Origin of the sequence: Methylobacterium sp. E-025 (genome assembly GCF_022829705.1) — a bacterium.
Classification (GTDB): Bacteria; Pseudomonadota; Alphaproteobacteria; order Rhizobiales; family Beijerinckiaceae; genus Methylobacterium.
Genome location: NZ_JAKSYR010000154.1, coordinates 1 through 44,112 on the forward strand (window position 1 = coordinate 1; position 44,112 = coordinate 44,112).

The window sequence follows — 44,112 nt, forward strand, 5'->3', positions numbered from 1 at the left end:
GGGTGGAGCAGCCCGGTAGCTCGTCAGGCTCATAACCTGAAGGTCACAGGTTCAAATCCTGTCCCCGCAACCAAACACACCACATACACCTCACAAAACCGCAAACAGCCGGCCCGCGCACCACGCAGGCCGGCTGTTTGCGTTTAGGGACAGCAGTCGACGCCGAGGCGATAACGGTCGCCTGCGGCTCTGCCAAAGCCCTGCGTCCGACATTCCACCTGACGACCGCCGTTGCGCGTCCCCGGCAGGGGAGGGGGCACGGCAAGATGACGGCACAGGGACGTCGCGCGTCTACTCGGCCTGCGGAGCCGGCGTTCCGCTGTCGGGATTCATGCCTTCCACCGGCGGCTTGCGACGGGGACGGGGCGTCGCTGCGGGCGTGGCCGTCGTGGTGACGGTGACGCCGAGGCGGGTGGCCAGCGCGAGGGCGCGGTTCTCGGTCACCCGGAGATGGCAGAAGCCGTGGGCGCCCTCCCGGGCGTAGGTCCGGCAGAGCTGCTCGCGGTCCGAGGAGAAGGCGGCCTGCTCCGTGACGATCGGCCGAACGTCCTCGCGTCGGGCGCGCTGCGTCATCAGCTTGTAGTTCTCGCGCACCGCCTTGTCGGCGACCCCGCGGGCCGAGTCGAACTCGGCCGAGCGGGGGATCAGGCCGGCGGCGGCCGGCCCCCACAGGCCGACCGGGGCGGTGGCGCAATCCTGCGCCGAGAACGTGCATAGCGGGGTCGGGCCGAGGCTCGATACCAGCACGCCCCCTTCCGTCACGTCGAAGCGCAGCGGGCATTCGGCGGCGGCCGCCTCGTAGCGCGGCACGCCCTCGGGCTTGCCCTCGGAGGTCAGCGACACGGGCCCTCCGCCGCCGAGCGGCACCTTGCAGGATTCGGTCGGCTGCGAGACCTTGGTGCCGGGCAGCGTGATCCTGGCCGCCATCCCGGATCCCGAGCGCTCGAGCTTGAGGCTTCCGGTCAAGCCGTTGAGCATCAGCTCCTGCCCGACGACGCCGTCTTCCGAGGGCGCCTTCAACACCACCGGCCGGGCGGGCGCCGCAGGGCGCGGCGCGTCGGGCAACGGTGCCGACGGATCGTCGGGAAGCGGCGTGCCGGGGATGGGTCCCGACGGCGGGGCGGTCGGGACGCCGCGCGGCGGAACCGGAGGCTTGGCTGCGCGGCCGATCCCGAACAGCTCCTCGAAGAAGTTCTGGGCCGAGGCTTCGCCGGGCATCAGGGCCGCGAGGGCGAGGCAGGGAGCCGCGAGCAACGGGAGGACGGGTCTGCGGGTCGGACGCATCGGGTCTTTCGGGCCGGGGACGGCGGCAGGTGGCCCGCGCGATGCCGGCCTCGCACCCTGCCGGACGCTCTTCACGAAGCGTTAACACGCCTTCGATGGCGCGGGCGTGGCCGAGGGGCAACAAAATGCAGGCCGACACGACGTGCGCTTTGCGGGCCTACAGGTCGAATTCGAGCCGCCGGGATGCAATGCAGGGGCGAGCCCGCGGAGAAACCGACCGTCCGGCCGCATTCGCCGAGCCGGCGCAAGGACTTGCACGGATCGCGCATCTCGGGGCCCGGCTTCGCCTTGCGAGCCCGCATCGCCCTTCTTATATCCGGCGAGACGCGGGATTAAGCATGGGATTGGAGCCGTTCGCGGCCCTTGTTCCGGCCCCGGTTCCGTCTCCACATCTTCTCACACCACACCGCCATGGGCCGAGCTGCTTCGGGGCTCGGCGGTCTGCTTGATCGCAACCAACAAAAGGGATCCCACCATGGGTAAAGTCATCGGCATCGACCTCGGCACCACCAATTCGTGCGTCGCCGTGATGGAGGGCTCGCAGCCCAAGGTCATCGAGAACGCGGAAGGCGCCCGCACCACGCCGTCCATCGTCGCCTTCACCGACGACGGCGAGCGCCTCGTCGGCCAGCCGGCCAAGCGCCAGGCCGTCACCAATCCCGAGCGCACCTTCTTCGCCATCAAGCGCCTCGTCGGCCGCACCTACGACGATCCGATGACGCAGAAGGACAAGGGCCTCGTGCCCTACAAGATCGTCCGCGGCGACAACGGCGACGCCTGGGTCGAGGCCGACGGCAAGAAGTACTCGCCGTCCCAGATCTCGGCCTTCACCCTTCAGAAGATGAAGGAGACCGCCGAGTCGCATCTCGGCCAGCCGGTGACGCAGGCCGTCATCACGGTGCCGGCCTACTTCAACGACGCCCAGCGCCAGGCGACCAAGGACGCCGGGCGGATCGCCGGCCTCGAGGTGCTACGCATCATCAACGAGCCGACGGCGGCCGCGCTCGCCTACGGCCTCGACAAGAAGAAGGCCGGCACCATCGCGGTCTACGACCTCGGCGGCGGCACCTTCGACGTGTCGATCCTCGAGATCGGCGACGGCGTGTTCGAGGTGAAGTCGACCAACGGCGACACCTTCCTCGGCGGCGAGGACTTCGACAACCGCGTGGTCGAGTACCTGACCGCCGAGTTCAAGAAGGAGCAGGGCATCGACCTGACCAAGGACAAGCTCGCCCTCCAGCGCCTCAAGGAGGCCGCCGAGAAGGCCAAGATCGAGCTGTCCTCGGCGACCCAGACCGAGATCAACCTGCCCTACATCACCGCCGACGCCACCGGTCCGAAGCACCTCGCGCTCAAGCTCAGCCGCGCCAAGTTCGAGTCGCTGGTCGATGATCTGGTCCAGCGCACGATCGAGCCGTGCCGCAAGGCGCTCAAGGATGCCGGCGTCTCGGCCTCCGAGATCGACGAGGTCGTGCTCGTCGGCGGCATGATCCGCATGCCGAAGATCCAGGAGGTCGTGAAGTCGTTCTTCGGCAAGGAGCCGCACAAGGGCGTCAACCCGGACGAGGTCGTGGCCATCGGCGCCGCGGTCCAGGCCGGCGTGCTCCAGGGCGACGTCAAGGACGTGCTGCTGCTCGACGTGACCCCGCTCTCGCTCGGCATCGAGACGCTGGGCGGCGTGTTCACCCGGCTCATCGATCGCAACACCACGATCCCGACCAAGAAGAGCCAGACCTTCTCGACGGCCGAGGACAACCAGAACGCGGTCACCATCCGGGTCTTCCAGGGCGAGCGCGAGATGGCGGCCGACAACAAGCTGCTCGGCCAGTTCGACCTGATGGGCATTCCGCCGGCCCCGCGCGGCATGCCGCAGATCGAGGTGACCTTCGACATCGACGCCAATGGCATCGTCAACGTGACGGCCAAGGACAAGGCGACGAACAAGGAGCACCAGATCCGCATCCAGGCCTCGGGCGGCCTCTCGGACGCGGACATCGAGAAGATGGTCAAGGACGCCGAAGCGAACGCGGAGGCCGACAAGCGCCGCCGCGAGCTCGTCGAGGTGAAGAACCAGGGCGAAAGCCTGATCCACGCGACCGAGAAGTCGGTCAAGGAGTACGGCGACAAGGTCTCGGAGGCCGACAAGGGCGGCATCGAGACGGCGATGACCGCGCTCAAGACCGCGCTCGAGGGCGAGGACGTCGAGACGATCAAGGCCCGCACCACCGACCTGATGCAGGCCTCGATGAAGCTCGGCGAGGCGATGTACGCTGCGAGCCAGACCCCCGAGGGCGGTCCGGACGCCGCCGCCGGCCAGGAAGCCAAGAAGGACGACGTCATCGACGCCGACTTCTCGGAGGTCGACGAGAAGGACCAGAAGAAGCGGGCGTAAGCTCCGCGCGCAGCCTGAAGCGGGGCCGGAGCGATCCGGTCCCGTTTTCGCTTGCGGGTTCGGCTTCGGGCCGTCATTCCGGGGGCCGCTCCGGCGCCCGCGCGGAGCGGGCGGCCGCCCGGGCGCGACACGACCCTTCAAGACGCGGAAACAGCGACATCGCCGACTGCCTGGGGCAGGCGGACGGATCGTTAGGGACTATCGAGGCAAGGCATGTCGAAGCGGGACTATTACGAGATCCTGGGCGTCGCCAAGACCGCGTCGGACGGCGAGATGAAGGTCGCCTTCCGCAAGCTCGCCATGACCTACCACCCGGACAAGAATCCCGGCAACAAGGACGCCGAGATCAAGTTCAAGGAAATCAACGAGGCGTATCAGTGCCTGTCCGACGGGCAGAAGCGCGCCGCCTACGACCGCTTCGGCCACGACGCCTTCACGCAGGGCGGCGGCCAGGGCGGGCCCGGATTCGGCAACGAGTTCGGCGACTTCATGTCGGACATCTTCGACAACTTCTTCGGCGACGGCCGCAGCGGCCAGCAGCAGGCCCGCGGGCGCGGCGGCGCACCGGGACGCGAGCGCGGGGCCGACCTGCGCTTCAGCCTGGAGATCTCGCTCGAGGAGGCCTTCACGGGGAAGGCCGAGACCATCAAGATCCCGACCTCGATCACCTGCGAGACCTGCGCCGGATCGGGGGCGAAGCCCGGCTCCAAGCCGCGCACCTGCCAGACCTGCGCCGGCTACGGCCGGGTGCGGGCGGCGCAGGGGTTCTTCGCGATCGAGCGCACCTGCCCGAACTGCCACGGCCGCGGCGAGATCGTCGACGACCCCTGCACGGCCTGCGCCGGCGCCGGCCGGGTCAACCGCGAGCGCACGCTGGCGATCAACGTGCCGGCGGGCGTCGACGACGGCCTGCGCATCCGGCTCGCCGGCGAGGGCGAGAGCGGCCTGCGCGGCGGGCCGGCCGGCGACCTCTACGTATTCCTCTCGATCAAGCAGCACGCCTTCTTCCAGCGCGACGGTGCCGACCTGTTCTGCCGGGTCCCGATCTCGATGGTGACGGCGGCTCTGGCCGGCGAGATCACCGTGCCGGTGATCGACGGCTCGCAGACCCAGGTGCGGATCCCGGCCGGGACCCAGACCGCCAAGCAATTCCGCATCAAGGGCAAGGGCATGCCGGTCCTGCGCACCCGCGAGGTCGGCGACCTCTACATCCAGGTCTTCGTCGAGACGCCGCAGAACCTGACCAAGCGCCAGCGCGAGCTGCTCCAGGAGTTCGGCCAGACCGCCTCCGACGACAATCATCCGGAGGCCGCCGGCTTCTTCTCGAAGGTGCGCGATTTCCTCGGCGGCTTCGGCGGCACCGCCCGCCAGTAGCGGGAAACGCAAGATGCGGGGCCGGGCGGATCAAAACCGGCCGGCCCCGGTTGAGCCTTCGGCCGAGGTCGCTTCGATCGCCGAGGCTGGTGTGATCGCAATGCGCTAGGCACGAGCGCAACCTTGCCTGTAAGACATGTGCCGACCGCTGCGCTGACCGCCGGGATCGCGACGTCGCGATCGGACCTGAAGGAACATCGGACTTGCCGCCGCTACGTCGTTCCAGTGCGAAAGCCTCGTCCGTGAACGCGAAGGTGCGGCGCGATCCGCTGGAGGACGAGGCGCGGTTCCTCAAGTCCTGGCTCGAGCGCCCCCTCGTCACCGGCTCGGTCACCCCGTCCGGCAAGATGCTGGCCCGGACCATGGCGGCCTACGTCGATCCGGCCGTCTCCGGCCAGGTGATCGAGATCGGACCCGGCACCGGCCCCGTCACCGAGGCGCTGATCCGCCGGGGCGTCGCGCCCGAGCGGCTGGTGCTTATCGAGTTCAACCCCGATTTCTGCACCCTGCTGAAGCGCCGGTTCCCCGGCGTCACCGTGGTGCGCGGCGATGCCTACGACATTCGCGGCAGCGTCGGCGCGGTGCTGACCGGGCCGGCGGCCGCGACGGTCTCGAGCCTGCCGCTGTTCACCAAGCCGCTCGAGCAGCGCCTCGACCTGCTCAACACCGCCCACGACCTGATGCATCCCGGCGCGCCGTTCGTGCAGTTCACCTACGCCGTCGTGCCGCCGATCCCGGCGCGCTGCGCGCTGGGCAGCTACACCGCCAGCGGCTCGAACCGGGTCTGGCTCAACCTGCCGCCGGCCCGGGTCTGGGTCTACCGCCGGCCCTGATCGGCGGGGTGCCCCAATGCGAGCTGAGCGTAGGCCTCAGGTCGCATTCAGGTGCTGGTTGCTACTTCTCCTCTCAAGGCCGGTGCGCGAGCAGCCGGTCGCCCGAGAAGGAGAACCGCCGATGTCCACGACGCCGACCCGAACCCGCCTCGCCCTCGCGGCCCTCGCGCTCGCCGGCGGCCTCGCCGTCGCGGCGCCGGCCCAGGCCGCACCGTTCGCACCCGCTCCGCTTGCCGGGGCCCCCGCCGACGTGGTCCAGGCGCAGTATGGTTACGGCTACGGTCACGGCCCCCGTCATTTCGGCCACGGCCCGCGCCACTTCGGCTACGGCCCGCCGCGCCCCCGCCACTTCGGCTGGGGCGGCCCGCGCTTCGGCCATCATCACCATCATCGCGGCTACGGCTACGGCCGGGGCTACGGATACGGCCGCGGCGGCTGGTAGGCGAGACCGGGCCGGTGGTGAGAACCACCGGCCCCTTTCATGTCGCCGGGGCGATCCGCTCGAGCACAACCGGTCCCTCGGGCGGCCCCTCGGCCGGCGTCGCCCGGAGGCTGTAGGCTGCCCGCAACGCGGCCTCGGCCCGATCGGCCGCCGCCGCGTCGGCCGCGTGCACGATCCCGAGCCGTCCGCTCGCATCGCCCGGCCGGGCGAGCTGCGTGAATCCCACGCGCCCGTCGATCCCGTCCTCCGGCCGGGTCCGGCCGCCGCCGAGGCCGATCACCGCGAGCCCGATCGCGCGGGTCGCGACCCGTTCCACCGTGCCGACCGCGCGCACCTCGCGGATCTCCGGCGCGGCCGGGAGGTGCTTTGCCGGCTTCTCGATCAGATCGGCCGGGCCGCCGAGCGCCGAGACCATGCGCGAGAAGCGCTCTGCCGCCCGCCCCGAGGACAGGCTCGCCTCCAGCCGCACCGCGGCGTCGCGCGTGTCGGGTGCGAGCCCGCCGGCCACCAGCATCTCGGCCGCCAGCGCCAGCGTCACCGCGTGGAAGCGCGGCTCGCGGTGCCCGGTGAGGTAGTCGACCGCGTAGGCGATCTCCAGCCCGTTGCCGGCGGCATGCGCCAGCGGCGCGTCCATGCCGGTGATCAGCGCGACGGTGCGCAGGCCGGCGCCGTTCGCCACCGCGACGATGCTGTCGGCGAGCGCCCGCGCTTCGTCGATCCTAGCCATGAAGGCGCCGGAGCCGACCTTCACGTCCATCACGAGGCCGTCGAGCCCGGCCGCGAGCTTCTTGGCGAGGATCGAGGCGGTGATGAGATCGAGCGATTCCACCGTGCCGGTCACGTCGCGGATCGCGTAGAGCTTCCGGTCGGCCGGCGCGAGGTCCGCGGTCTGGCCGATGATGGCGCAGCCGACCTCCGAGACGACCCGGCGGAACCGGGTGAGATCGGGCGTCGCGTCGTAGCCGGGAATGCTGGCGAGCTTGTCGAGGGTGCCGCCGGTATGGCCGAGGCCGCGGCCCGAGATCATCGGCACGTAGCCGCCGCAGGCCGCGACCATCGGCGCGAGCACGAGGCTGACCGCGTCGCCGATCCCGCCGGTGGAGTGCTTGTCGAGGACGGGGCCGGGGAGGTCCCAGGCGAGCACGTGGCCGGACCGCGTCATCGCCCGCGTCAGCGCCACCCGTTCGGCCACCGACATCCCGCGCAGGAACACCGCCATGGCAAAGGCCGCCGCCTGGCCCTCGCCGACGCGCCCGTCGGTCAGGCCGGCGACGAAGCCGGCGATCTCGTCGGCGTCGAGCGCCTTCCCGTCGCGCTTGTCCCGGATGGTCTCCTGCGGGAGCCTCATGACGTCCCCTCCGGGGTCGCGGCGGCCATCAGCACGCCGAACAGGCTGCTGGCGCCGAGCCGGACCGTGGCGGGGCTCGCCCAATCCGGCCCCATGATCTTGTCGGCGAACGCGAGGTAGGCGGCGGCGTCGGCGAGCGTCCTCAGGCCGCCCGAAACCTTGAGGCCGCCGCGCCCGGCCTCGCGGATCGCGCGCAGCATGGTCTCGGCCGCCTCGGGCGTCGCCGAGACCGGGCTCTTGCCGGTCGAGGTCTTGATGAAGTCGGCGCCGGCCGCGAGCGACAGCCGGCTCGCCGCGGCGATCGCGTCCGCGGTGCGCAGTTCCCCGGTCTCGAGGATCACCTTCAGGCCGGATTTCGGGCAGGCCTCGCGCACCGCCTCGACCATTAGGCGGGCGGTCTCCGCATCGCCGCGCAGCAGCGCCCCGTAGGGCAGGACGAGGTCGATCTCGTGCGCGCCGTCCCGCAACGCCTCCGCCGTATCGTCGACCGCGCGGTCCACGTCCTCGCCGCCCGCGGGAAAGTTGATCACCGTGGCGATCCGCACCGGGCCGCCAGCCAGCACGCGCGCCGCCTGATGCACGAATTGCGGCCAGACGCAGATGGCGGCGACGCCGCCCGCGCGGGCATCCCGGCAGAGCCCGTCGATCTGCGTGGCCGTGCAGGTGTCGCCGAGATCCGTCAGGTCGAGGAGCGCGAGGGCGCGGCGCGCGACCAGGGCCGGGTCGAAGGTCGGATCGGTCATGCGGGCGGACTCTCGAAGGGGCCGAGGCTCATGGATCGCCAGCGGGCAGGCCGGCGACGAAGCTTCGGATCAGGCGGATCAGGTCGGCGGCGGCGGCGGTCGCGGCCTGCTTGGTCTCGGCATGGTGCGGGTCGCCGTCGCCGATGCCGGCGGCGCGGTTCGTCACCACCGACACGGCGGCGACGGGCAGGCCGAGGAAGCGGGCGAGGATCACCTCCGGCACCGTCGACATGCCGACGAGGTCGGCGCCGAGCCGGCCGGCCATCCGCACCTCGGCCGGGGTCTCGAAGGACGGCCCGGAGAACCAGGCGTAGACGCCCGCGGGAAGGGGGATGCCGCAGGCCGCCGCCGCGGCGTCGAGCCGGGCATTGAGGGCGGGGTCGTAGGCCCGCACCATCGGTACGAAGCGGGCGTCGCTCGGCTCGCCGATCAGCGGGTTCATCCCCGACAGGTTGAGGTGGTCGGACAGCCGCACGAGGCTGCCGGGACCGGCCTCCGGCATCAGCGAGCCGGAGGCGTTGGTGAGCAGCAGGCAGGCGGCGCCGAGCGCCTGCGCCGCGGCGATCGGGATGCGCATCGCGGCCGCGTCGCCGTGCTCGTAGGCGTGGGCCCGGCCCTCGAGCACCAGCACCGGGCGCCCGGCGATCATGCCGCGATGCAGCCGCCCGCGATGGCCGCTGACGCCGGCGCCCGGAAAGCCGGGGATGTCGGCATAGGGCAGCGAGACCGCGTCCGCGAGCGCGTCCGCGAGCCCGCCGAGCCCGGTGCCGGCGACGACGGCGCAGGCGTAGGGCCCGGCAAAGCCCGCCGCGCGCAGGGTCTCGACCGCATCAGCCACCGAGCGTCTCCGGTCCGAAGGAGGCCGGCAGCAGCGCCTCGAGCGTGAAGCTCTCCGCGACCCCGCCGGGCCCTGCGGCGTGGATCGGGGTCTCGGGGGCGGCGAACTCGCGGATGCGCTGGCGGCAGGCGCCGCAGGGCGTGACGAGGCCGCTGCCGTCGCCGAGCACCAGGATCTCGCGGATGCGCCGGCCGCCGGCCAGGATCATCGCGGCGATCGCCCCGGCCTCGGCGCAGGTGCCGACCGGGTAGGCCGCGTTCTCGACGTTGCAGCCGGCATGGATCGCGCCGTGCTCGTCGCGGAGCGCCGCGCCGACCGCGAAGCGCGAGTACGGCGCGTGCGCCCGGGCGCGGGCCGCGGCGGCGGCGTCGAACAGGGCGGCGAGGTCGAGAGGGGGGGAGCCCGGCATCCGCGATCATTGGCACCGGCCGTGCCGGGCTGTCGAGAGGGCGGGCGAGGCGGCAGGGGCGTGCGCGCCGCCGGCTTTCGCTCGCCGAGCGCGCGTTCTAGAACGCTGGGAACGATTGTCATCATCCGGGGACGACGATGCTGGGCCGTTACGAGCGCGGAGCGGGGGGCGAGGCGGTCGTCGCCTATGGCGACGGCACGATGCGGGTGGTCAAGCCCGGCGCCTTCGTGCGCTGCGCCACCACCGGCGTGCCGATCCTGCTCGACGACCTGCGCTACTGGAGCGCCGTGCGCCAGGAAGCCTACGCCACGCCCGAGGCGGTGATGGAACGGCTGCGGCAGACCGGCCGGCCGTAAGCCGCGATCAGGCGTCGCGGCGTTCCAGCAGCTCGATGCGCACGCCGTCCGGCCCGTCGATGAAGGCGATCCGCAGCCCCGGCCGCATCGCCTTGATCTCGACCAGCACCGTGACGCCGCGCGCCCGCAGGTCGGCGAGCGTCGCGTCGATGTCGGCGACGCCGAGCCCGATATGCTCGATGCCGAGATGCGGCGCCCGCGCCGGCGGCGGCAGGTCGGCCGGCGCCTGCTCAATGAAGACCGTGAGGCCGCCGAGGTCGAGCACGATCCGGCTCGTCGGCGTGCCCTCGCAGCGGACCTCCCGCGCGGCGAGCTTGTCGACGTAGAAGGCGGCCGCGGCCGCCGCGTCGGGGCTGCGCAGGTGGACGTGGTCGATGTGGAAGTCCATCGGGTCCTCGCGGGCTCAGAGGAGGGTCCGGTCGAGCCGGATGATCCGGCACGGGTCGCCCGCCCGCGCGGCCGGCGCGTGCGGCGCGCGGATCAGCAGCGCCTCGGCCCGGCCGAGCACCGCCAGCATCGACGAATCCTGGCGCGATTCCGGATGCGCCACCGGCAGCCGGTCCGGTGCGGTGTCGAGCACGGCGCGCATGTAGTCCTGGCGCCCGTCGTTGGCGTCGAGGTCGCGGCCGAGGGTGGCCGGCTCGCTGCGGTCGGCGCCGGCACGCGGATCGCCGAGCAGCGCGCGCACGGCCGGCACGACGAAGAGCAGCCCGCACACGATCGACGAGACCGGGTTTCCCGGCAGCCCGATCACCAGCATGTCCCCGAGATGCCCGTGCATCAGCGGCTTGCCGGGGCGGAGCGCCACGCGCCAGAACCCGAGCTCGAGCCCCTCCGCCGCGAGCGCGGTCTGGACAAGGTCGTGGTCGCCGACCGAGGCGCCGCCCAGCGTCACGAGAAGGTCGGCCTCGGCCGCGCGTGCCCGCGCGAAGGCCGCCTCCAATGCCGGAAGCGTGTCGCCGGCGATGCCGAGGTCGATCGCCGCGCCGCCGGCGCCGTTCACCAAGGCGGCGAGCGCCAGGGCGTTCGAGGCGACGATCTGGTCCCAGGCCGGGACCTCGCCCGGCTGCACCAGCTCGTCGCCGGTGGCGAGGATCGCGACGCGGGGCTTGCGGCGCACCGAGACCCGTCCGCGGCCGGCGGCGGCGACCAGCGCCAAGCGGCGCGCATCGAGGGTGTCACCGGCCGCCAGCAGCCCGTCGCCCTCGGAGAAGTCGAGGCCGGCCCGGCGGACGAATTTTTGGGCGGTCACCGCTTCGAGGGCGCGGATCGTCTCGCCGTCGGCCTCGGCATTCTCCTGGATCAGGATCCCGTCGGCGCCCTCGGGGACGGGCGCGCCGGTGAAGATCCGCACGGTCTCGCCGGGGCCGATCGTGCCCGAGAAGCCGTGGCCGGCGGCGCTGGTGCCGACGAGGCGCAACGCGGCCCCGGCCGTCGCGTCGGCGGCGCGCACGGCGTAGCCATCCATGGCGGAAGCCGGGAAGGGCGGTTGCGTGCGGGTGGCGACGACCGCGGCCGCCAGCGTGCGCCCGGCGGCCTCCGCGATCGCGACCTCTTCGGCCGCGACCGGCCCGGGAACGCTCGCGAGGATGCGCGCGAGCGCTTCGGCGACGGGGATCAGGCCGCTCACGCGAGCGCCCCCGGTCCCGGACGCGCTCCGGTTTTCTCCCTCCCCCCTCCGCGGGGGAGGGTGGGCCTCGCGGCACCGAAGGTCGGGAGAGGGGTGCGACCTCTCCGGATGCGGCGTTCCCCTCTCCCGACCCGCTTCGTGGGCCACCCGCCCCCGCACAGGGGGGAGGGATGAGCGCCGGGGGCCATCACGCCGCGTCCTCCGCGCGGTACGCGCCGGAGCGGCCGCCGTCCTTGGCGAGCAGGCGGATGCCCTCGATCCGCATGCCGCGGTCGGCGGCCTTCACCATGTCGTAGACCGTGAGGCAGGCGACCGAGACGGCGGTCAGCGCCTCCATCTCGACGCCGGTCGGGCCCTGCACGCGGACCTCCGCCGTGAGGCGCAGGCCCGGCAGCGCGTCGTCGATCTCGCAATCGACCCGGACCTTGGTGAGCAGGAGCGGATGGCAGAGCGGGATCAACTCGTGGGTGCGCTTGGCCGCCATGATCCCGGCGAGGCGGGCGGTGCCGACCACGTCGCCCTTCTTGGCATCGCCCTCGCGGATCAGCGCCAGGGTGGCGGACAGCATCACCACCCGCCCCTCGGCGCGGGCGGTGCGGGTGGTCGCGGGCTTGTCGCCGACGTCGACCATGTTGGCCGCGCCGGTGGCGTCGAGGTGCGTGAGGCGGGGTTCGTCCACGATCAGCCCTTCGCCTTCTTCGCGGCCTTGGGCCCGAACAGCAGGTCGTGCGTCGCCGCCGTCACGTCGTCCTGGCGCATCAGGCTCTCGCCGACGAGGACGACGTTGAGGCCGTGGCGGCCGAGCCGGGCGACGTCGGCATGGCCGCCGATGCCGCTCTCGGCCACCGCGATGCGGTCGGGCGGGATCTCGGCGCCGAGCGTGATCGCGGTCTCGAACGAGACCTCGAAGGTCTTCAGGTTGCGGTTGTTGACGCCGATCAGCGCGGTGCCGAGCGGGATCGCGCGGGCGAGCTCGGCGGCGTCGTGCACCTCGACCAGCACGTCCATGCCGAGCTCGTGCGCCGTCTCGACCAGGGCTTCCGCCTCGTCGTCGTCGAGGCAGGCCATGATCGCCAGGATGCAGTCGGCGCCCCAGGCCCGCGCCTCGTAGACCTGGTAGGGCTCGAACAGGAAGTCCTTGCGCAGCACCGGAAGCCGGCAGGCCTCGCGCGCCTGGGTGAGGTATTCGGGCCGGCCCTGGAACGAGGGCTCGTCGGTGAGCACCGAGAGGCAGGTGGCGCCCCCCTTCTCGTAGGCGGCGGCCAGCGCGGCCGGGTCGAAATCCGCCCGGATCAGGCCCTTGGACGGCGAGGCCTTCTTCACCTCGGCGATCAGCGCCGGGCGCCCTTCCGCCACGTGCGCCCGGATCGCGTCGGCGAAGCCCCGCGGCGGCGAGGCCTTGGCGGCGCGCGTCTCCAGCTTGGCGAGCGGCACCCGCAGCTTCGCCTCGGCGATCTCGCGGCGCTTGTAGGCCTCGATGCGGGCGAGCACGCTCGAGCGATCGGTCGCCGGCGGCTCGGTCGGAGGCGGCGGTTCGGCGAGGGCGTCGGTGGCCATCGGTATACCCTATCCGTTCGAGACCGCGACGAGGCGGGCCAGCGTCGCGCGGGCCGCCCCCGAATCGATCGCATCCTGCGCCCGCGCGACGCCGTCGGCGAGGGCGTGCGTCAGGCCTGCGACCACGAGCGCGGCGCCCGCATTCAGAACCGCGATGTCCCGGTAGGCGTTGCGCGTGCCCGACAGGACGTCGGCCAAGGCGCGCGCGTTGTGCTCGGGATCGCCGCCGCGCAGCGCCTCGAGGTCGTGCAGCGGCAGGCCGACGTCGCGCGGATCGACCGCGAAGGTCGAGATCCGGCCGTCCTCCAGCGCCACCACCTGGGTCGGGCCGGTGACGGTGATCTCGTCGAGCCCGTCCGAGCCGTGCACGGTCCAGACCCGGCGACTTCCGAGCTCGGCGAGGACCTGCGTCAGCGGCTCGGCCCAGGCCGCCTGCGACACGCCGAGCAGCTGGCATTCGACGCCGGCCGGGTTCGAGAGCGGCCCGAGCAGGTTGAAGATGGTGCGGACCGGCAATTCCGAGCGCACCGCCGCCACGTGCCGCATCGCGCCGTGGTGGGTCTGGGCGAACATGAAGCACAGGCCGGCCTGCGTCAGGCACCGGCTCAGGCCCGCCGGGTCGAGCCCGAGCCTGACGCCGAGCGCCGCCAGCACGTCGGCCGCGCCCGAGCGCGAGGTCGCGGCGCGGTTGCCGTGCTTGGCCACCGGCACGCCGCAGGCGGCGGTGACGATCGCGGCCAGCGTCGAGACGTTGTAGCTGCCCGAGTGGTCGCCGCCGGTGCCGACCACGTCGACGCTGCCGGCCGGCGCCGCGACCCGGACCATGCGCGCGCGCATCGCCTCGACGGCGCCGACGATCTCGTCCGGCGTCTCGCCGCGGACCTTGAGGCCGACGAGGAAGGCGCCGGCCTGCACGGGCGTGACCTCGCCCGACAGCAGGTCGTCGAACGCCGCGCGGGCTTCCGCCCGGTCGAGGGAGAACCCGGCGGCGACCTTGGCGAGATGGGGTTTGAAGGATTCCATCGGCTCGACGGGCGACGCGTTCGCGGGAATCCCGCGTCAATGCACGCCGGGACGGGCCTTGTCACGTGCCTGGTCCCGCCCGCGCGCCCGGTTCCACGCCGTCGCGATGTCAAGGAAGTTCTGCAGGATCCGCGTGCCGTGATGCGAGAGGATGCTCTCGGGGTGGAACTGCACGCCGTGCACCGGCAGGTGCGCGTGCTCCAGGCCCATGATCAGGCCGTCGGCCTCAGCGGTCACCGTCAGCGCCTCGGGGCAGCCGGCGCGGTCGACCACCAGCGAATGGTAGCGCGTCGCGTCGAAGCTGTCGTTGAGCCCGCGGAAGATGCCCTTCGCGCCGTGGCGGATGGTCGAGACCTTGCCGTGCATCGGCGCGGGCGCCCGCACCACGTCGCCGCCGAAGGCCTGGCCGATCGCCTGGAGGCCGAGGCAGACCCCGAAAATCGGGATCTCGCCCGAGAGCTCCCTGACCGCATCGAGGCAGATGCCGGCCTCGTTCGGGGTGCAGGGCCCGGGCGACAGCACCAGGGCGTCGGGGGCGCGCGCGCGAATCTCGTCGACCGTCACCTGGTCGTTGCGCACCACGTCGATCGCACCGCTGAGCGGGCCGATCAGGTGGACGAGGTTCCAGGTGAAGGAATCGTAGTTGTCGATGACGAGGACGGAGGGCGTCGGCGCGGGTTCCATGACCGACGATCTGGCCCGGCCGGCGGCGCCGGTCAAGGCGCCGGGCCCGGCGGCAGATGCTTGACGAAGATCGTCGAGCCCCCTCCGTCCGTGGGTACATAGCCTCGGGCGATGTAGAACGACCCCGCCGTCTTCGTACTTTCGAGCGTGCACACCACAATCCCCCGTTGGCAGCTTACCTTTTCCATTGCGTGGAGGAGGGCGGTGCTCACTCCGCTGTAGCGAGCCTCCGGCGCGACATAGTTGAGCAGGATCACTCTTGTCCCATCGACCATACCCACTCCCACGATGCTCCCGTCGCATTCGGCTACGAATATCGATGTATCCGATCGTGCGAGCCATACGTGCCAATGCTCGGGGGTCTTGTTCGCCGTCCAAGCCGCGATGACGGCCGCGTCGTCACCATGATCTCGCTTGCAGAGTTCAGTGATCGAGCGTTGCAGGACACGACTGCCTGCGTCCGCATCCGCTGGTGTGGCAGGGCGTACGTTCATGGCCTTACCGTCGTAGGACATCGTTACGTCTGGAACGGATCGCGAGAGATCGGTCGGCGATGGCTCTCGACTCGAACCGACGCACGATCCGTTCAGCCGCCGTCGGCCCGCGGATCAGGCCGCCACCCTCGGGCCGACCAGGGCGAATAGCGTGCCCTGCGGATCCCGCGCCTGGACGATCCAGGCGCCCCCCGGCACCGCGTGCGGGCCCTGCAGGACGGTGCCGCCGGCCGCAGCGACCCGCTCGGCCGCGGCGTCGATCGATTCGACGGCGATGTAGAACAGCCAGCACGGGGCTGCCGGCATCGGCGAGGTCATCATCCCGCCGAGGTCGACCCCGTGGCGGGCGAAGACCTGATAGGTGCCCATCGGCCCCATATCGACCGCCATGGACTTTTCCCAGCCGAACAGGCCGGCATAGAAGGCGAAGGCCGGCTCCCCGTCGCGGGCGTGCAGCTCGTGCCAGCCGAACGGGCCGGGCGTGCCCGGCGGCGGCATCGGCGGCGGCGTCCCGTCGCCGCGAAACAGCGCGAAGGTGGCGCCCTGCGGGTCGGCGGCCATGCAGAACCGGCCGACGCCCGGGATGTCGCGCGGTCCGAAGGTCACGCGCCCGCCGGCCGCCGTCACGCGCGCGGCGGAGGCGTCCACGTCGGCGACCGCGACGTATCCGAGCCAGCCCGGCCGCGCGCCGGCGGGGGGCTCGCATCCGGTCGGGGCCATCATCCCGCAGATCCGGACGTCGCCCGCCCGCGCGATGCGGTAGTCGACCCCGGGCATCCCCGCATCGACGATGCTCCAGCCTGCGACCGCGCCGTAGAAGGCTTGGGCCGACGCGATGTCGGGCGTCGTCAGCTCGTACCAGACGAAGGTGCCCGCGTGATCCGCCACGGCCTCGGCTCCCGGAACAGGCGCGTTTGTCGCATTGCGATTTGAGTTGATATCAACGTAATTCGACGGATGTCAACCGTCGTCCCCTTCGCGACCACCGCCGCCGTCCGCGAGACGTGCCTATGCCTGCATGCCCAGCGCGCGGCCCGCGCCCTCGGTCGCCGCTTCGACGACGCGCTGCGGCCGCTCGGGCTGACGAGCGGGCAGTTCTCGCTGCTGATGTCCCTCAACCGGCCCGAGCCGGCGCCGATGGCGTCGGTGGCCCGCCTGCTCGCGATGGACCGGACGACGCTCACCGCCGCCGTGAAGGTTCTGGAGCGGCGCGGCCTCGCGACGGTCGCCGTCGATCCGAAGGACCGGCGCGGCCGCCTCCTGGCCTTGACGGAGGCCGGTCGCGCCAGCCTCGCGGCCGCGGTGCCGGTCTGGCGCGAGACGCACGCGGCCGTCGATGCGGCGCTCGGCGGGGTCGATGCGGATGCCTTGCGGACCGCGTTGCGCGCGCTCGGCTGAGCCTACTGCCCGCGCTTCGCCTGGGCCGCGAAGCGCACCGCGTCCTCGGCCGCGCGGAACAGGGCGCGGGCCTTGTTCACGCATTCCTGCTGCTCGGATTGCGGATCGGAATCGTAGACGATGCCGGCGCCGGCCTGCACGTGCATGCGGCCGTCCTTCACGATCGCGGTGCGCAGGACGATGCAGGTGTCCATCTCGCCGCGCGCGCCGAAATAGCCGATGCAGCCGCCGTAGGGCCCGCGCTTCTCGCGCTCGAGCTCGTCGATGATCTCCATCGCCCGCACCTTCGGTGCCCCCGAGACCGTGCCGGCCGGGAACCCGGCCGCGAGCGCGGCCAGGGTGTCGTGCCTCGGGTCGAGGTCGCCCTCGACGTTCGAGACGATGTGCATCACGTGGCTGTAGTATTCGAGGAAGAACGAGCCGGTGACGGTGACGGTGCCGAGCCGGGCGACGCGGCCGACGTCGTTGCGGCCGAGGTCGAGCAGCATCAGGTGCTCGGAGCGCTCCTTGGGGTCGGCCAGCAGCTCGTCGGCGAGCGCGCGGTCCTCGGCCGGCGTCGCGCCGCGGCGGCGGGTGCCGGCGATCGGCCGGATCGTGACCTTGCCGTCGCGCACCCGCACGAGGATCTCGGGCGACGAGCAGACGACCTGGAACTCGCAGAAGTCGAGGTAGCACAGGAACGGCGCCGGGTTCGTGCGCCGCAGCGAGCGGTAGAGCGCGATCGCCGGCAGGGTGAACGGCGCCTCGAAGCGCTGCGACAGCACCACCTGGAACACGTCGCCGGCGGCGATGTATTCCTTCGCCTTGGCCACCATCGCGAGATAGGCCTCCGGCGAGGTGTTCGAGACCGGCTCGGGCCTCGCGACCGCGGCGAGGTCGACCCGCGCCTCGATCGGCAGCGGGCCTTCCAGCGCCTCGGCGATCCGGTCGAGGCGCGCCAGCGCCGCCTCGTAGGCGGCCTTCGCCGTCACCCCGGCCTCCGGGCGCACCGGGCAGACCACGGTGATCAGGTCGCGCACGGAATCGAACACCACCATCACCCGCGGGCGCACGAGGATGGCGTCGGGCACGTTCAGCGGGTCGGGATTGGGCTCGGGCAGCTGTTCCATGGCACGGACCATGTCGTAGCCGAGATAGCCGAACAGGCCGGCCGCCATCGGCGGAAGCTCGGAGCCCTCGCCCTCCACGATCGCGCTCTCGGCGATCAGCGCGCGCAGCGACTCGAGCGGCGCGCGCGCGTCGGCGACGAAGGCGGAGAGGTCGTCGCGGGCGAGCGCGGCGCGGCCGTCGCGGCAACGCCAGGCGAGGTCGGGATCGAGGCCGATCATCGAGTAGCGCCCGCGCACCACGCCGCCCTCGACCGATTCGAGCAGGAAGGCCGGGCCGGAATGGCGGCTGCGCAGCTTGAGGAACGCGGCGACCGGCGTCTCGAGGTCGGCCACCAGCGTCAGGTCGAGGAGGACCGGGCGACCGGCCTCGTAGGCCGCCGCGTAGGCGGCGTAGTCGGACGCGTCCGCCATCGGCCCTAGTACTCGCCGCCGATCGCGCGCCGCAGCGCCGCCTGGTTGACGCTGACGCCGGCGTTCTTCTGCACCTCGGCGATGTATTCGCCGAGCACGTCGTCGGCCAGCGCGGTGCGGAAGTTGCCCTCGATGGTCGTGTCGGCCGGGCTGCCGGCGACGAAGGCCGGCATCGTCGCGGCCTCGACCTTGTAGACCGCGCGCGCCTCGCCGGACGCGGCCGAGCCGGCCTTGCCGACGGCGGTCGCGAAGATGCGGTTGACCACGTCGACCGTCAGCGCGTCCTTGGCCTGGTTGCGGGCCAGATCGTCGCCCTCCTGCGGGTTGACGCCGATCTCGGTGCCGAGCGCCGCGAGGGTCTCGCCCTTGTCGAGCCGCTCGGCCAGAGCCTTGCCCTTGGCCTGCAGCAGGCGCGAGACCTCGGCTTCGCGCCAGCCAGCGGCGACCGCGTCGCGGACCTCGTCGAGGGGCTTGTCGTGTGCCGCGTCGATCCTGGTCACGTCGTACCAGACGTAGCCGCCGGCCTTGGTCCGCAGCGGCTCGTTGTCGCCGCCGATCTCGGCGCGCAGCAGCGCCGGCAGCGTCGTCTCGGAATCGGGGATGCCCGCCACCGTCCGGCCCGCCGGATCCTTGCCCTGCGCGTCGACGCCCGCGATCGTCACGATCGGCAGGTCGCGCTCTTTGGCGATGTCGGCGAGCGGCTTGGCGCCGGCGCGCTGGTCCTCGATCGCGTCGTGGATCTTGTCGACACCGTCGCGGGCCCGCGCCAGCGCGATCTGCCTGCGGATCTCCGGCTCGACCTCGGCCAGCGTCTTCACCGTCGCCGGCTCGATCGCGGTGACGTGGAGGAGCACCGTGCCGAAGCGGCCCTTCACCGGCTGGCTGGTGCCGTCCTTGTCGAGGCCGAAGGCGGCATCGGCCACGGCCGGATCGAACAGCTCGGCCCGCGTCAGCGTCCCCAGGGTCAGGTCCTTGCCGTCGGTGCCGCGCTCCTCCGCCACCGCGGCGAAGCTCTTGCCGTCGGCGATCGCCTTGCGTGCCGCCTCGGCGGCCGCGGCATCGGGGAACACGATCTGCTGGATCGTGCGCTTCTCGGGCGCGCCGAAGCGCACCTTCTCCTGGTCGTAGACCTTCTGCACCTCCTCGGCCGAGACGGCGTCGAGCTTGGCCATCGCCGCCGGGTCGAGCACCAGCAGGGTCGCGGCGCGGTATTCCGGGGCACGGTAGGCCGAGCGGTTGCCCTCGTAATAGGCCTTCAGCGCGTCCTCGCTCGGCGCCGCGACCTCGCCGACGGCCGAGGGCGGCAGCATCAGGTAGGCGGCCTTGCGCCGCTCGGTGGCGTACCGATGCACCGCCAGGCGCATCGCCTCCGGCACGTGCAGGTCGGCGGAGACCGCCTCGGCGAGCTGCAGCCGCGCGATGACGGCGCGCTGCTCGCGCACGAACATCGCCTCGTTCAGGCCGGCGCGCTGGAGGGTCTGGTAGAACAGCGCCGACTCGAACTGGCCTTGCGCGTTCTGGAAGCTCTTCTCGTCGTGGATCGCCCGGATCACCGAGGCGTCGGGCACCGCGAGGCCGAGATCGGAGGTCTTCTGGTCGAGCGACGCCTCGGTCACGAGCTGGGACAGCACCTGCCGGTCGACGCCGAGCGCCCGCGCCTGATCCGGGGTCAGCGTGCGCCGCATCTGCGTCTGGTAGCGCTGGAGCTGGTTCTGGTAGGCGGTGCGGACGGCCTCGGCCGTGATCGGCGTCTTGCCGACGGTGGCCACTGCGGTCGACGAGCCGCCGCGGAAGAACTCCTCAACGCCGAAGACCGCGACGCCCGCGATCAGGAACGTGAAGATCACCGTCAGCACGATCTTGCCGAGCCAGTGCTGGCTCGCGTTGCGGATGTTCTGCAGCATTCTCTTGGCTTACGCGCGCTCGGATCGCCGGGGGGATCCGGCCCTGTCGGGCGCCGCGAGGCGCCGTCCTTCGATCCGCCCGCGATAGCCTAGTCCGCACCGGCAGGCAAAGGCCGCCGCCGAGCCTACTGCGTCAGGCGGGTCATCTTCACGGCGCGGTCGAGCATCGCGCTCAGCGAAGCGTTGATTTCGTCCGCCGAACTGGCCGTGAAGAAGAAGCCCGGCGAGGCGCAGCTCTTGAGCGGGGTCGAGAGCGTCGGGCTGAATTGGTTGACCTGATTGTTCTCCCAAGCCGTATAGGTTCCGTCGTTGGTTGAGTTAATCTTAATGTAGGGTATGTAGAGGACTGAAATTGTCGCGCCGGCGTTCTTCAGCGCTGTGCAATTGGACGGGTCCATCTGGGCGGGGCTGGAGCCGTCCCACCACGCGTTGGCATAGCCGTTAAACTTCGATGGGTTTCCAGGATACGTGTACTTTCCGTTCTTCCAAAGATAGTAGTGTTGACCGTTCTGCATGCCGTCCGTGATGAGAAACACGAACGGCTTCGGGTTGCTGGTGGACGAGCCATCACCGTAAGCCGAGATGGTCGACTTCATCTGAGGCAGGGCGACCTCGAAATGCGTCCCGCCGCTCCCCGTGCCGGTGCTCGGATCGCCGTTGACGGAGAGCTGGGTGGTGTTGGTATCGAGAAGATTGGTGAACGCCATTGGCGGTTGCTTCGTGCATTCGGCCGCCGTGTTCGCCGTGGCAAGGTTGCTGGAGAGCGGAGAAAGCGTCGCCAACTGATTGATGAACGGATAGATGCCCACCCGGTACTGGTTCGGGACGATCATTTGGCTCGTGGCACGCTGAAGCAGCGAGCAAACGGCATTGTTGACAGAATCCGAACGCAATTGAATCGGTTTCGGTTTGTAATTGACTGCCAGGTTCCACCCGTTGGCTCCGGGCCAGTGGCAAGCGAACATGCATCCCTGTTTGGAATCGGTGAGCGTCGATTCGACGTTCATGCTGGCGAGCAGGTTCATGTCGCTGGCCGAGGTCGGCAGCCCCATCGATCCCGACACGTCCACCATCACGTAGAAGTCGAGGTAGCTTGCGAGGTCGGTCGACGCGGTCACCGTGTTGGCGAGGGGGGTCGTCGGCGTGCGGAAGATCCGGCCGAAGGTGTTCGTCACGGTGGCGGTGTAGGCGACCGTCGACGTCAGGGATTGGCCGTCCGGGGCCAGCTGCGGCGTCTGCAGCGTGTAGGTGGTGAACGGCACCTTCCCCGCGTTGACGTTGAAGACGTTGGCGGCCTGGGTGATGCCCGCAGCGATCGCCTTGGCGGTGAGGTTGGGCTGGCCCTGGTTGGCGGCGATGTAGGCCTTGGCCGTCGCCACGGCCGCGACCGCGGCCGCGTCCGCCGCGCCGTCGAGCTTCGTCTTGTTGGTGATCGCGACGCCGTAATCGACCCCGAGCCCGATGAGCCCGACCAGCGGGATGAGGCTGAGGCCGAAGATCATCGCGACGTTGCCACCCCGTGCCTCCGCAAAGCTCGGACGCGAGACGGCGTGCCGGTCTGCCCGGCGAAGGCGGTTCAGTAGCCAGAACATTTCGTGGCGATCCCGTCGCTGTTCGCGGTGTCGTAGTTCACGAGGGTGGCGTAGCGCGGCTGGACGTAGACCGAGCGGGCGATCTGGCTGCCTGAAAAGAACTTGGCGCCGAAGGTCGGCTTGACGGTGAATGCCACGTCGATGACGATGATCGAGCCGGGACCGTAGACCGAGCGCGGCAAGGTTCCGACGTTCGGCGCGGCGGTATTGTCGGCGGGCAGCAAAGGCGTCCCGCAGGGGCGCTGGGTGCTGCCGGACGTGCCCGTGCTCGTCCACACGACGTTGGCCGTGTAGCAGGCGCTCATATCGGCCGGGTCGTTGCAGGCGGTCGACTTCTGCGTGAAGGCGACGCTGGCGTACTTGATGGTGATGTCGTTCGACCAAAGCACGTTCTGCCGGGCCGCATCCTTCATGACGTAGGGGAACAGCACGAGCGCCGAATCGAAGCTGAAGTGAAGGTCGGTCGCGTTGACCGTGGCGATCGTGGACCCCGGCGGCGGCGGCACCTGTGAGATCATCTGGCTGATCGAGTGCGCGACGAGCTCGACCTTGCGCGTCGCGTTCACGTACGTGACCGGCTGGATGCCGCCGAGCATCAGCGCGAGCAGCGCCGGCAGGACGAGCGCGAACTCGACCGCCGACAGCCCGCGCCGGTCGTCGCGGAAGCGTTGCGTGAGGGATGGCCGACGGGGTGCCATCAGAACTTCTCGTTGCGGAATGCCGCCGTCGAGATCGCCAGGTAGCTCGTGGAGCCATCGGTGCCGAGCAGGGATGCGAAGACGCTCGGCAGGACCGAAATCGGGTAGATGACCTGCAGGTACTGATAGTCTCCAGCATTGCCGAGATCGTACTGGCCCGATCCGCTCGTCTGGGACGGCACCAGGAGGCCGCTGACGTCCGGCTTGACGAAGGCGTAGTAGCCGCTCTTCGCGCCAAAGGTCGGCTGCACTTTGTAGAGGTTCACCACGACGTTCCCGCACGACATCACGGCCGGCAGCCTGCTGCAGAGCGCGGTCTTGAACGTCGCCTGATCGATGCCATTGATCTTGGCTTTGCCGATCATCACCTACCGCGCGGCCTGGCTCGTCGCGTAATCGAGCCGCTGGTTGACGAACATCACCAGGGCGACGGCCATGACGAAGGCGATCGTCAACAGCAGCATCGGCGCGACGAGGGCGAATTCGACCGCCGTCGCTCCGCTTCTCGCCTGAAGGAATGTCCGTGGACCGCGCATGCGCCGTGATCGCATGTCAGGAATTAAGGCCGATCTAACATAAGGTAGCCGTTTTCGGCCTATCGCCCCTCCGCCTCGCCGGCATCCCCCGCGCGGGTGTCCTCGGTTCTTTCGATCCATCGCATCTCGGCATGCCGCCCGTCCCCGGAGCGGGGGCCGGGTGATCTTCGTCGCGGATCGTCTCCCGGCGCGGCCGATCCGTTTGCGCCCTCATGCGGGCTCTGGTAGCCCCGGCCCACGCGTGCGCCGGCAGGCGTTTGGGACGGCAGGGACATCGATGATGCGTTCGGGACGGCGGCCCCTGGTTGCGGGCAACTGGAAGATGAACGGCACCCGGGCCTCGATCCCCGTGGTCGACGCGGTGCGGACCGGCCTGTCCCCCGCGCTCGCCGAGACGATCGACCTGCTGATCTGCCCGCCCTCGACGCTGATCTCGGCCTGCGTCGCCGCGACCTACGATTCGTCGATCGCCATCGGCGGCCAGAACCTCCATGCCAAGCCGAGCGGCGCCTTCACCGGCTCGATCTCCGCCGAGATGCTGGCCGACCTCGGCGCGCGCTACGTCATCGTCGGACATTCCGAGCGCCGGGCCTACCATCACGAGACCGACGACGGCGTCCACGCCAAGGCCCTGGGCGCCCGGCGCGCCGGCCTGTGCGGCATCATCTGCGTCGGCGAGACCATGGAGGAGCGCGAGCAGGGCCGGGCCCTCGACATCGTCCGGGCGCAGCTCGCCATCGGCACGCCGAAGGGCGCGACCGGCGCCGACACCGTGATCGCCTACGAGCCGGTCTGGGCGATCGGCTCGGGCCGCACGCCGACGGCGCGCGAGATCGCCGAGGTCCACGCCTCCCTGCGCGAGATGCTCGACAAGCTCGTCGGCGAGGAGGCGGCCAAGATCCGCATCCTCTACGGCGGCTCGGTCAAGCCCGGCAACGCGCGCGAGCTGCTCTCGGTGGAGAACGTCGACGGCGCGCTCGTCGGCGGCGCCAGCCTCGTCGCCGAGGATTTTCTTGGAATCTGCGCCGCCTACGCCTGAGCGATCCGCGCCCGCTCAAATCTTGTAGGCCTGCCGGGCGAGCAGCCGCCAGCGGCCGCCGTCCCGGTGCCAGACCTGCATCACGCCGATGCGCACCGGCGCGGTCTTGCCGCCGGAGGTCGTCTCGCCGCTGAACACGTGCCGGGCGATGGCGTCCTCGCCGACGACCGAGACCGAGCGGTCCGACAGGACGATGCTCGGGAAGGCGGAGCGCCCGCTCGTCAGCGCGTCGACGAAGGCCGCCTTGCCCTGCACGGCGCCGCTCGAATGACCGTAGCTCAGGCCGTCGAGCACCAGCGCGTCGAGGGTGGCCGCGTCCGGCGCGAGCAGGGCCGCGGTCAGGGCGTCGACCGCCGCCTCCACCTCGGCCTCCGATCCCGCCGCGCCCGCCGGGGCGGCCCGGGCGACGGAGGCGGCGAGCGCCACGGCGAGCATGAGGCGGCGTGAGATGGGCATGGCGTCATCCTCCGGTCCGAGGCGGCCGATCCGAAGCGCCGCTCTTCGCGCCCGCCTTTGAGCACGCGGAGCGATCGTCCGGGGAGCCGGGCGGCTGACATCGGCGCGCCGATCGTCACGTTTGGCGCCCGCACGCTTGTGGTGTATGCCCCCGGCAGATTTGTAGCCGGTGCGATGCAGCTCCGGCCGTCGTGTCCCGCTCCCCGTCCCAGCGAGCGGCTCCCGGGACCGGCGCGCGCAAGAACGATTCCGGAATTCCGATGCAGACCGTCCTGATCGTCGTCCATCTCATCATCGTGCTGTCGCTGATCGGCGTGGTGCTGCTGCAGCGGTCCGAAGGCGGCCTCGGCCTCGGCGCCGGCAGCAGCGGCGGCGGCGTCTCGGGCTTCATGACCGGGCGCGGCCAGGCCAACGCGCTGACGCGGGCCACCGCGATCCTCGCCGCCCTGTTCTTCGTCACCAGCCTGACGCTGGCGGTGATGTCGCACCGCTCCGCCGCGCCGAAATCGATCCTCGACGGCGCCAACGGCACGACGCAGCCGGCCGGCCAGCCCGCGGGCGCCGACAACCTGCTCGACACGTTGCGCCGGCAGAACAACGCCCCGGCCGCGGGCACCCCGGCGGCGCCCGCCGCGCCGGCGGCCCCGGCCCCGACTCCGGCCCAGCCGGCCGTTCCGGACGCGCCCCAGTCGCGTTGAACGCCGCGATCGAATCGGAACGACGCAGCCGCGCCGTTCGATCGGGCAAAGGAAACTTAACGCTCCCGCCCTAGGCCGGCCCAATCCAGCATTGTGCGAATTCCGTGGGAATCGCGCGGTGCGGGTGGCATGCCGTTTGGCGAATCGCCCAGCCTTCTCTATGGACCGAGGCCCATGACGCGGTACGTTTTCATCACCGGCGGCGTGGTCTCCTCGCTCGGCAAGGGTCTGGCCTCGGCGGCGCTCGCGGCGCTGCTCCAGGCGCGCGGCTACTCGGTCCGCCTGCGCAAGCTCGACCCCTACCTCAACGTCGACCCGGGCACGATGAGTCCGACCCAGCACGGCGAGGTCTTCGTCACCGACGACGGCGCCGAGACCGACCTTGACCTCGGGCATTACGAGCGCTTCACCGGCGTCCCGGCGACGCGCGCCGACAACATCACCACCGGCCGGATCTACCAGGACATCATCGCCAAGGAGCGCCGCGGCGACTACCTCGGTGCGACGATCCAGGTCATCCCGCACGTCACCAACGCGATCAAGGACTTCGTCCGCGACGGCAACGACGCCTTCGACTTCGTGCTCGTCGAGATCGGCGGCACGGTCGGCGACATCGAGGGCCTGCCGTTCTTCGAGGCGATCCGCCAGCTCGGCAACGACCTGCCGCGCGGCTCCACCGCCTTCGTGCACCTGACGCTGCTGCCCTACATCCCGTCCGCCGGCGAGCTGAAGACCAAGCCGACGCAGCACTCGGTGAAGGAGCTGCGCTCGATCGGCATCCAGCCCGACATCCTGCTCTGCCGCTGCGACCGGCCGATACCCGCCGACGAGCGGCGCAAGCTCGGGCTGTTCTGCAACGTGCGCGAGACCGCGGTGATCGAGGCGCGCGACGTCGCCTCGATCTACGACGTGCCGCTCTCCTACCGCGAGGCCGGCCTCGACCGCGAGGTGCTCGCGCATTTCGGCCTCGCCCACGACGGCGAGCCGGACCTCTCGCGCTGGCACACGATCTCCGAGCGGGTGAAGAACCCCGAGGGCGAGGTCACCATCGCCATCGTCGGCAAGTACACGGGCCTGAAGGACGCCTACAAGTCGCTCACCGAGGCGCTGATCCACGGCGGCATCAGCCATCGCTGCCGCGTCAACCTCGAATGGATCGAGGCGGAGGTGTTCGAGCGCGAGGACCCGGCCCCGTTCCTCGAAGGCATCAACGGCATCCTGGTGCCCGGCGGCTTCGGCCAGCGGGGGGCGGAGGGCAAGATCCGCGCGGCGCGGTTCGCCCGCGAGCGGAAGATCCCGTATTTCGGGATCTGCTTCGGCATGCAGATGGCGGTGATCGAGGCGGCCCGGTCGCTCGCCGGCGTGCCGGACGCGAACTCGACCGAGTTCGGCGACACGGCCGAGCCGGTGGTCGGCCTGCTCACCGAGTGGCTGCGCGGCAACGAGCTGGAGCAGCGTGCGGCCGCCGGCGACCTCGGCGGCACCATGCGGCTCGGCGCCTACGACGCGACGCTGCACCCCGACACGAAGATCGCCGGGATCTACGGCAGCACCCACATCTCCGAGCGCCACCGCCACCGCTACGAGGTCAACATGGCCTATCGCGAGCGGCTCGAGGCCAAGGGCCTGCGCTTCTCCGGCCTGTCGCCGGACGGGCTCCTGCCCGAGACGGTCGAGCATGTCGGCCACCCGTGGTTCATCGGCGTGCAGTTCCACCCGGAGCTGAAGTCGCGTCCCTTCGCGCCGCATCCGCTGTTCGAGGGCTTCGTCGGCGCCGCGATCGAGCAGAGCCGCCTGGTGTGAGGCGGGACCGCCCGCGATGACCTCGATCTCCGGGCTGCCCGCCTTCCTCGGCTACGGCGCCATCGCCTGAAAGCTCGTGGCGCTCTACCTCGGCGTCTACCTGACGGCGACGGCGCACCGCGAGATCGCGCTGATCCGGGCGAACAACGTCGCCGCCGCCACCGCGCTCGGCTACGCGCTGCCGCTGGCCGTGGCGATCTACAACGCGCAATCGGCCCTCGACTGCGTGATCTGGGGCCTCGTCGCTCTGGTCGTGCAGATCCTGATCTACTTCCTGGTCCGGCTCGTCCTGCCCGACCTGTCCCGGCGGATCGCGGAGGGCGAAGGCGCCGCGGCGATCCTGCTCGCCTCGGCGTCGCTCGCCGGCGGCGTGATCGATGCGGCGGCCATGACCTACTAACGAGCCCGCGATCGGGATCCGCCGAGCGTGCGGCGCCAGGCGTCGCGGATCGCGCATCGGGCTCCGCGGCGGGCCCGGCCGGCGAAGCTGGACGATCTTCTCAAGGGCCGCCGGCGTTCCTACATCCGGGCCTCGCGGCGTTCTGCCGCCTGGGAGCCGGGCCGTCCGAGACGGTCCGAACGATCATGGCCTCGTCCATCGAACGGTCCTCGAAGCGCTCGACCACCGTCGCGCTCGTCCTCGTCGCCGGCGCCGGCGCCACGGCCCTCGCGCTCGGGCGGTACGATCCCTCGCAGCGCGAGGAGGACGTCCTGGTCTACGGCGGTCCCGACGCCTGCATACGCGGCGGCATCCGGACGGAGGCCGATTGCCGGAGCACCTACGCCACGGCGCTGGCGGCCTATCCGGAGGCGGCGCCGCGCTACCTCTCCCTGGCCGATTGCGAGGGGCATCACGGCGCCGGGCATTGCGTCGACGGAAGCGCCGTCGCGACGAGCGCGGCCGGCCGCTTCGTGCCGATGCTGGCCGGCTACGTCATCGGCCGCCGGATCGAGCAGGCCCTCGAGCCGCAGCCCGTCTACGATCATCGCCTCGGCTAGGCCGGGGCGGCGTATTCCGGATCGGGCGGCTACTGCACGAGCTGGGGCGGCCGCGTCGTCACCGGAAGCGGCGGTGCGTCGTCGCACGCGCGCGTCGCCTCGTCGGCGGTGCGCCCGGCCGCCTTCGGCGGGTTCGGCGCGACCGGCCGGGGCTTCGCCTCCCACGGGATGGCGGGTCACGGGAGCGGCGGCTGATGCGCCGCATCGCGATCGGCGAGCGGCCGGGCTGGCGTGCGAGCGCGCGGGCCAACGGCTTCACCTTCCACACCCTCGACGGCGCGCCCTATTGGGACGAGAGCCACGCCTACGCCTTCACGCTCGGCGAGATCGAGCGCGACATCGAGGCGCCGGGCACCGAGCTCCACGCGCTGTGCCTCGCCTTCGTCGCCGACGCGGTCGAGGACGCGCGCATCCTGGCCTCCCTGGCGATCCCGGAGGCGATGTGGGACGTCGTGCGTACCAGCTGGCGCCGCGGCGACCCCTCGCTCTACGGGCGGCTCGACCTCGCCTACGGCGGCGAAGGCACCGGCCCGGCCAAGCTCCTCGAATACAACGCCGACACGCCGACCGCGCTCTACGAATCCGCGGTGTTCCAGTGGCTCTGGCTCAAGGACCTGCTGCGGCTCGGGCGGGTGCCGGCGGGCTCGGATCAGTTCAACGCCGTGCACGAGCGCCTGATCGAGCGGTTCCGGGCGGTCGGCGGCACCTCCCTGGCCCTGGCGGCCTACGCCGACGCGCCCGAGGACGGCGGCACCGTCGCCTACCTGGAGGATTGCGCGCGCCAGGCCGGCCTCGCGACCCGCTTCCTCGACCTCGGCGATATCGGCCTTGCCGCGAGCGGCGCCTTCGTCGACCGGACGGAGGCGCCGATCGCGACCCTGTTCAAGCTCTACCCGTGGGAATGGGCGTTCGCGGATGCGTTCGGCGCAGCGCTCGCCGCGACGCCGACGCGGTTCCTCGAACCGCCCTGGAAGGCGGTCCTGTCCAACAAGGGGCTGCTGCCGCATCTCTACGCCCGCGAGCCCGGCCACCCGAACCTGCTGCCGGCCTATTTCGAGGACGACCCGCAGAAGGCGCGGCTCGGCACCTCGTTCGTCAAGAAGCCGCTGTTCTCGCGCGAGGGCGCCAACGTCCTGATGGTGCGCGACGGCGCGGTGCTGGCACAGGATCACGGCCCCTACGGCGCGGGCGGCCATGTCCGCCGGGCGCTCGCCGAGCTGCCGTGCTTCGACGGGCGCCACGCCCTCGTCGGCGCCTGGATCGTCGGTGACGCCTGCGTCGGGATCGGCCTGCGCGAGGCGGCCGGCCCGATCACCACCGACGCGGCGTTGTTCGTCCTGCACGTCATCCTGCCCGGGTGAGTGCGCCGATGACGCGCTGTGCAAAGCGCGCCCACCGGCCTATCTGAGCGGGCGTGACGGACATCCTCTTCTACCACCTCCAGAACCAGCCGCTCGAAGCGGTGCTGCCGAACCTCGTCGAGAAGTCGCGCGAGCGCGGCTGGCAGGCGGCGATCCAGGCGGCGAGCGAGGAACGGCTCCAGGCGCTGGACGATTACCTTTGGACCTTCCGCGACGACAGCTTTCTGCCCCACGGCACCGATCGCGAGCCCGACGTGGCGAGCCAGCCGGTGGTGCTGACCTTGCGCGACACCAACCCCAACGCCGCCGCGATCCGCTTCCTCGTCGAGGGCGCGGACCTGCCGCCGGATGCGGGCGACTACGAGCGGATCTGCGTGCTGTTCGACGGCACCGACCAGGATGCGCTCCTGCGCGCCCGCGAGCAGTGGAAGGCCGCCAAGGCCGCCGGCCACGCGGTCGCCTACTGGCAGCAGGACGACGGCGGCCGCTGGCTGAAGAAGGCGTGACGCTCCCCCGCGACTGGAATGCAGGACCGACCATGCCGATCATGAAAATGGCGCGCGTTCTTCCCTCTCCCCTTTGCGGGGGCGGGTACCCTGCGGAGCAGAGGGGGAGAGGGGAGCGCCGTATCCGAAGAGGTCGCGCCCCTCTCCCGGCCCTCGCTGACGCGAGGGCCACCCTCCCCCGCAGAGGGGGGAGGGGGTTCGCGGCACTCGTCGCGCTTCTCTTCGCGATCGTTCCGCTTGCGGCGACGGCTCAGGCGCCGCAGCGCGGGCCCACCGAGGCGCGCGCGCCGGAGGGAAAGAAGCTCCCGCCCGACGTCACCACCGAGCAGAGCGTCACGCTTCCCAACGGCCAGAAGCTCGATTTCACAGCGACCGCGGGCAGCCTGCCGCTGGTCGACGAATCGGGCAAGCTGCAGGCCGAGATCGCCTTCGTCGCCTACACCCGGCCCGCGGCGGCCGGGACGGTGCGGCCGATCACCTTCGCGATCAACGGCGGGCCGGGGGCGGCCTCCGCCTACCTGAACATCGGCGCGATCGGGCCGTGGCGCCTGCCGGCCGACGGCGCGAGCATCAGCCCGTCGCGCTCGGTCGCGCTGGTGCCGAACGACGGCACCTGGCTCGACTTCACCGACCTCGTCTTCATCGACCCGGTCGGCACCGGCTACAGCCGCGCCGCGGACGGCGACGGCAAGGCGTATTGGAGCGTGGAGTCGGACGCCTCGGTGCTGTCGGCGGCGATCGCCCGCTACCTGCGCGTCAACACCCGGATGGGCGACCCGAAATTCTACGTCGGCGAGAGCTACGGCGGCTTCCGGGGACCGCTCATCGCGGCCAAGCTGCAGGAGGATATCGGCGTCGGCCTGTCGGGCCTCGTGCTGCTGTCGCCGGTGCTCGATTTCGGCACCCTGGCGCCCCCGCGCGCCAACCCCTGGGGCAACGTTCTGCGGCTGCCCTCCTACGCGGCCGGCGCCCTGGAGCGGGCCGGCACCGTGCCGACCCGCGAGACCCTGGCCGACACCGAGCGCTACGCCACCGGTGCCTACCTCGCCGACCTGCTCAAGGGGCCCGACGACGCGCCGGCGGTGGCGCGCCTGACCGAGCGCGTCGCCGCGCTGACCGGGCTCGACCCGGCCTTCGTCAAGGCGCAGGGCGGCCGGCTGTCCTCGAGCAGCGTCCAGCGCGAGGTCGACCGCGCGTCGGGCCGCGTCGCCAGCGCCTACGACACCGGCGTCTCGGGATGGGACCCCGACCCGACCGCGGCGCATTCCGGCTTCGACGACCCGCTGCTCACCGCGCTCCAGGCGCCGCTCACCAGCGCGATGATCGACCTCTACACGAAGACGCTGAACTGGCGGGTGACGAACCTGCGCTACGAGCTCCTGAACACGGCCGTGAACCGAGGCTGGAGCTGGGGCGGCGGCCGCTCCGCGCCGGAGGCGGTCGGCGCCTTGCGCGGCGTGCTGGCGCTCGACGGCAACGTCCGCGTGCTGGTGGCGCACGGCTTCACCGACCTGGTGACGCCGTACTTCGCCTCCAAGCTGCTGATCGACCAGATCCCGTCCTACGGGGCGGAGCCGCGGCTCTCGCTGGCGGTGTACCCCGGCGGGCACATGTTCTATTCCCGCCCCGATGCCCGGGCGGCGTTCAAGCGCGACGTCTCCGCCCTCTACGCCGCCGCGCTGAAGGCGCGCGAGGCGACGGCCCCGAACCCGCAGCGCAAGGAGGCGCCGTGACGTTGCCAGATCTGCGGACCCTCGCCGGCGCCGGCCTGATCGCGGCCGCCCTCCTCGGCGCCTGCACCGTGACCGAGCGGACGCCCCCGCCCGCGCCCTCGGAGATCGTGCCAATCCCGCCGCGCGTGCCCGCGGCGGCGACCTTCACCGGCCCGGTGCTCGCGCCGGACGGATCCTGCACCGGTCCGGCCCCGGCGAGCGCCGCCGCGATCGAGCCGGGCATCGGCGAGTGCGACCTCGTGCGGCTGAAGGGCCGCCCGCCGGTGGACGTGCTGGTCGGGGAAGGCCGCGCCGGCCGCGAGGTCCAGGTGCTCTACACCGAGCCCGGCGCGAAGGAGCTGTACTTCTTCGTCAACAACAAGCTCGACCGCGTGGTGAAGTAGGCCGCCGAAGGCGCGCCTCCGTGTCACGACCGCTATGAAGGCAGGGGGGCGACGGGACCCGGTCGAACCCTGGGCTATCGCACCCGCCAGACCTTCAGCACGTCGCCGCCGACGGGCAGCGGCTCGAGCCAGTCGGCCTGCACGTCGCCGCGGGCGAGGCGCGTGGCGAAGGCGGCGCCGTCGAGGCCCTGGCTCGGCCGCGTGCGGCAGACGATGACGTAGCGGACGCCGTGCGCCGCCACATGCCGGCGCAGGTCGGCCTCGCTGCCGCCAAGACCCTCGATCGCGGCGGTAAGCCCCGGGATCGCCCGGTGATAGGGCGCCGCGACCACCGCGTGCGGCGTCCGCATCAGGATCGACGGTCCCATGATGATCGGCGCGAGCACCGTTCCGGCGGGCAGCGCGGCGAGCGGCGTCACCGCGGCGTCGTCCTGGCAGGCAAAGGACTTGGCGGTCGCCGCCGAGGCCCCGCTCTCCTCGACCAGGCCGGCGAGGACCGCCGGGATCATCCAGGCTGTGCTGATCATCGCGATGCCTAGGGCGGCGAGGCCGGCGCGTTGACGCGGCGGCGCGGCGCGGTCGCTCGCCAGCGCGTGGGCGCGGTCGAGCGCCGGCCCCGCCACGAACGGGATCAGCCCGGAGGCGACGTAGATCCCGCGGAACTGGAACCAGCCGATGACGAGGCCCGGCCAAAGCAGCATGGCCGCGACGCCGTAGGCGCGCCGGTGCGCGGGCGCCCCCCGGAACGCCGCCCAGGAGGCGGCGAGCGCCGCCAGCACCAGGACGGGATAGTAGACCAGAATCTCGTACTGCCTGCGAGCGACGAACTTCGGAACCGAGGCCATCTCGTTGACCATGAGCAGCCAGCGGTCCCGGACCAGCGGCGTCATCCCTGGAAAGGGGCCGCCGAGGCACACCGGGAACAGCAGGACGAAGCCGCCGACGAGGATCGCGCCGATCGTCGCGACGACCGCGACGCGCGCCCCGATCGAGCCGAGCCGCCGGTCGAGCCCCGCGCAGGCGAGCGCGGCCGCCCCGCCGCCGCTCGCCAGCCAGAGCCAGGGCGGCGAGAGCGCGTCGCAGGCGGTGGCGGTCCAGAGATGCGGTGCGGTCTGCGCCCCGAACAGGAGCGGCGCCGCAAGCCCGATCCCGAGGCCGAAGCCGAGGAAGCAGGGCAGGGCCGGTCGCCCGCGGAAGACCCAGTCGCCGACCACGAACAGCGCCCCGAGCGCGACGGAGGGCAGGCCTTCGAGGCCGATCGCCAGGGAGAGGGCCGCGAGCGCCCCGGCCGCACACCCGGCCCGGGCACCGCCGCGGATCAGGGCCGTCGCCATCCCGAGAATCGCGATCATCTGCACGTCGTGGTGGTCGATCCGGCCGGCGGCGAACTGCACGGTGACGCCGAAGGTCTGCGTTGCAGCGAACAGCGCCAGCACCGCCGCCCGCTTGCCGAAGGTCGTACGCACGCCGGTCCACAGCACCGCGGCGTAGACCGCGAGCAGCAGCGGCGGCCAGAACGCCGCGACGATCCCCTCGGCGAGCCCGGAGCCGAGCAGGGGCGTCAGTGCTAGGAGAAGGCCGGCCAGCGGTGCGTCGAGCAGGCGCGACCAGTGGCTCGGCACGCCGCCCGGCGGCAGGAAGCGGTACTGGACGTTGTCGTACCAGCCCTGGCCGGCGGCGAGGTCGCGCGCCTCGACGAGGCGCATCGCGTCGTCGGTGTCGGGCACGCGCAGGTGCCGGATCGTCTCGATCACGTCGCCCGGCGGATACAGCGTGACCGCGCAGAAGAGCACCAGCAGCCACAGGATCGTCCCCGCATCGAGGCGTGCCGGCTTCCCGGCCGAAAACGAAGCTGTGGCCGCCATCGCGCCTCTCCGGTGCCCGCCGGCCGCTCCGGCCGCGGCGGGTCTCGTTCCGCTCGCGCGACCCTGCCGCGAATGCGCTTAACGGGCAGTCAAGAGCGTCGGCCTGGCAGGTTTCCTTAACCACACCGGGCGCAAGGTGCGCGGACGCAGAAGCAGGCCGGGGCAGCGGATGAGTCATCACACCGAGACGATGGTGATCGGCGGCGGCCCCGCCGGGCTCACCGCGGCCTACCTGCTGTCGAAGCAGGGCCGCGACGTCACCGTGCTGGAGCGCGACTCGACCCAGGTCGGCGGCATCTCGCGCACGGTGAGCCACAACGGCTACCTGTTCGACATCGGCGGCCACCGCTTCTTTTCGAAATCGAAGGCCGTGATCGACCTCTGGGACGAGCTCCTGCCCGACGACTTCATCGAGCGGCCGCGCCTGTCGCGGATCTACTACCAGGGCAAGTACTACGCCTACCCGCTGAAGGCCTTCGAGGCCCTGCGCAATCTCGGGCTGCTCACCAGCACCGCCTGCGTGCTGTCCTACCTCTACGCCCGCGCCCGGCCGATCGCCGCGCCGAAGCACTTTCACGGCTGGGTCCGCAACCAGTTCGGCGAGAAGCTGTTCTCGATCTTCTTCAAGACCTACACCGAGAAGGTCTGGGGCATGTCCTGCGACGCGATCTCGGCCGACTGGGCCGCGCAGCGCATCAAGGGCCTCGACCTCGGCGCCGCCATCCGCGACGCGCTGAAGCGCTCGCTCGGGATCCGGGCGAAGCCCAAGGCCGGCGAGCCGGTGATCAAGACGCTGATCGAGTCGTTCCGCTATCCCCGCCGCGGCCCCGGCATGATGTGGGAGGCGGCGGCGGAGAAGATCGCCGCGCAGGGCGGCAGGGTTCTGCTCGACCGCGGCGTCGACGGCCTGTCGTTCGACCCCGCTGCCGGCCTGTGGCGCGTCGCGGCGGTCCGCGGCGACGGCACGCGCGAGACCTTCACCGCGCGCCACGTGATCTCCTCGGCGCCGGTGCGCGAGCTCGTGGACGCGATCACGCCGCGGCCGATCAGCACCTTCCAGGCGCGCGCGCTGCAGTATCGCGACTTCGTCACGGTGGCGCTGATCGCCAAGTCGCAGAAGAACTTCCCCGACAACTGGATCTACATCCACGATCCCTCGGTGCAGGTCGGGCGGGTGCAGAACTTCCGCTCGTGGTCGCCCGAGATGGTGCCCGACGAGGCCCATACCTGCCTCGGGCTCGAATATTTCTGCTTCGAGGGCGACGGCCTCTGGACCGCGAGCGACGCCGACCTCGTCGCCCTGGCCAAGCGCGAGATCGGGCAGATCGGCCTGATCGACCCGGCCGACGTGGTCGACGCCTGCGTCGTGCGCCAGCCCAAGGCTTACCCGGTCTACGACGAGACCTATGCCGAGAACGTCGCGCTGGTGCGGGTGGAGCTGGAGCGGGACTTCCCGACGCTGCACCTCGTCGGCCGCAACGGCATGCACAAGTACAACAACCAGGACCACGCGATGATGACGGCGATGCTCACCGTCGAGAACATCGTCGCGGGCCATCGCCGCCACGACGTCTGGCGGGTCAACGAGGATGCCGAGTACACCGAGGCCGGAATCTCGGGGGCGCAGGCCGCCCTCGGCAGCGAGCGGCTGGTGCCGCGCAAGGTCGCCTGAGGCGACAGGGGCGAGGGGCGTTTGCCAAGACAGTGATGCGGCCGCGTCACGACGCGGCCTTGCCGATGCCGGCGCGCGGCATACACTCCCCGCCAACGCCCGGTTGCAGGGGCGGTTTCGGGAGGCAAGCCCCATGCGATCGGTCCCCATGCGATCGGTGATTCTCGCCGCGCTCCTGTCGAGCGCGGCCGTCGCGACCTCGGGATTCGCGACCTCCGCCCTGGCGCAGGGCGCGTCCCCCGCCGAGACCAAGGCGAAGGCGGACGACCTGGAGAAGCTGCAGGGCTTCAAGAGCACGAACACGGCGCCCGCGCCCGAGATCCCGCAAACCGGGCGCAAGGCCGACGCCATCCGCAAGACGCTCGGCAGGATCAAGCTGCCCGAGGGCTTCAAGATCGACCTCTACGCGATCGTGCCCGACGCCCGCTCGATCGCGGTCGGCCCCAATGCCGGCGTGCTGTTCGTCGGCACCCGCAAGACCAAGGTCTATACCGTCACCGACCGCGACAAGGACCGGGTCGCCGACGAGGTCCGCGCCTTCGCGCCGGGCATCGACTTCAAGATCCCCAACGGCGTCTGCTTCTCGAAGGACGGCGTGCTGACGGTCGTCGAGCAGAACCGGGTGCTGTCCTTCCCCGCGGCGGAGTTCTTCTATGAGAACCCGGACGTCGCCGCCGGCATCGTCGTCAAGCAGGGCGAGCTGATCCCGGCTGGGGAAGAGAGCTACAACCACACCGCCCGCGTCTGCCGCGTCGGGCCCGACGGCAAGACCTACATCGCGCTGGGCCAGCCCTACAACGTGCCGGCGCCGGAGAAGCTCGAGCTGTACCGCACTCACGGCATCGGCGGCATCGTGCGCGTGGACGCCGACGGGAAGAACCGCGAGGTCTACGCCACCGGCATCCGCAACTCCGTCGGCATCGACTTCGCGGCCGACAAGACGCTGTGGTTCACCGACAACCAGGTCGACGGCATGGGCGACGACAAGCCGCCGGGCGAGCTCAACCACGCGACGAAGGCCGGCGAGAACTTTGGCTTCCCGTGGTTCGGCGGCGGCGCCGTCCGCACCGTCGAGTACAAGGACCAGACGCCGCCGGCCGACGCGGTCGCGCCGGTGGCCGAGCTGCCGCCGCACGCGGCCGATCTCGGGCTGACCTTCTACAACGGCAAGCAGTTCCCCCAGGCCTATCGCGGCGGCCTCTTCATCGCCGAGCACGGCTCGTGGAACCGCACCGAGCCGGTGGGCGCGCGGATCATGTTCGCGCCCGTTTCCGACGGCAAGGTCGGCGCGCCCAAGCCCTTCGCCGAGGGCTGGCTGACCGGCGACGGCGAGTATCTCGGCCGCCCCGTGGACGTCGCGGTGCTGCTCGACGGCTCGCTCCTGGTCTCCGACGACGCGGCCGGGGCGGTCTACCGGATCTCGTATGAAGGCGACGCGAGGTAGGGCGATCGGCCGTCGAGGGTGGTGCACCCTCTTCCCTCCCCCGCGCAGGGGGAGGGAGAACGCGCCGAGCCTGCGTCGCCCAGCGCGTCGCACGCGCTGTCTGAGTCCCCCCGAGAATGCTTCCGGTCACCCCATGCTCCGCCCGTCCCTCCTCGTCCTGATCCTCGCCCTCGCGCCCGTCGCCGTCCAGGCGGGCGATGCCGCCGCCGGGCGCAAGCGGGCCACCGCCTGCCAGGCCTGCCACGGCATGGACGGGCTCTCGAAGCTGCCGGAGGCGCCCAACCTCGCCGGCCAAGTCGAGATCTACCTGGTGAAGGCGCTGACCGAGTACCGCGACGGGACGCGGCAGAACCCGGTGATGTCGGTCGTGGCGAAGGACCTGTCGGACGCCGACATCGCCAACCTCGCCGCCTATTACGGCGGCCTGCAGATCGAGGTGATCCCGCCGGGCTGAGGTCCCGAGGCGGCTTTCGCCCGGCGCCCCGTCGCCCTATCCCGATCGAACGACGCGGAGGTTTCCGATGTGGACGTCGACGATGCCGCGCCCGGAGGCGTCGGCCTTTCGCCAGCGCGCATGGCCGGCCATGCCGGCGTCGCGCGGGCTGCTCGCCCTCGGCACCGTCCTGGCAATCGCCGCCGCGGGCTTGGTGGTCGCGCGCGCCCCGGCGACGACGATCGATCCCGATCTGGTGCGGGTGATCCGCGCCATGGCCGTGATCAAGGGCGGCTTCGCCGCGATGGCGCTCGCCGCGTGCTGGTGGCGCCTCGGACACCCGGCCTCGGGCTGGCGGGGGGGCGCCTACGTCGCGGGCCCGGCGCTGATGGCGGGCGGCGCCCTCGCGCTGTGGTCGCTGCAGAGCGTCGGCGTCGCCGCGCTCGGCCTGCATCTCGGGCTGTTCGGCGTGCTCGCCGCCGGGCTGACGGACCCCGCCTTCTTCGATGGCCGGCGCCGCCGGCGCGCTTGACGCGTTTTCGAGCGCGATGCAGGCCGGATCGCGTGAAGAAAACGCGACTGCAAAGAAGACGCCTCAGCGGCCGAGGCGCCGCCGCGCCGCGTCGCGGGCGCGGTGCTCGAAGCGGGCGAGGCGGACGCGCCGCTCCAGCGAGAGCGCGTCGCGGCCCGGCGGCATCGCGATGATCTCGGCGACGCGCTCGCGCTCGCGATACAGGCTTTCCAGGGCCGAGCCCGCGAGCGTCGCCGAATCAAGCCGGTCGGCGAAGGCGGTCTCGTGGCAGGCGCGCACGATCTCGGCTTCGAGCAGCAGGCCCGGGGCGCAGGCGCGCCGGTCCTCGTCGTAGGCGGTCTTCAGCAGCGTCGTGGTGCCGCCGCCGGTGAGCGCGAGGCTGATCGCGACCGGCCTGCCGTCGACGGCCAGGATGTCGGCGCGCGCCCCGACGGGCCCGTGCGTCGGCCCGAACAGCGCGCGCGCGAAGGCCGCGTGCTCCGGGCGACAGGCCATCGCCGAGCCGGCCGCGCCCTTCCAGCCCGCGCGCTCCAGCGCGAGGAAGGCGGCGACCGCCCGCTCCAGGCCCGGGCCGGAGGCCACCGTCTCGAACGTCACCGCGCCGGCCTCGCTCAAGCGCTTGGCGCGGCGGCGCAGGTCCTTCAGGCGGGCCCTGTGCGGGTGGCCGGCGAGGAAGGCGTCGTGGCTCGGGCGCCGGTCGAGCACCGGGCGCTCAAAGGCGGCCACCGTGGCCCGGCGCCAGCCGGCGCGGTCCATGGCGGCGACGAGCCCGGCACCGGCCGGCCCGTCGAGGGACAGCAGCGGCCAGCGCCAGGCCCGCCCGCCCGAGGCCGCGCCGAGGCCCGCGACGAGGCCGTCGAACACCGCATCCGGCCCGTCGGCGACGAGGGGCGCCGTCGCGGTGACGAAGGGCGAGAGGAAGGGCCGCGCGACGCCCCCGCCGAGGCCGCTGAGATCGCGCACCATCCGGTAGGGCAGGGCGGCCTCGAGCCGTCCCCCGCGGCGGACGGTGACGAAACGCAGGGCCTCGGCGGCGAGGCCCGCCCGCTGGTGCGCTTCGACGACGTGGCGCGCGTAATGCGGATGCGGCGCCCGCGCGCGGCCGAACAGGTCGTCCCATTCTTCGGGACGCGGCGCGTCGGACGGCCCGGCCTCGATCGCGGGGACGGGCGATGCGACCCGGATCATCGGGCGCCCATCGCGAAAAGGCCGGCCCAGACCGGGGTCGCGAGGCCGTGAACGCGCCGCGCCGCCAGCGCCAGGATGCCGGCCCGCAGGACCGTGGTCAGCGCCATCCCCAGCGCCGCCCCGATCACCCCGAGCGGCGGCACGAGGACGAGGCAGGCGCCGACCGCCACCGCCAGCATCGCCAGCGTGATGCCGGCGCAGAGCCGCTCGCCGCCGAGCATGGTCAACAGGTCCTCGCCCGGGCCGAACAGGCTCGCCGCGACGCTGCCGGCGGCCAGCACCGCGAGGATCGGGATGCTGTCGGAGAATTGCGGCCCGAACATCGCCAGCAGCAGCGGGCTCGCGGCGACGACCCCGAGCGCCACCAGGGCGGTGGCGGCCAACGTGCCGCGGCCCTGCAGGCGCACCAGCCAGGCGAGCGTGTCCCGGTCGCCGACCGCGTGCGCCGCGCTGAAGCGCTGCGCGGTGGCGGCGACGGCGGCGAAATGGACGAACACGACGAACTGCTGGATCCGCGTCGCGGCGAAGTACAGGCCGACGGCGGAGGGCGGCATCAGGAAGCCGAGCACGACGACGTCGACGAAGGTGAAGCCGGCATTGGCCAGGTCGATCAGCGCGATCGGCAGGCTGGCGCCGAGCCAGTGCCGCCAGCGGTAGCGGCGCGGGCCCCGGGGCAGCGTGCGGGCCATCCGCGCCAGCACCAGCCCGGCCTGGATCGCGACGGCGAGGATCGCGGCGGCGAGCATGCAGGCCATCGCCACCCAGGCCTCGGCCGGCGCGCCGAGCAGGATCGCGGCGACCATCGCGACCATCATCACGGTCTGGCGCAGCAGGTAGGGCGGCGCGATCGCCAGCACCGCCCAGTTCTGGCTGCGGGCGAGGCCTTCCAGATAATCCTGGAGCGCGAACAGCGGCAATACGAGCGCCGCGACGAGGAGCGGCGCGCGGTAGGGCCCGGCGACCCAGCCCGGCCACAGCGTCAGCACCGCGGCTCCGAGCAGCGCGACGGCCAGGGCCGCCCCGCCGATCGCGACGGCGCCGGCCACGAGGTAGCCGCGGGCGTGGTCGAGGTCGCCGCGGGCCTGGTCCACCGGCAGGAAGCGGCAGGCGCCCTGCGACAGGCCGAGCGTCACCGAATGGCCGATCATCGCGGTCCAGACCCAGACCGTGGCGAAGACGCCGTATTCCTGCCAGCCCATCAGCCGGGCGGTGAGCACCTGCGCGCCGTAGGCGAAACCGGCCGAGGCGATGCGGATCGCGAACACGTCGAGGGCGGTGCGGGCCGGGCCGGTGGCGGCGATGCGCAGGCGGCGGACGGCCGAGCCGAGGGTCGCCGCCGCCATCTCCGCCTCCCTCGACCGCGCGGTTCCGCACCGCGCGGATCGGACCCGAGCCCTAACCCGGGCCCCGTTGCGGCGGGGTTAATGGGCCGGCGCCGTCACGGCCTGGGGGGCGCGACCGCCGCGCCCACGGTGCCGGACGTCTCGCGCGGCGGCGCGGCCGCACTGCCGGTGGCGTCGGGCTGCTGCAGCGACAGCGTGATCGCCCGGCTGACATGCTCGGCCATGCAGCGCAGGCCGAGGTCGTTCAGCCGGAATTGCTGGCCGAGCATGTGGCCCTCGCCCTTGTCGCTGCGCCCGGCGAGGTAGCGCATCGCGTCGTAGCGCAGCACCAGCGGCACCTTCTCACTCGTCGCCACGGTGCGCACCGACTGGACGATGCTGGTGTAGTACGCGTCGGCGGCAAGGCTGGCGGTGTAGAGCGGATCGACCAGGACCACGTCGATGTCGTGCGACTTGATCCACCTCACGGTCTCTGTGAGGGCGTCGGTGAAGGCGTCGAGCTCGACCCGGGCGAGGGCGTCGTGGGTACCCACCTGCCAGATCACGAGGTCCGGCTCGACGTCGGCCACCATGCTGCGCAGGCGCTCCGCCGCGCCCGAGGCGATCTCGCCCTGGAGGCCGCGATACTCCATCACCACGTCGACGTTGGGCATCGCGCGCTCCAGCGCCGTCTCGAGCTTGACCGGGTAGGTCGCGGACGCGCCGGGCGCGGCATTGCCGCCGATGGCGAGCACCCGCACCGGGCGCTTCTTCAGGATCGCCGCCTTCACCGCCTCGAGCTGGGCCAGCGTGTAGAGCTGCGAGCCCGGCACGCGGCATTCGGGCGACAGGCTGGGATCGGCGGGCTCCGCCTCCTTGGCCGCGGCGCCGGAGGGCGGGGACACGATCATGGGAGCGCCGCTCGACCGGGGCGCGGCCTCGCGAGGGGCGTCCTGCGCATCCGCGGGGGCGCTCGCGATGAGGCCGAGGAGCAGGGCGGCGGCGATCCGGCGCATCGCGGCGGCCCTCACGACGCCACCCGGACTTTTCGGCCGCGCCATTCCACGAACCATGCGGTCGCGCCGAGGCCGACGATGCCGACGGCGAGCACGATCATGTCGACGATCAATCCGCCGCCGGTCCGAAAGCGCAGGAGCTGGCCGCCGAGGCTCAAGATCGATCCCATGGAGAACACGGCCAGGGAATTCCGGCCCAGGCTCGCAAGATACCCGACAATCAAGGGGATGCGGGGCGCGATGATACCGTAGACCGGGCCGAATGCGAGAAGGACGCCCACGAAATGTAACAGGCGCGCCGGCGTCAAGTAGGTCTTGTCGAAGCTGAACAGCAGTCGCGGGTCCGGGACCAGCATCGGATCGGGGCGGATCTCCAGCACCGAGAGCACGATCCCGAGGACGACGATCGCGATCCCGAGGGGGAACAGGCGGCGCGACCACAGCCGCAGCGTGCCCGAGGTGCGGTTCCAGTCCTGCAGGACGAAGCCGAGCACCAGGAGCAGCTGCCAGCACCACGGATCGAAGAACCAGTCGCCCTGCCCGGGCCAGGACGGCAGGTTCCACTCCTCGACGAGGCTGGCGAGGTAGAGGCCGGCCGAGAGCCCGAGGGCGAGGAGCCGGCTCTCTCTGGCGATCAGCACGAAGACCGGGGCGATCCCGAGCAGCACCACGTAGAGCGGCAGGATGTTGAAGAACCCGAGCTGGTGGGTGAGCAGCACCATGCCGACGACGGTTTGGATCGGGTCGGCGAAGAACCCGCCGGCATTGTGCCATTCGAGGATCAGCGGGTTGTCGAAGACCAGCGCGGTGCCGGCGATCATCGCCAGCGCGATCACCATCACGGCGAGCTGCGCCCGGTAGACCTCGATGGTGCGCGACAGGAGGCGCAGCACCGAGCGCAGCCGCGGCTCGGGCGTGCCGTCGCGGCCGCGGGTGGCGATGCCGATCGACCAGCCGGCCAGGAACACGAACAGCTCGGCCGCGTCCGAGATGCCGTACTGCGAGTAGGTGTAGCGCTCGAAGGTGTTGCCGGGGACGTGATTGATGAAGATCGTGACCAGGGCGAGCCCGCGCCAGAAATCGATCGCGTTCGGTTCCCGCATCGCGGTGTCGGCTCCGGAAGTTCGGCGTGCGGGTTCGTCCGCCGGCGGCGCGTCGCGACGCGGCGAAGGCCGGTCCTGATACGGCGGCGCAGGCCCGACTGCAAAGGTGCGCCGCAGACGCCCCGCCCCGCGGGTCGAACCGACACGCCGTCGCCCGCGTTACGCCGGGACAAGGAGCCGACGATGTCCAGAACCCACGGAATTTCCGCTTTCGCCCTCGCCGCCGCTGTGGCCGCGTCATGGTCGGGCCAAGCGCTCGCCCAGGCCCAGACGGGCACGGGCGGCGGGCCGACCACGACGATCACCGCGCCGAACACCTCGAGCGTCGGCCAGACCGTTCCGCGCCCGGGCGCCGCCGGCGAGGGCAGATTGGGCGACCGGGAGACGCGGACGGCCAACGAGAAGAAGGACGATCAGCTCATGCGCGGCATCTGCATCGGCTGCAGCAAGCAGTGACGGCGGCCCGGCGGTTCACTGAACCCGAGTTCACGCCGCCGGGTTCTCGCGTGCCAATCGCAATAGGTTCTGTCCGTAGGCGGTCTTCTTGAACAGCTCGCCGCGGGCGACGAGTTGCTCGTGGCCGATGAAGCCCTGCTCGAACGCGATCTCCTCCAGGCAGGCGACCTGCAGCCCCTGGCGGTGCTGGATCGTGCGCACGAACTCGGAGGCCTCCAGCAGGCTGTCGTGCGTGCCGGTGTCGAGCCAGGCGTAGCCGCGGGACATTTTCTCGACGTGGAGCTGGCCGCGCTCGAGATAGGCCTCGTTGACCGAGGTGATCTCGAGCTCGCCCCGCGCCGAGGGCGTCACCGCGGCGGCGATGTCGAGCACCTGATTGTCGTAGAAGTACAGGCCGGTCACCGCCCAGGTCGATTCCGGCTCGGCCGGCTTCTCGACCAGCCGCAACGGCCGCCCGGCCGCGTCGAGCGTGACCACGCCGTAGGCCTGCGGGTTGTCGACGTGGTAGGCGAACACCGTCGCCCCCGCCTTGCGCTCGGCGGCGCGCGCCAGCAGGTCGCTCATGCCGGCGCCGAAGAACAGGTTGTCGCCGAGGATCAGCGCCACGTCGTCCTCGCCGACGAACTCACGGCCGATGAGGAAGGCCTGCGCCAGCCCCTCGGGCCTCGGCTGCACCGCGTAGGCGAAGCGCAGCCCGAACTGCTCGCCGGTGCCGAACAGGCGCTTGTAGTTGTCGAGGTGCTCGGGGCTCGAGATGATCAGGATCTCGCGGATGCCGGCCAGCATCAGCACCGAGACCGGGTAGTAGATCATCGGCTTGTCGTAGACCGGCAGCAGCTGCTTGTTGATCGACAGCGTCGCCGGATGCAGCCGCGTGCCGGAGCCGCCGGCCAGGATGATGCCCTTCATCGGAAGGCCTCCGTTGTGACCGGCCCGATCAGGCGGTCGAGAATGGTGTCGAGAGCTTGTTGCCACGGCCGCATCGCGATGCCGTAGGCGGCGTTCAGGCTCTCGGTCGAGAGCGCCGAGTTCGCCGGCCGCCGGGCCG

General features: G+C 71.6%; 46 protein-coding genes and 1 pseudogene. 20 read left to right on the forward strand and 27 right to left on the reverse strand.

What is annotated here, in order from left to right:
* Window positions 1-291: 291 nt before the first annotated feature.
* Window positions 292-1,284 (reverse strand): hypothetical protein, encoded by a 993-nt coding sequence (locus MKK64_RS22735; protein ID WP_243937622.1) that lies wholly within the window; start codon window positions 1,282-1,284, stop codon window positions 292-294.
* 475 nt (window positions 1,285-1,759) lie between these two features.
* Between MKK64_RS22735 and dnaK the strand changes: the two genes are divergently transcribed.
* The 4 genes from dnaK to MKK64_RS22755 all read left to right on the forward strand — a co-directional run bounded on the left by dnaK (window position 1,760) and on the right by MKK64_RS22755 (window position 6,325).
* Complete coding sequence (dnaK, locus tag MKK64_RS22740) at window positions 1,760-3,676, forward strand: molecular chaperone DnaK (RefSeq protein ID WP_147728273.1); 1,917 nt, start codon at window positions 1,760-1,762, stop codon at window positions 3,674-3,676.
* Between the two features lie 213 nt (window positions 3,677-3,889).
* Window positions 3,890-5,050, forward strand: a complete 1,161-nt coding sequence (gene dnaJ, locus MKK64_RS22745) for a molecular chaperone DnaJ (protein WP_243937624.1) — start codon at window positions 3,890-3,892, stop codon at window positions 5,048-5,050.
* 203 nt (window positions 5,051-5,253) lie between these two features.
* The gene (locus MKK64_RS22750; protein ID WP_147728271.1) at window positions 5,254-5,883 is read left to right on the forward strand and encodes a class I SAM-dependent methyltransferase; all 630 of its coding nucleotides are present in this window, start codon (window positions 5,254-5,256) and stop codon (window positions 5,881-5,883) included.
* 121 nt (window positions 5,884-6,004) lie between these two features.
* The gene (locus MKK64_RS22755) at window positions 6,005-6,325 is read left to right on the forward strand and encodes a hypothetical protein (protein ID WP_243937626.1); all 321 of its coding nucleotides are present in this window, start codon (window positions 6,005-6,007) and stop codon (window positions 6,323-6,325) included.
* Between the two features lie 37 nt (window positions 6,326-6,362).
* On the opposite strand, the gene deoA is transcribed toward MKK64_RS22755, so the two are convergent.
* Genes deoA through cdd form a run of 4 tightly spaced genes read right to left on the reverse strand, consistent with a single transcriptional unit; the run spans window position 6,363 to window position 9,663 of the window.
* On the reverse strand, window positions 6,363-7,673 hold the full coding sequence (gene deoA, locus MKK64_RS22760) for a thymidine phosphorylase (protein ID WP_243937628.1): 1,311 nt from the start codon (window positions 7,671-7,673) through the stop codon (window positions 6,363-6,365).
* Window positions 7,670-8,416 carry a deoxyribose-phosphate aldolase gene (gene deoC, locus MKK64_RS22765; protein WP_243937629.1) on the reverse strand — a complete coding sequence of 249 codons (747 nt, stop codon included), beginning with the start codon at window positions 8,414-8,416 and terminating at the stop codon, window positions 7,670-7,672. Before deoC ends, deoA begins: the two co-directional genes overlap by 4 nt.
* Before the next feature lie 28 nt (window positions 8,417-8,444).
* A complete protein-coding gene (locus MKK64_RS22770; RefSeq protein ID WP_243937631.1) occupies window positions 8,445-9,254 on the reverse strand; it encodes a purine-nucleoside phosphorylase in 810 nt (269 codons plus the stop codon).
* A complete protein-coding gene (cdd, locus tag MKK64_RS22775) occupies window positions 9,247-9,663 on the reverse strand; it encodes a cytidine deaminase (protein ID WP_243937633.1) in 417 nt (138 codons plus the stop codon). The genes MKK64_RS22770 and cdd overlap by 8 nt, the downstream gene beginning before the upstream one ends.
* A gap of 137 nt (window positions 9,664-9,800) precedes the next feature.
* Here cdd and MKK64_RS22780 point away from each other — a divergent pair, with 137 nt between their 5' ends.
* A complete protein-coding gene (locus tag MKK64_RS22780; protein WP_147728475.1) occupies window positions 9,801-10,019 on the forward strand; it encodes a DUF2093 domain-containing protein in 219 nt (72 codons plus the stop codon).
* Between the two features lie 7 nt (window positions 10,020-10,026).
* On the opposite strand, the gene MKK64_RS22785 is transcribed toward MKK64_RS22780, so the two are convergent.
* From MKK64_RS22785 to MKK64_RS22820, 8 genes are all read right to left on the reverse strand, one after another.
* Window positions 10,027-10,407 carry a VOC family protein gene (locus MKK64_RS22785; protein ID WP_243937641.1) on the reverse strand — a complete coding sequence of 127 codons (381 nt, stop codon included), beginning with the start codon at window positions 10,405-10,407 and terminating at the stop codon, window positions 10,027-10,029.
* Window positions 10,408-10,422: 15 nt separating this feature from the next.
* The gene (gene glp, locus MKK64_RS22790) at window positions 10,423-11,649 is read right to left on the reverse strand and encodes a gephyrin-like molybdotransferase Glp (protein ID WP_243937643.1); all 1,227 of its coding nucleotides are present in this window, start codon (window positions 11,647-11,649) and stop codon (window positions 10,423-10,425) included.
* 187 nt (window positions 11,650-11,836) lie between these two features.
* The gene (moaC, locus tag MKK64_RS22795) at window positions 11,837-12,328 is read right to left on the reverse strand and encodes a cyclic pyranopterin monophosphate synthase MoaC (RefSeq protein WP_313898934.1); all 492 of its coding nucleotides are present in this window, start codon (window positions 12,326-12,328) and stop codon (window positions 11,837-11,839) included.
* 2 nt (window positions 12,329-12,330) lie between these two features.
* The gene (gene trpC / locus MKK64_RS22800) at window positions 12,331-13,206 is read right to left on the reverse strand and encodes an indole-3-glycerol phosphate synthase TrpC (RefSeq protein WP_147729089.1); all 876 of its coding nucleotides are present in this window, start codon (window positions 13,204-13,206) and stop codon (window positions 12,331-12,333) included.
* Between the two features lie 9 nt (window positions 13,207-13,215).
* Window positions 13,216-14,229 carry an anthranilate phosphoribosyltransferase gene (gene trpD / locus MKK64_RS22805; protein WP_147729088.1) on the reverse strand — a complete coding sequence of 338 codons (1,014 nt, stop codon included), beginning with the start codon at window positions 14,227-14,229 and terminating at the stop codon, window positions 13,216-13,218.
* A gap of 36 nt (window positions 14,230-14,265) precedes the next feature.
* Window positions 14,266-14,913, reverse strand: coding sequence for an anthranilate synthase component II (locus tag MKK64_RS22810; RefSeq protein WP_147729087.1), 648 nt, complete (start codon window positions 14,911-14,913; stop codon window positions 14,266-14,268).
* A gap of 32 nt (window positions 14,914-14,945) precedes the next feature.
* Window positions 14,946-15,428, reverse strand: a complete 483-nt coding sequence (locus MKK64_RS22815; protein ID WP_243937645.1) for a GNAT family N-acetyltransferase — start codon at window positions 15,426-15,428, stop codon at window positions 14,946-14,948.
* Window positions 15,429-15,521: 93 nt separating this feature from the next.
* Window positions 15,522-16,295, reverse strand: a complete 774-nt coding sequence (locus tag MKK64_RS22820; RefSeq protein WP_243937647.1) for a VOC family protein — start codon at window positions 16,293-16,295, stop codon at window positions 15,522-15,524.
* Window positions 16,296-16,364: 69 nt separating this feature from the next.
* On the opposite strand from MKK64_RS22820, the gene MKK64_RS22825 reads away from it, so the two are divergent.
* The gene (locus MKK64_RS22825; protein ID WP_243937649.1) at window positions 16,365-16,805 is read left to right on the forward strand and encodes a MarR family winged helix-turn-helix transcriptional regulator; all 441 of its coding nucleotides are present in this window, start codon (window positions 16,365-16,367) and stop codon (window positions 16,803-16,805) included.
* 2 nt (window positions 16,806-16,807) lie between these two features.
* On the opposite strand, the gene trpE is transcribed toward MKK64_RS22825, so the two are convergent.
* From trpE to MKK64_RS22855, 6 genes are all read right to left on the reverse strand, one after another.
* Entirely contained in the window at window positions 16,808-18,325 is a 1,518-nt protein-coding gene (trpE, locus tag MKK64_RS22830; RefSeq protein WP_243937651.1) for an anthranilate synthase component I, read from the reverse strand.
* A gap of 5 nt (window positions 18,326-18,330) precedes the next feature.
* Entirely contained in the window at window positions 18,331-20,229 is a 1,899-nt protein-coding gene (locus tag MKK64_RS22835; RefSeq protein WP_243937653.1) for a peptidylprolyl isomerase, read from the reverse strand.
* Between the two features lie 125 nt (window positions 20,230-20,354).
* Window positions 20,355-21,821 (reverse strand): TadE/TadG family type IV pilus assembly protein, encoded by a 1,467-nt coding sequence (locus tag MKK64_RS22840; RefSeq protein WP_243937660.1) that lies wholly within the window; start codon window positions 21,819-21,821, stop codon window positions 20,355-20,357.
* On the reverse strand, window positions 21,806-22,519 hold the full coding sequence (locus tag MKK64_RS22845) for a TadE/TadG family type IV pilus assembly protein (protein WP_243937661.1): 714 nt from the start codon (window positions 22,517-22,519) through the stop codon (window positions 21,806-21,808). Before MKK64_RS22845 ends, MKK64_RS22840 begins: the two co-directional genes overlap by 16 nt.
* Window positions 22,519-22,884 (reverse strand): pilus assembly protein, encoded by a 366-nt coding sequence (locus MKK64_RS22850; RefSeq protein WP_243937663.1) that lies wholly within the window; start codon window positions 22,882-22,884, stop codon window positions 22,519-22,521. Before MKK64_RS22850 ends, MKK64_RS22845 begins: the two co-directional genes overlap by 1 nt.
* Before the next feature lie 3 nt (window positions 22,885-22,887).
* Window positions 22,888-23,055 (reverse strand): TadE/TadG family type IV pilus assembly protein, encoded by a 168-nt coding sequence (locus MKK64_RS22855; protein WP_243937665.1) that lies wholly within the window; start codon window positions 23,053-23,055, stop codon window positions 22,888-22,890.
* Window positions 23,056-23,332: 277 nt separating this feature from the next.
* Here MKK64_RS22855 and tpiA point away from each other — a divergent pair, with 277 nt between their 5' ends.
* Window positions 23,333-24,094 (forward strand): triose-phosphate isomerase, encoded by a 762-nt coding sequence (tpiA, locus tag MKK64_RS22860; protein ID WP_147728023.1) that lies wholly within the window; start codon window positions 23,333-23,335, stop codon window positions 24,092-24,094.
* Window positions 24,095-24,109: 15 nt separating this feature from the next.
* On the opposite strand, the gene MKK64_RS22865 is transcribed toward tpiA, so the two are convergent.
* Window positions 24,110-24,550: a nuclear transport factor 2 family protein gene (locus tag MKK64_RS22865; RefSeq protein WP_243937667.1), complete on the reverse strand. Its 441-nt coding sequence runs from the start codon at window positions 24,548-24,550 to the stop codon at window positions 24,110-24,112.
* Window positions 24,551-24,810: 260 nt separating this feature from the next.
* On the opposite strand from MKK64_RS22865, the gene secG reads away from it, so the two are divergent.
* The 8 genes from secG (at window position 24,811) to MKK64_RS22905 (ending at window position 32,033) form a co-directional block, all read left to right on the forward strand.
* Complete coding sequence (gene secG, locus MKK64_RS22870; protein ID WP_243937669.1) at window positions 24,811-25,248, forward strand: preprotein translocase subunit SecG; 438 nt, start codon at window positions 24,811-24,813, stop codon at window positions 25,246-25,248.
* Window positions 25,249-25,422: 174 nt separating this feature from the next.
* Entirely contained in the window at window positions 25,423-27,051 is a 1,629-nt protein-coding gene (locus tag MKK64_RS22875; protein WP_243937671.1) for a CTP synthase, read from the forward strand.
* 76 nt (window positions 27,052-27,127) lie between these two features.
* Window positions 27,128-27,451 (forward strand): DUF350 domain-containing protein, encoded by a 324-nt coding sequence (locus tag MKK64_RS22880; protein ID WP_243937673.1) that lies wholly within the window; start codon window positions 27,128-27,130, stop codon window positions 27,449-27,451.
* Between the two features lie 185 nt (window positions 27,452-27,636).
* Entirely contained in the window at window positions 27,637-28,050 is a 414-nt protein-coding gene (locus MKK64_RS22885) for a DUF1190 domain-containing protein (RefSeq protein ID WP_313898935.1), read from the forward strand.
* Between the two features lie 194 nt (window positions 28,051-28,244).
* Window positions 28,245-29,411, forward strand: coding sequence for a glutathionylspermidine synthase family protein (locus MKK64_RS22890; protein WP_243937675.1), 1,167 nt, complete (start codon window positions 28,245-28,247; stop codon window positions 29,409-29,411).
* 53 nt (window positions 29,412-29,464) lie between these two features.
* Window positions 29,465-29,917: a DNA polymerase III subunit chi gene (locus tag MKK64_RS22895; protein WP_243937683.1), complete on the forward strand. Its 453-nt coding sequence runs from the start codon at window positions 29,465-29,467 to the stop codon at window positions 29,915-29,917.
* 32 nt (window positions 29,918-29,949) lie between these two features.
* On the forward strand, window positions 29,950-31,650 hold the full coding sequence (locus tag MKK64_RS22900) for a S10 family peptidase (RefSeq protein ID WP_243937685.1): 1,701 nt from the start codon (window positions 29,950-29,952) through the stop codon (window positions 31,648-31,650).
* Entirely contained in the window at window positions 31,647-32,033 is a 387-nt protein-coding gene (locus MKK64_RS22905) for a hypothetical protein (protein WP_409567380.1), read from the forward strand. The genes MKK64_RS22900 and MKK64_RS22905 overlap by 4 nt, the downstream gene beginning before the upstream one ends.
* 74 nt (window positions 32,034-32,107) lie before the next feature.
* On the opposite strand, the gene MKK64_RS22910 is transcribed toward MKK64_RS22905, so the two are convergent.
* The gene (locus MKK64_RS22910) at window positions 32,108-33,898 is read right to left on the reverse strand and encodes a hypothetical protein (protein ID WP_243937687.1); all 1,791 of its coding nucleotides are present in this window, start codon (window positions 33,896-33,898) and stop codon (window positions 32,108-32,110) included.
* Window positions 33,899-34,067: 169 nt separating this feature from the next.
* Between MKK64_RS22910 and MKK64_RS22915 the strand changes: the two genes are divergently transcribed.
* The 4 genes from MKK64_RS22915 (at window position 34,068) to MKK64_RS22930 (ending at window position 37,979) form a co-directional block, all read left to right on the forward strand.
* Window positions 34,068-35,570: an NAD(P)/FAD-dependent oxidoreductase gene (locus MKK64_RS22915; RefSeq protein WP_243937689.1), complete on the forward strand. Its 1,503-nt coding sequence runs from the start codon at window positions 34,068-34,070 to the stop codon at window positions 35,568-35,570.
* Window positions 35,571-35,718: 148 nt separating this feature from the next.
* Window positions 35,719-37,014 (forward strand): PQQ-dependent sugar dehydrogenase, encoded by a 1,296-nt coding sequence (locus MKK64_RS22920; RefSeq protein ID WP_243937696.1) that lies wholly within the window; start codon window positions 35,719-35,721, stop codon window positions 37,012-37,014.
* A gap of 133 nt (window positions 37,015-37,147) precedes the next feature.
* Window positions 37,148-37,468, forward strand: coding sequence for a c-type cytochrome (locus tag MKK64_RS22925; protein ID WP_147728826.1), 321 nt, complete (start codon window positions 37,148-37,150; stop codon window positions 37,466-37,468).
* 67 nt (window positions 37,469-37,535) lie between these two features.
* Entirely contained in the window at window positions 37,536-37,979 is a 444-nt protein-coding gene (locus tag MKK64_RS22930; protein ID WP_243937698.1) for a hypothetical protein, read from the forward strand.
* Window positions 37,980-38,042: 63 nt separating this feature from the next.
* Here MKK64_RS22930 and MKK64_RS22935 read toward each other — a convergent pair whose 3' ends face one another.
* The 4 genes from MKK64_RS22935 to MKK64_RS22950 form a co-directional block, all read right to left on the reverse strand.
* Window positions 38,043-39,167, reverse strand: a complete 1,125-nt coding sequence (locus MKK64_RS22935) for a GNAT family N-acetyltransferase (RefSeq protein WP_243937699.1) — start codon at window positions 39,165-39,167, stop codon at window positions 38,043-38,045.
* Entirely contained in the window at window positions 39,164-40,510 is a 1,347-nt protein-coding gene (locus tag MKK64_RS22940; RefSeq protein WP_147729723.1) for a lipopolysaccharide biosynthesis protein, read from the reverse strand. The genes MKK64_RS22935 and MKK64_RS22940 overlap by 4 nt, the downstream gene beginning before the upstream one ends.
* Window positions 40,511-40,605: 95 nt before the next feature.
* Window positions 40,606-41,505 carry an SGNH/GDSL hydrolase family protein gene (locus MKK64_RS22945; protein ID WP_243933955.1) on the reverse strand — a complete coding sequence of 300 codons (900 nt, stop codon included), beginning with the start codon at window positions 41,503-41,505 and terminating at the stop codon, window positions 40,606-40,608.
* 11 nt (window positions 41,506-41,516) lie between these two features.
* Complete coding sequence (locus tag MKK64_RS22950) at window positions 41,517-42,608, reverse strand: OpgC family protein (protein WP_147729421.1); 1,092 nt, start codon at window positions 42,606-42,608, stop codon at window positions 41,517-41,519.
* Window positions 42,609-42,791: 183 nt separating this feature from the next.
* Between MKK64_RS22950 and MKK64_RS22955 the strand changes: the two genes are divergently transcribed.
* Window positions 42,792-43,064 (forward strand): hypothetical protein, encoded by a 273-nt coding sequence (locus MKK64_RS22955; protein ID WP_147729422.1) that lies wholly within the window; start codon window positions 42,792-42,794, stop codon window positions 43,062-43,064.
* A 30-nt stretch (window positions 43,065-43,094) separates the two neighbouring features.
* Here MKK64_RS22955 and rfbA read toward each other — a convergent pair whose 3' ends face one another.
* Window positions 43,095-43,973 carry a glucose-1-phosphate thymidylyltransferase RfbA gene (gene rfbA / locus MKK64_RS22960; RefSeq protein WP_243937701.1) on the reverse strand — a complete coding sequence of 293 codons (879 nt, stop codon included), beginning with the start codon at window positions 43,971-43,973 and terminating at the stop codon, window positions 43,095-43,097.
* Window positions 43,970-44,112: pseudogene (locus MKK64_RS22965) on the reverse strand (sugar nucleotide-binding protein); the annotation flags it as partial. The pseudogene MKK64_RS22965 and the gene rfbA, both read right to left, overlap by 4 nt.

Excerpts from the sequence above, each read along its gene's own strand:
- MKK64_RS22940 (WP_147729723.1), bottom strand. The coding sequence starts at position 40,510 with ATGGCGGCGGCGACCCTCGGCTCGGCCGTCCGCCGCCTGCGCATCGCC.
- MKK64_RS22785 (WP_243937641.1), bottom strand. The coding sequence starts at position 10,407 with ATGGACTTCCACATCGACCACGTCCACCTGCGCAGCCCCGACGCGGCG.
- secG (WP_243937669.1), top strand. The coding sequence starts at position 24,811 with ATGCAGACCGTCCTGATCGTCGTCCATCTCATCATCGTGCTGTCGCTG.
- MKK64_RS22845 (WP_243937661.1), bottom strand. The coding sequence starts at position 22,519 with ATGGCACCCCGTCGGCCATCCCTCACGCAACGCTTCCGCGACGACCGG.
- MKK64_RS22780 (WP_147728475.1), top strand. The coding sequence starts at position 9,801 with ATGCTGGGCCGTTACGAGCGCGGAGCGGGGGGCGAGGCGGTCGTCGCC.
- MKK64_RS22875 (WP_243937671.1), top strand. The coding sequence starts at position 25,423 with ATGACGCGGTACGTTTTCATCACCGGCGGCGTGGTCTCCTCGCTCGGC.
- dnaJ (WP_243937624.1), top strand. The coding sequence starts at position 3,890 with ATGTCGAAGCGGGACTATTACGAGATCCTGGGCGTCGCCAAGACCGCG.
- MKK64_RS22935 (WP_243937699.1), bottom strand. The coding sequence starts at position 39,167 with ATGATCCGGGTCGCATCGCCCGTCCCCGCGATCGAGGCCGGGCCGTCC.
- trpD (WP_147729088.1), bottom strand. The coding sequence starts at position 14,229 with ATGGAATCCTTCAAACCCCATCTCGCCAAGGTCGCCGCCGGGTTCTCC.
- MKK64_RS22915 (WP_243937689.1), top strand. The coding sequence starts at position 34,068 with ATGAGTCATCACACCGAGACGATGGTGATCGGCGGCGGCCCCGCCGGG.
- deoA (WP_243937628.1), bottom strand. The coding sequence starts at position 7,673 with ATGAGGCTCCCGCAGGAGACCATCCGGGACAAGCGCGACGGGAAGGCG.
- MKK64_RS22950 (WP_147729421.1), bottom strand. The coding sequence starts at position 42,608 with ATGCGGGAACCGAACGCGATCGATTTCTGGCGCGGGCTCGCCCTGGTC.
- tpiA (WP_147728023.1), top strand. The coding sequence starts at position 23,333 with ATGATGCGTTCGGGACGGCGGCCCCTGGTTGCGGGCAACTGGAAGATG.
- trpC (WP_147729089.1), bottom strand. The coding sequence starts at position 13,206 with ATGGCCACCGACGCCCTCGCCGAACCGCCGCCTCCGACCGAGCCGCCG.
- MKK64_RS22910 (WP_243937687.1), bottom strand. The coding sequence starts at position 33,898 with ATGGCGGCCACAGCTTCGTTTTCGGCCGGGAAGCCGGCACGCCTCGAT.
- MKK64_RS22840 (WP_243937660.1), bottom strand. The coding sequence starts at position 21,821 with ATGTTCTGGCTACTGAACCGCCTTCGCCGGGCAGACCGGCACGCCGTC.
- MKK64_RS22865 (WP_243937667.1), bottom strand. The coding sequence starts at position 24,550 with ATGCCCATCTCACGCCGCCTCATGCTCGCCGTGGCGCTCGCCGCCTCC.
- trpE (WP_243937651.1), bottom strand. The coding sequence starts at position 18,325 with ATGGCGGACGCGTCCGACTACGCCGCCTACGCGGCGGCCTACGAGGCC.
- MKK64_RS22900 (WP_243937685.1), top strand. The coding sequence starts at position 29,950 with ATGCCGATCATGAAAATGGCGCGCGTTCTTCCCTCTCCCCTTTGCGGG.
- MKK64_RS22810 (WP_147729087.1), bottom strand. The coding sequence starts at position 14,913 with ATGGAACCCGCGCCGACGCCCTCCGTCCTCGTCATCGACAACTACGAT.
- MKK64_RS22925 (WP_147728826.1), top strand. The coding sequence starts at position 37,148 with ATGCTCCGCCCGTCCCTCCTCGTCCTGATCCTCGCCCTCGCGCCCGTC.
- cdd (WP_243937633.1), bottom strand. The coding sequence starts at position 9,663 with ATGCCGGGCTCCCCCCCTCTCGACCTCGCCGCCCTGTTCGACGCCGCC.
- MKK64_RS22735 (WP_243937622.1), bottom strand. The coding sequence starts at position 1,284 with ATGCGTCCGACCCGCAGACCCGTCCTCCCGTTGCTCGCGGCTCCCTGC.
- MKK64_RS22945 (WP_243933955.1), bottom strand. The coding sequence starts at position 41,505 with ATGCGCCGGATCGCCGCCGCCCTGCTCCTCGGCCTCATCGCGAGCGCC.
- MKK64_RS22755 (WP_243937626.1), top strand. The coding sequence starts at position 6,005 with ATGTCCACGACGCCGACCCGAACCCGCCTCGCCCTCGCGGCCCTCGCG.
- MKK64_RS22850 (WP_243937663.1), bottom strand. The coding sequence starts at position 22,884 with ATGATCGGCAAAGCCAAGATCAATGGCATCGATCAGGCGACGTTCAAG.
- MKK64_RS22885 (WP_313898935.1), top strand. The coding sequence starts at position 27,637 with ATGGCCTCGTCCATCGAACGGTCCTCGAAGCGCTCGACCACCGTCGCG.
- MKK64_RS22815 (WP_243937645.1), bottom strand. The coding sequence starts at position 15,428 with ATGTCCTACGACGGTAAGGCCATGAACGTACGCCCTGCCACACCAGCG.
- dnaK (WP_147728273.1), top strand. The coding sequence starts at position 1,760 with ATGGGTAAAGTCATCGGCATCGACCTCGGCACCACCAATTCGTGCGTC.
- MKK64_RS22835 (WP_243937653.1), bottom strand. The coding sequence starts at position 20,229 with ATGCTGCAGAACATCCGCAACGCGAGCCAGCACTGGCTCGGCAAGATC.
- deoC (WP_243937629.1), bottom strand. The coding sequence starts at position 8,416 with ATGACCGATCCGACCTTCGACCCGGCCCTGGTCGCGCGCCGCGCCCTC.
- rfbA (WP_243937701.1), bottom strand. The coding sequence starts at position 43,973 with ATGAAGGGCATCATCCTGGCCGGCGGCTCCGGCACGCGGCTGCATCCG.
- MKK64_RS22955 (WP_147729422.1), top strand. The coding sequence starts at position 42,792 with ATGTCCAGAACCCACGGAATTTCCGCTTTCGCCCTCGCCGCCGCTGTG.
- MKK64_RS22890 (WP_243937675.1), top strand. The coding sequence starts at position 28,245 with ATGCGCCGCATCGCGATCGGCGAGCGGCCGGGCTGGCGTGCGAGCGCG.
- MKK64_RS22825 (WP_243937649.1), top strand. The coding sequence starts at position 16,365 with ATGTCAACCGTCGTCCCCTTCGCGACCACCGCCGCCGTCCGCGAGACG.
- MKK64_RS22855 (WP_243937665.1), bottom strand. The coding sequence starts at position 23,055 with ATGCGCGGTCCACGGACATTCCTTCAGGCGAGAAGCGGAGCGACGGCG.
- MKK64_RS22920 (WP_243937696.1), top strand. The coding sequence starts at position 35,719 with ATGCGATCGGTGATTCTCGCCGCGCTCCTGTCGAGCGCGGCCGTCGCG.
- MKK64_RS22930 (WP_243937698.1), top strand. The coding sequence starts at position 37,536 with ATGTGGACGTCGACGATGCCGCGCCCGGAGGCGTCGGCCTTTCGCCAG.